This is a genomic window from Geovibrio thiophilus (assembly GCF_004087915.1).
In the GTDB taxonomy this organism is placed as follows: Bacteria; Chrysiogenota; Deferribacteres; order Deferribacterales; family Geovibrionaceae; genus Geovibrio; species Geovibrio thiophilus.
The window spans coordinates 802959-860629 of record NZ_CP035108.1; the positions used below are offsets into that span (position 1 = coordinate 802959).

Genomic DNA, 57671 nt, shown 5'->3' on the forward strand with positions numbered 1-57671 from the left:
GTTTCGTTGGCGTTGTCCAGAGAGGTCACCACTGTATTCTGCACTTTCTCTATGAAGGCGTCAATGTTGTCGGAGACAAGCTCAAACTCATCCCCGCTTTTGTAGTTTACTCTTCTGGTGAGGTCGCCGTCGCCCACGGCTAAGTCTTCCGTTGTGGCTATTACCTCTTTCAGGGGCTTAATAATCGCTATGAAGAGGATCACAATCACCACGGACGCTATGAACAGGAACCAGACTATGGTGTAGAAAAACTGCTGCGATGAAACCTTTTTCGCTCCGGCTATTGCCTGCTGTATGTCCTTAAGGGGAACAGCGGCGACAAAATAGCCCAATGCGCTGTCGCCGTCGTTTTTTATTTCCTTTGTGATTACAAAGTACGTGTCTGTCGTTGTGTATGATTCCCCTACGGAAAATTCTTTTTTCTGAAGCTCAGATGCAAGGGCGGAATCGCCGCTGTAGGCGACAGTGTAGCTGCCCAGCTTTTCCCCTTTAGTGTTTGAGGAGTTCAGCAGGATCAGTGTGGACACGCCCATGTCCGCCTTCATTTCTTCCGCTATTAAGTCGGCGTTTACGGAAAGCTGAAGCGAGCCAACATATTTTCCCGAGTTATCGGTTATGGGGGCTGCGCCCTTGATACAGACTCCTTCCACTGACTCCTCAAAGCCGCTGAAAGGCGACTTCGACTGTTCAGTCCTTTTCAGGACGTAACCGGCTTCGGGCGCGCCTTCGTTAAAGCCCGCATGAGCAAACGGGCTGTTTCCTTCGTCAGTGATCAGGATTTTTATTCCATCGAAGTTTCTGTTATTTTCCAAACGGTAATGTATTTTCCCTATATATTCTCCGGCGTACTCCCTGTCGCTCATGCTGAGAGAGTTCATTATTTCGGAGTTTGTAGAGAGTACAACCGCATTTGTGAGGACTGTTTCCGAGGCGGATTCCGCAGTATGCTCAAGAAAACGCCCGATCTCCACAACCTTGGCATTCATTACGTCTTCTTTTACTTTATTCAGTCCTATTATAGAGTAAACGGAATAGACTATCGCCGCCATTGTTACAATTCCTGCAAGCGGAATGAGGAATTTCATAAAAAGGGACAGCTTTCTGACTTTAGGCATAATAAAACCCCCACACATTCAAACAATATATCAAAAGAAAGCTTCAAACTGTTCAGACAAAAAATTTAACAATTCCAGAATAACTTTATGCGCGATCCGTGTCAAGTGTGTAACTGAGTTGAAATATCATAATAAAAATTATTTAAAGCTAATCGGGACAACTGTATAACACCTTTTTATGAACGTTGATGTTCATAAACGCACATAAGTTTTCATTAAACATTAACTGCCCTGAAGCACCTGCTGTTCCGCCATCCACTCAAAGCTGGCGTATTTTATTTCACTCACCTCATTGACAGTTAATCTGAACTCTGCCAGAAGTTCTCTGTTGACGGCTGCCGAGCGGTCGTCCGACGTTTCTATCAGTCTGAGCAGCCTGCCCAGTCTGCCTTCTCTTTTTTCTATGGCGTCCTTTATTGTTCCTTCAATATTCAGCGAACTCATAAGCTCTGAGGCGGATATGCCGAAAATTGCGTCCAGCATGGATATTAGTCCTGTGAAATAGGCGTCTCCGGCTATTCCTGAGTTTTCTCCGTATACTCTGGCGGCGAGGAGCTCCATGGCTCTTGCCCGAAGAAGAACAGTCTCCAGCAGCGGGCTTCGCCTGTTCTCCTTGTTCTTTGAGGCGTAAAGCATGATTATCAGCCACTTCTGGAGCTGCTGCCTGCCGAGAAGGCTTATGGCGTGGCGTATGGAGCGCACTTCGGAGCGTATGAAGAATGATGAGGAATTGATCATCTTCAGCAGCTTCAGACTGAATTCCGGCTGAAGTTTAAACTCGGTTTCTATTTTATCCAGCGTGCTGTCACTGCCCAACAGGTTGAGCAGCTTCAGTATCGACAGTTTGGACGGTTCAATGGCGGATTTGGAAATGATGTTGGGACGGGCGAAATAATAGCCCTGAAAAAGCTCGAATCCGGCGTCCAGCGCCATAGTGTAGCTTTCCTGAGTTTCGACTTTCTCTGCCAGAAGCTTTGCCGGATATTTTTTGAGTTCCCGGGTTTTGTAGCGTATGTCATTGTCGCTTGAGAGGGTGAAGTCAACCTTGATATAGTCTGTCAGCGGAAAAAGAGGGGTGAACATAAGCATATATTCATCTGAAAAAAACAGATCATCCAGAGCGAAGCGGTAGCCCTTTTCCCTGTATTTCCTGATTCTCTCTATCAGTGCCTTGGAAACCACTGTATTTTCTATTATCTCAAATACGAGATTTTCCGGAGGAAGGACGTCAAGTATATCCTGCATGAGGATATTTTCATTTATGTTAATAAATCCGTCTTTCCCGCCGAGGAGCTTTTCAAGACCGAAGTTCTGCACCATATTCACCAGAACTCTTGCCGTGGCGCTTGTATTATCCGCTATAACGGCTGAAGATTCACCGGGATTGCGGAACAGCAGCTCATAGCCGTGCGTGAAGCCGTCTCTGGTGAGAATAGGCTGACGACCCAGTATAAGTTCTTCATAATTCATCAACAGTATCCTTAGCTTGTGTTTTATGAGTAAAAATATAGTCTCCGTAACAAATACCGAAAGGTGAATTTAATTTTTTGATAAAATATTATGCAGGTTTTTGTTATATCCGCTTTCGGCAGGCTTTTGAGCATTTATCACAATGGATTATAGCAACAAAGTTGACTGTTTATCAATAATATAATTCGGATGATTCCGGTAAGAATTGCGCCCATTTATGAGCTGACGATTATTATATTTTTAAATAATAATCGTTTTAACAAGAAGTTGACAAACTTAAGTATTGCAGTTTGTGCCCGTATGTCCTATTCATTTATAAAAGGAGATTTCTATGAGGGTAAAAGATCCTGTAAGCGGTTTTTCTCATCTGGTCGGGGCATTGATGTCCGTTGCCGCTCTGAGTGTTCTTGTGGCACTCGCCGCCATGAACGCAACAGCTTGGCACATAGTGTCTTTTTCTGTTTACGGCTCTGCGATGATACTCCTCTACGCTGCCAGCGCCGCATATCACCTCATCCCGCTGAATGAGCGGGGAACACGCATCCTTAAAAAAATAGATCACGTGATGATCTTTATGATGATAGCCGGAACCTATACTCCTTTCTGCCTTGTGCCGCTCAGGGGAGGCTGGGGATGGACAATTTTCGGTATAGTGTGGGGCTTCGCGGTAGTGGGAATCTTCTTTAAGCTCTTCTATATCCATGCGCCGAGATTTCTTTCGACAAGCATATATCTCGCCATGGGCTGGATAAGCATAGTGGCTATCTACCCCATTGTGAAGAACATTCCCACCGGCGGAGTCATATGGCTTGCCGCAGGCGGAGTGCTTTACAGCATGGGTGCGGTGATCTACGCACTGAAAAAACCTAACCCGTGGCCCGGTGTTTTCGGCTTCCATGAAATCTGGCATATCTTTGTTCTTGCTGGAAGTTTCAGTCATTTTATGGTAATGCTTTTATACATCCTCAACCTTTAGCTTTAAAATTATTTTCTAAAATCGTAAAAAAAAGATTCTTTTTTTTGCAAATTAGGGTATTATAAAATTAGAGCAAAGAGTACAGTTTAGTTACCAGACGAGTACGAGTCGAGCATAATCACCGATTATCTAAGGCAAGTTGAACTGGAAGTTTCAAAACTGTAGTTCTTTTACTACTTTTAACAGGAGACTATTCATGCAAGAAGGAACTGTAAAATGGTTCAATGAGACTAAGGGCTACGGCTTCATAGCCAAAGATGACGGTGACGACATTTTCGTACACGTAAGCGCAATCGCTAAAGCAGGCTTCAAAACCCTTGAAGAAGGCGAAAGAGTTAAATTCGATGTTGAAAAAACTCCCAAAGGTCTTGCCGCTGTTAACGTTGTTACTGCGTAAGCTTTAGGAAACAATAACAGAATATTAAGCCCGTCCGGTTTTCCGGACGGGCTTTCTTTTTGCATTTTTTTATCTCCATAGACTGATAATAACTCCGAAAATCTTCTCCGGTATGCTTATTTTAATCACTCCTAACCCTTTCCTTTGTGAAAGAAGCAAACTGATTTTGTAGTAGAACACTCTCCTTTTGAAAACCGAAGCGCTTAGCTTTGACATATCCTTCACGAACTTTTTTTCATAAAATGACTTTATTGTCATTCTGCCGATCCCAGAATAATTTTTTTATGCCTTTCCCTGAAAACTGTTTATATAATAATTGATTTTACCCATAAATGCGCTGTATGCGGCTGATTATTGAAGCAAGTGCTCAAAAAATCAGTGTGATGTTAATGAAAATCATGATAAATTATCTCAGTGATTACGTGGTTTCTCTTAATTGGAGAGGTGGTATATGAAAGGGCTGCACTTTATTATTCTTGCGGTATTAATTTTGGCTGTCGGCTGCGGCGGAAACGGCAGCAGTTCCAAAGATGACTCATCGGCATATCAGGGTTATTATACAGGGGTTTACTCAAATGCTTCCGTCTCGGGAGCATGGAGTATGGCTGTTGATAAAAACGGTGACATCAGCGGGTTGGCGGAAGACAATCTTTACTCTTATATTCTTACTGGCACAGTTGATGAAGGCGGAGGCGCGGCTGTAACAGGCACAGCGGGATCGGATGCAAACGCTTTTATCAGAAGGACATTGAATTCGCCCTCGGATATTTATATTGAACTCAGTTTTATTTTTAATTTCAGTTCGGGCAATTTTACTGGAGAGTGGGCAAGAACAGACAGTCAAACTGGTTTTTTCTCTGGAACGCAGCATAATTCAAGCGGTCAGAATATAGGCAATATTCCTCCGCAGATAAGCGGAACCCCGGTAACCGGCATTACGACCGGCACTTATTACAGCTTTATTCCCATCTCTTTTGATGCCGACGGAGATACGCTGACTTTTCATATAATTAATAAGCCGGACTGGGCATTGTTCGATAATGAAACGGGCGCTCTGACTGGAACTCCGGACAATGCCGGAGTTTTGGAGGGTATAGTGATAACCGTGACTGACGGGAGAGGCGGTTTCGATTTTATCAACTCTTTCAGCATAACGGTGAATCAGGCAAACACTCCGCCGATCGTAGGCGGAACAGCGCTGACATCAGTAACCGCTGGGTCGGCTTACAATTTTGTTCCCGCCGCTAACGATGCCGACAGCGATACGCTGACTTTCAGCATAGAAAACAAACCCTCATGGGCAAATTTCAGCACGACGACGGGAGCGCTGACAGGCACACCCTCCAATGCGGATACCGGCACTTACAGCGGCATAGTGATTTCCGTTTCCGACGGCAACGGCGGCACGGACTCATTGGATGCTTTTGACATAAGTGTTTTTCTGCCTCTTAAAAAAACAGGGCAGATAAAAAGCTACGACAGCAGCGGAACAGAGGTTACTGACGGCAGTATAAAGGATGACGGTTATTACCAGAAGGGTGCAGCAATAGCCTACAGCAGAGATAACGGCATAGTGACGGACGGTGTAACAGGACTGACGTGGCAGGATGACGCTCTCAGCGGAACAGTGAATCGGGCAGATGCAGAAACCTACTGCGACGGAATCACCACCGGCGGTCATAATGACTGGAGACTGCCGTACAGAAGTGAGCAGACAACCATAATTGATTACAGCAGATACGGTCAGGCGATAGATGACACTTTCCTGTTCAAGGCGACAGGATATTTTACCTTATATTGGAGTTATAATGATGTAGCGGACGACAGCTCATATGCTTGGGGTGTGCTTTTCTACACAGGCGGGGTTTATTTCAGTGCAAAAACAGCTGATGGGTACGCCCGCTGCGTCCGTGGAGATACTCTTCCGACAGAGAGCTTTAACCGGAACGACACTGATAAGATAGTTACAGATACACTGCACGGACTGATGTGGCAGGATGACGAGGAATCTGCAACAGACGCAAGGAACTGGACAGGAGCCATAAGCTACTGTGAGGCTTCGGAGCTTGGCGGCTATGATGACTGGCGTCTGCCCAATGTGACCGAACTGAACTCAATTGTGGACTATACAGCGTATAATCCGGCAGTCAGTTCTGTTTTTCAGAATACAATAGTAGAAGACAGCGGTTCCAGCGTTCACTACTGGACTTCAACCAGCGATGCCTTCGGTCTTCCCTACGCATGGACTGTATATTTTGACTACGGCATTGTGGGGAGCAAAGCAAAGTCCGGCAGCGGCTATACCCGCTGTGTGCGCAGTATAAATTAATTTTTATCAGGTTCCCCCTGTTTAGGGGGAACGTTTTCTTATCTAATCCTTACTTACGGGAACATAAAGACAAGACATTATAGTTTCGTCACTGCGAGGAGCAAAGCGACGTGGCAGTCTTTAAGTATATATAGAGATTGCTTCACCCTTTGCGGGTTCGCAATGACGTTTTAAGCTTAATGGAGGGAACATCATTGTGGTTATCGTAAGAATTGAGGCGTAAACATTCCCATGGAAGGGAATGCGCCGTGCGAAGCGAAGACGTGCCTGCACGGCGCGAGCGGTTTAAGTAATTTCCACGGATGGAAATTACGATCATTAATTAGAAGTTTTCAACCAGAAGTTCAAAGTGTTCCTGTTTGTGTGCACATGCAGGGCATACGCCGGGAGCTTCAAAGCCTTCGTGAATGTGTCCGCATACAAGACATTTCCATTTAACCGTAACGTCTTTCTTGAATATCATGCCGTTTGCGAGGCTGTCAGCGAGTTTGCGGTATCTGTTTTCGTGGTGAGCCTCAATAGCCGCAATGCGTGTGAAGAGAGCGGAAACCTGAGGGAAGCCCTCTTCTTTAGCGATCTGAGCGAATTTGGGGTATAGGATTTCCCACTCCTCATGTTCGCCGTCTGCGGCGTAGAGCAGGTTGTCTTTTGTGGTTCTAAAACAGACAGGATAATCCGCATTGACGTTTACCATGAGGGGAGAGGCGTCACCCAGCCCTTCAAGAGCGTAGTCAAAGAATCTTTTTGCGTGTACTCTTTCATTGTCCGCTGTTTCAAGGAAAATGTTCTCGATCTGGCGGAAGCCGTCTTTTCTCGCCTGAGATGCGTACATAGTGTATCTGCCTCTTGCCTGAGATTCGCCGGCAAAAGCTTTCATAAGGTTTTCAAGGGTCTCTGTTCCTTTAAGTGTTTTTGACATTTTGTCTGCCTCCTATTATTTTTTGTTCATTACATATTACTTCAATTATAGCTCTGAAAAAAGCATAATCGTAAAATTAGCCGATAAAAAATATTAATTAATAAATTTTATTAAGTCAAGCAGAAAATATGGAAAACTGAGCAAATAATAAAGGATGTTTTATTTGTATGCTGTTTAAAGGAAAAGTCTACTATAGCGCGAAATGATCCCGCCCGGAGGAGACCCCGGGCGGGCAGCGGTATAAAGCAAGAAGGTTGTAATTATTCTCAGTCAAGTCCCGGTGGGGGGAACTTGCTGCACAGCTCCTTGACATCCTGCGCCGTTTTGGCGAGGAATTCGGCGTTATCCCAGTTATCTATGACTGCGCTGATGAACTCAGCAGTTTTTCTCGTTTCTTCTTCCTTAAACCCTCTGGAAGTAACCGCTGCGAGACCGAGTCTGATTCCGCTTGGGTCGAAGGGCTTTCTCTTGTCATAGGGAACAGAGTTGCAGTTGAGGACTATGCCTGCCTCATCAAGGGCTTTAGCCGCCTGTTTCCCCGTGATGTTTTTGTTCGTGAGGTCTATAAGCAGAAGGTGGTTGTCCGTTCCGCCTGTAACAAGCTGAAATCCCTTTGCGAGGAGTGTCTCAGCCATTATTTTTGCGTTTTTGACTATCTGGTGACCATATTCCTTAAATTCGGGGGTCATAGCCTCTTTCAGAGCAACTGCGATGGCGGCTGTTGTGTGGTTGTGGGGTCCGCCCTGTATTCCGGGGAAAACTGCCTTGTCAATAGCCGCTTTGTGCTGCTCTTTACAGAGGATCATGCCGCCTCTGGGTCCTCTGAGCGTTTTATGGGTCGTTGTGGTGACAACATCCGCATAGGGGACAGGGCTGGGGTGTGCGCCCGCCGCCACGAGACCCGCGAAGTGAGCCATATCCACAAAGAGGATAGCGCCGACTTCGTCCGCTATTTCACGGAATTTTTTGAAGTCAAGCTGGCGGGGGTATGCGGAGTGACCGGCTATTATCATTTTGGGCTTGCTTTCAAGAGCGAGTTTTCTGATGGTGTCGTAGTTGAGGAGTCCCGTTTCCTGATCAAGCTCGTAGGAAACTATATTGAAATACTTGCCTGTGATGCTCACGGGGGAGCCGTGTGTGAGGTGTCCGCCGTGGGGAAGAGCCATACCCATTACGGTTTCGCCGGGTTTCACGAAGGCGAGGTATACCGCAAGGTTGGCGGGTGAGCCGGAGTAGGGCTGAACATTTGCGTGGTCGGCGCCGAAGAGCTCTTTCGCTCTTTCGATGGCAATTTCCTCAATGGGGTCGATGAACTGCTGACCCTCATAGTAGCGTTTGCCCGGGTAGCCTTCGGAGTATTTGTTTGTGAGAACAGTTCCCGAAGCCTCAAGCACTGCACGGGTAACGTAGTTTTCGGAAGCTATAAGACGTATTTTGTCTATCTGCCTCTGTTCTTCCTTGATGATGAGATCATAAACGGCGGGGTCAAAGTTTTTGAGATTCTGCATTAAAATCCTCCCATACATACGGGCGAAAAAAAACGCCCGAACAGTTCCAAGAACAGCCCAGACGCACGACTTTAAGCATATAGTTCCGTACTTCCCGGGGGTGATCCCCCTTAATCTGCGTCAGTTGCACGGACGAGTATTAAATAGGATATTTAAGAGCGGATGTCAAACCCAAATTTACTGCTCAGAGATTCTTCACTTATATTCAGAATAAAGTCATACTTTTTTTTGTGAGAATATTTTTTTCTCTGAATTTGATGTTAATATATTACATACGGTGTAGCTTGGCGGACATATTCAAGTTCGGTATATTATCACAATCACAGGTCAGGTTCATGAACAGATTAAGACGAGGAATAAGGAGGCAGTTATGACTCGGTTAACCGTTACCAAAAAAGCAGTTTCCTATGAGGTCGGCGACATTGTGGTGAAGCTGGACAGTTTAGGGGACGACAAGGTCTTGATATTCAACAATGTTGCGGCATTTATCTGGAAAATAATGGAATCATCGCCTGCAATTACATTGGTGGATTTGGTTGAGAAAATTGAACTTAAATACGACGTTTCACAGAAAGATGTGATTCGTGATGTGAGGATTTTTCTTGAATCCCTTGTTTATCTGGAGATGATCGACGCAGTGCCTATTTCGTTTGATGGTCTGAAAACCGCCGCTGCCAGAAGCGAAAGAGAAAGCTACAGACCCCCGAAAATATATATATACGATTTGAAGACAGATGAAGAGGTTCCTTTCGGTCCTCATATAAAGGGGCGTACATACACCCACAGAGCGATCACCAAATCATGGCACGGCGGCTGCTGCTGACAGATATAAAGACGGGCTGTTATGGATAAAAAAACTTATGCCATTGAGTACCCCGACGGGGAGTATGAGAACATACTTTTAACTCATGCCGCAGAAAAAAAAGTACCGATACAGGGAGAGATTGAAATTACATCCAAATGTAATTTCGGGTGTATCCACTGTTACGCAGATCAGGAAAAATCATCAATGAATCCTGTTCTCTTCATGCGCATTGCGGATCAGTTAAGGCAAAACGGCTGTATCTGGCTGCTTGTCACAGGAGGAGAACCGCTTATTCATGAAGCTTTTGATGAGATGTGGATTTATGCGCACAGCATCGGACTCAGGCTCTCCCTGTTTACCAACGGCTCAATGCTGATTGATAAAAAAATCAGTGTGCTTAAGCAGGCTCCGCCGGAGAATATTGAAGTGTCAATTTACTCATTATCCGAGCAGACACAAAGGATAATTACGGGCAGCGCTCAGGATATTAACTCCTTGCTCAGCAGACTGCACAGTCTCAAGGCTGTATCCCGTATTGTGCTGAAAACACCTTTATTAACTGAGAATGTAGAAGAAATAGACAAAATCGAACAGTTGGCAAAAGAAAACGGTTTCAGTTTCAGAATGGATGCGGTGATACATCCTGCTCTCAGCGGTGACTGCTCCTCTGTCAGTCACCGTGTTCCCGCGGATAAGGCGGCTTCTGTGGTCATGAAAGATCCTGCCATGCGTGAGCAGCTCAGAGAAAGTAACTCTCACAACAGACTTCCTTTTGAAACCGAAGGTTACCTGTTTCCATGTTCTGCCGGTAAGTACAGCTTCCACATAGATAATGAAGCAAATCTCAGCATGTGCTCGATTTACAGAAACAGAGCGGGGTGTTTGAAAGAAGAAAGCTTTTCATCCGTCTGGAAACGTTTGACAGATTTACGAGAAACAAAAGCCAGCCCTAATAAGCGGTGCAGTGAATGTAAAATTAAAAATATCTGCCCGACCTGTCCGGCAGTGGGGAAACTGCACAACAGGGAGCATGATTATATTGATGAGTACATCTGTCAGTATACCCATGAGATTGCCGCATTGTCCGGAATTAAGCTGCTGTAAAAGTTCTAAGGGCTGTCATCCTCTCTCTCTCAGCTTTTCCGCAAGCCTTCCGAAATAGCGGGATTTGATCTGCTCGCTTGCCATTGCCTGCTTTACGGGCGGCAGCTTGAGGATTGCGCCGAGAACAGCCGCCATTGCTCTATGGGAAAAGAGGGCACGGTTGTCGAATATAAGGTGCTCCAGCCCGCCGCGTTCGATAGCCATCATCACTGCCTTGTGCACAGAGTTTTCCGGCGTGATTATCCGTTTGCCTCTGTATTCCATGGAGATTGCCTTAGCAGGGCATACACGGACGCATACGCCGCAGCCGAGACAGACATCGCTGTCAAGCTTAACTTTTTTCTTTCTTGGTTTATGCGGATCATTTGCCGAAACCATTCCCAGAGCCTCCACAGGGCAGACCTCGGCACATTTTCCGCAGCCCGTGCAGGCGTGTTCATCTATTTCGGGAATGTAGTTTGATGTGTGCACAGGGTTCATTATGCCGAACCTGCGGGCGGCTATCATCGCTTCGCAGCAGCATCCGCAGCAGTTACAGATGAAGCAGACTTCTTTTTTGACATTTTCGCCGAACTGGACAAGATTGCTTTCGTATGCCTGATGAAGGAGATCCGTCCCCTCTTTCCCGTCCACCCTGCGGGCATATCCGTGGCGGATCAGCGAGTCCGCAACCGTGCCGAAAGTCATACATATGTCCATCGGCGCACCGCATGCAGTGCCCATATGCTCCATCTTGTGGCGGCAGTAGCACATGCTTACGCCCATGTGTTCTGCTGTTTTTATAACTTCGCTTGCCTTCTCATAGTCCAGTATGTGCATGCTGCTTTCTTCACTGAGGGCGCTTTCGTTTACAAAAACCCGTCCGAGCTGGGTTTCACCTCTGACAAAGAGAGATTTTATGAAGTCTTCCTCGACTGTAATGTACTGATAAAACAGCTCGCTGAGATATTGCTGGTCTATGTCGCCTCTGGTGCGCATCATGGAAAACTCGAAGAAGCCCGCCATCGGCGGCGGCAGAACATAGTGGGTCTGCCCGTCTGTTTCCATGTCAAGGATCAGGACTTTATCTGCGAAGGAGTCCAGCTTTTTCCTTGCCTCGGTTTCGGAAATTTTCCAGATTTCAGCCGCCTGCTTTGCAGTGAAGGGTTTTATGGGTATCTGCGCCAGATAACGCGCGTCCTCTTCACTCATGAGGACAGAGAGGATTTTAAAAAGATTTTCGCTTAAGGGTGCTCCCTGCGGAAAGCGGTTCAGCCTGTCTGCCAGCTCTCTGAAGCCGTTTCTTGCTGTTAGATGTGCCATTGCTCTGCCCTCCTTAAGTTTAATTATAACAGAAATTTCATAAATAGAAACGACTTGAACAGAAGCGGCGTAATCAGGAGCGTATTCATAAAGTATTTTGAAAACAGGGATCTTTGCCTCAGTGCGGAGACCGAACGGCGGAACTCTTTAACATTAAATGGATAAATGAAATGCAGGCTAATGTTTGTTTGTAACAAACATTCATAATACAAATGATATAGACTGCCGTTTAAATGCAGGGAACCGTTTAATTAGAACGTTGATTTTATATGGTTATCACATTATGATGTTCGGGGAAATTATGAAGAGAGATATGTTATGAGGGATGAGCAGGAGGTCAAACGTGATTAAGAAATTATTATTGCTTGCGGGAATTGTCTGTATTTCCGTATTTCAGGCAAATGCGGAGACATGCGTCACCGCTCAGTGTCATGCGGACATAAAACAATATGAGGTGCTCCACGCTCCGGTCGAGGCTGATGAATGCACAACATGCCACATAATGGATGACTATGAGCAGCATATAGACGAGCCAACTCAATTTAAGGAGTTTTCATCTCCCGCTGAGGAGGGTCCGGTGTGCCTTGTCTGCCATGATGAAAAAGGGGACAAAAAGTTTGTGCACGCTCCTGTCGAAGGGGGGGACTGCACGGCATGCCACAACCCCCACGGCGGAACGAACAAATTTCTGCTGATTACCGCTACCGAATCTGAAACATGCTTTCAGTGCCATGAAAATGATAAAATGAGCAAGAAATTCCTCCACGGTCCGGTTGGTGCCGGAGAATGTGCCTCATGCCATGATCCGCACTCCTCCGATCATCAGTACCAGCTTAAAGCCGAAAAGAATGAACTATGCTTCATATGCCACTCGGATAAAAAGGCTGATTTGTCAAAGGTTAGTGTGCATGCTCCCGTTGCGGATGACTGCACCCAGTGCCACGATCCCCACAACTCGGACGCCAAGTTCCACCTGAAGGCGACTGATGAGAAGACTCTCTGCCTCACCTGCCACGGCGACATGGATCCTGCCTTTAAGGAGAATATCCTGACGGCGCAGTTTAAACACCAGCCCGTTGAGGACGGAAGCTGCGGCGAATGCCACAACCCCCACGCCTCCGACTTCGGTCAGCTCCTCCGTTCGGACACCAAGCAGATCTGCTTTGAATGCCATCAGGATCTGGGCAGCAGGATAGAACATTCGCAGTATATTCACGCTCCGGTTGAGTTTGACGGCTGCAACGCCTGCCACAATGTGCACGGTTCAGGCAATCCGTTCATTCTGTATGAGCACTTTCCTAAAACATTCTACAACCAGTACACGGAAGGCATGTACAAAATATGCTACGAATGCCACGACACGGGCAACCTCGAATCAGCCACGACGGACGGAACAGGCTTCCGCAACGGCGAACAGAACCTGCATTATCTGCATGTTATGATTCCCGGCAAGGGCAGAAGCTGCAAGGCATGCCATGAGGTGCACGCATCCAACCAGCCGCTCCACATAAGAAACAGTGTGCCTTTCGGCTCCGGCGGATGGGAGCTTCCCATTAAATTTACCCGTAACGAAAACGGCGGAACCTGCGTAGTGGGCTGCCATAAACCGAAAACATACGACAGGGTGAATGAGTTTCAGAATCCCTAAGGAGGCTTTATGAGAAAAACCGCACTTGCGCTTGCCGCAGTTTTTATGAGCTTCGCCGCATTCGCCTTCCCTCTGAAAGAGATTAAAGAGGGAGACAGGGTGGATATGAAGAAATTTGCCTATTCTTCAAAAGCTTATACTGATAAAGAGGATAAGGCGCCATTGAAGGTTCTTCTCCTCTGGAAAGGGGATAAGAGGCTCAGCAAAAACACCTTTGAGGAGTTCAAGCAGTTCTGTGAAAAGAGCGATGTTGTGTGCGTTGCCGTGGAGCTGGGTGTTGATGAAACGCTGAAACCAGTGAAAAATGTTATATATGCTGCTGATACCGTTAAAATGACCGACTCATGGGGGATATTTACGCTTCCGGTGACCCTTGTGCTGGACGGTGACAACAAAATTATCCATGGTCTCGGCTTTGAAGGGCAGTACAGGGCTAAGCTTGAGAAGTTCATTGAGCTGAAGCAGGGAAAGATCTCTGAGGCTGAGTACCAGAAGATTACCAATGTGCAGGGTGTTGACAAAACTGTCAGCAAACTGCCGGAAATAAACTTCGCTAAAAATATGATAAAGAGCGGGCAGACTGAGGATGCCCGCAAACGCCTTGCCGAGATTGACCCCGCAGCTCTGAGCGATACGGAGAAGACAAGACTGGCGGAGGCATATTTCATGCTTAAGGAATACGGCGGAGCTCTGGAGATTCTGAAAGGCATCAAGAGCACGGTTCCGGAGGTCAGGTTTCTTCTCGGCTATGCCTACATGCAGACAAAAAACTATGAAGAGGCTTTAAGCGAGCTTGAATCAGTGAAGGATATTTACCCCCGCAAAGAGCGTGTCTACTACGCTCTGGCAAAAATATACTACGAAAAAGATATGTACAAGGAAGCGGCGGATTACTTTAATCGCTGCTGTGAGATAGTGATCGATTTTTAAGAGACAGCCGCTTCTGCGCTCCCGAGGACGGGAGCGCGCCGTGCGTGCGAAGCCGCCTTGATGGCGGCGCGAGCGTGTGTAAAAATTTTCATGGATGACAAATTTTTACTGTCAAATCAGAGCGGCGGATTACTTTAATCGCTGCTGTGAGATAGTGATCGATTTTTAAGAGACAGCCGCTTCTGCGCTCCCGAGGACGGGAGCGCGCCGTGCGAGCGAAGCCGCCTTGATGGCGGCGCGAGCGTGTATTCAAAATTTCCATGGATGACAAATTTTTACTGTTAAATTTGAAAAAATAAAAAAGAAGGGGCTGTCCTAGATTATTTCGATTATCTAGGACAGCCCCAAAATTTATTCTCATGCAGACTAAACTTTTTGTCCATCGTCATACGTCACTCAGCTGGCTCAGGATGACGTTTATGCTGTAACAGTTCCAAGGAAGGGACTGCGCCGTGCGAAGCGAAGCCGCCTTGATGGCGGCGCGAGCGTGTATTCAAAATTTTCATGGATGACAAATGTTTAATTATTAAGAAAAGATGCTGCGCCGTGCGAGCGAAGGGCGGTTTATCCGCCCGCAAGCGGTTCAGCCGGACGACAGGATGTGCGTCCGGTGATATTATCGATCAGAAAAGGTTAGTCTTATCCCCGTAGCCTGCACCGTGGTAATGGCAGTTTGTGCAATTGGAGTCATAACCGCTAGGGTGAACGACTTCCTGAAGACCGTTGCCTGTTATTGCTCCGTCCGGACTCATATGGCAAAGGGCGCAGAGTTCCGTAAAGTTATTACCGGTCACGCTTACAGACGCATCAAGCGCATCAGCATCAGCATCCTCCGCGCTTTCACCGAAACGGGTGATGAGGTATGAGTTGTCTGATGTGTGCACCTCGTGGCACTGGGTGCAGCCTATCTCCATTGCGCTTGTATATGATGCACCGGGTCTGAACTGACCGAAGGTCTGTCCCAGACCGTCCTTAGCGCCGTGTATGTCCGCCGTGAGGGTCTGTCCTGCTATTCCTCTGAATGTGTCGAATATATTAGTGAAATCGCCGTCAAAAGCCAGTACGGGCGGTGTGATGCCGAAGGCTCCGTTTCCGTCATGGCATGTAAGACAGAAATCTGTGGCGGAAGTGTAAGTTTCCGTGCTCTGTCTGAAATCTCTGGCGAAGTTAACTGCGCCGTTCATGTCTGTGTACTGATGGCATATCACACAATCGGAGTTGCCGATTTTGCCGTCTCCGTCAAGGTCGTGCATTGTCGCATGACCGCCGAAAAGGGAGGCGGAAGCAACTACTGACGGGTCAGCGTGGCAGAGGGTGCACTGGTAGCTTTCGGCGGTTACGCCTTTTATGCCGTTTGTTCCGTGGCAGTAGAGGCATGCGCCTATGTCGTCCGCATCAACTTTTTTGAAGCTGTCAGCAAGGGCAGGGTTGTATGAATGTATTTCATCAAGCTGATTTGACGGATGGCAGAGTGAGCAGTCCTCTCTTTCCCATCCGCTGTGGCTTTTGGAGTCTGTAAGCTGAGGTATGCCTATGGCGTTTTTCTGCGCTGATGAGTTGCTTGAGCTGTTGCTTCCGCAGGCAGCGGCAGATGCCAGAATCATTAATGAAACAATGCAGTAAATAAAAACTCTCACGGATTCACCCCGTTTTGTTGCTATATGTTCTTTCATCGTCAGTTATTCCTGTGGCAGTCTATGCAGAAGGATGCCTTGTGGCAGCTGTCGCACGATGCCGGATCCATCATTGCCTCTACAGAGTGAACAAGCCTGAACGCTCTTGGATGTCTGTATCCGTCTTTGGCGTACTGCTGACTGTGGCAGCTTTCGCAGTACCAGTCTGAGTGGCAGCTTTCGCAGCTCTTTTTATCCAGAGCAGCGGGCACGGCATGGAGCTTTGTCCACTGTGTGAGATGGTCTTCCGGCTTCATGGTCTTTAGGTTATCATGGCACACGTAGCAGTTCTGCGGGGCGGAGACGACCTTAGTTATCTCCTCCTTGTGGCAGGTGTGGCAGGTGTTGTCGATTTTCAGCTCGGCGCCGATTTTGAAGTCACTCCCTTTATTGATGAAGGTCTCAATATCGGGCAGCTTGTGGCAGTAGAAGCAGTCCTTTTTCTGTTCAAACAGAATGTTTACGTGCTGTTCGTGGTTGAACTTGACGTAAGGGGACTGGTAGTAAAACTTCGTACAGCCGAACAGAAGAACCGGCAGAACCAGTAAAAACCATGTTAATCGCTTATTCATCTATTTTCCTCGGTAAATTTTATATTCATTGTCAGAAGCTGTAAGTAGCTTTCACACCATACCTGTTTTCAGGCAGATAGCGGGTTTCCCTGTTGTTTTCGGCATATACGCTCACTGCCAGATCTTTTATCACATCATATTCAAGCTCGCCGTATATGGAGTATATGGATTCTTCTTTATCCATGCCGATTGTTCCGTTTTTGATTTCGGAACGTCCGATATATTCGGCTTCAAAGCTGAATCTCAGTTCTCTGAGTATGCTCCAGTCCAGCGAGAAGCTTACGCCGTTCGCTTCGGAATCGCTGCCGTCGTAGATGTACATTTCGATGTCGGATGTGAGTCCGTGGCTTTTGAAATGGTCTACACTGGCGCCGAATTTATATATGTCACCTGTTACCCATTCGCCGAAGTTATTCAGCAGGACAACATGGGTGGTTCCCTGATAAACCGTGTAGTGATCGTTTATTGCGTATTCGACGGTGTATGAATACCTATCCTCTTTGCCGGATGAAAAGTTGGTTATAATGAGTTCGCCGAGCCTTTCAGAGCCGTCTTCAACTCTGATTCTCGTCGCGTCCGCAATAAGCCCCAGCTTTTTGTATCTGGCGTATACTCTTGCCATGCCTCTGTATACTTCGTCATCTTCCATGTCATAGTCTATTTTGCCGTCCAGAGAGAGGAAAACAGTTTTATCCCTTAGAGATACGAATCTTCTGCCCAGACCTAAGCCCATAAGCTCCTGTATAGTTCTGTCGCCGTCCTCCTCCTTGGAGTAGGAAACATAGCCGGTGTAGTTTTTTACACCGTTGAGGAACAGCCGTCCGCCGTAGAGCCTGTCGCCTGTATCCCTGAATGATTCATTGATGTGTCTGTCGTCCGAATCGAAGTACTCAGGCACGCCGCCGAAGGCGGTTACGCCGAAGTGCCAGTCGGTTCTTACGGTGGCTTCGGCACCGTCAAGGGTGAGAAATCTGTTTCCCATGAAGGAGAATCTGCCGAGCTTGATTTCAAGCGCTCTTTCAAAGCTGCTGAACTCAACATAGGCGGAGTAAATATCAGTGAAGCTCTCTCCGTCCTCCTCTGAGTAGGTTCCGTGGAAGTTGAACCCGAGATAAGGATTGATAAGTTTGACATTATCAAGTATCAGCGTGTTTTCCCATGTTCCTTCCGTGTCCCCCCCTTTTTCCTCGGAGCTTTCATAAGAAGTCGAGAAAGAGCCGTCGATGCTGAAGGAATAAGCGTTCTGCACCGAGCCCGCTAAAAGAACAAAAATTAAAAATCCCCTTAAAAGTTTCACTCTGTTCTCCTGAAATTAAAATGAAGTAAGGTCGTTTATCGAGAGCTCAAGCAGTCTCGCTGCGTAACGGTAGTTATGCAGACCGAAGCTTTTATCCGAAATTATAAAGTTATAGTTGTAGGCAGCGCGGTTCAGGGCGCTTGTCAGGGCGGTGTTGCCCGTCACGCTGTAGGAGGCGGATATTTCACTTTCCGCCGCTCTTCCCGCGAGGGTGTTTATTCTTGCCTTAAGAGTGTCCATAAGAGTTCGTACATCCGCCGTTTTTCCCAGATAGTCGTACCTGCCGTCTGCGTCAGCCGTGACTCCCGTGTGGCATGAATCATTGCAGTAAGCGAGCCTGTCGCTTCTGTTTTCGCTCATTGCCATGCTGTGGGTTGTGCCTGCGTCTCTGTTCATATGGCAGTCGGCGCAGTCAAGCAGAGCCTTGTGAGCAGCGGTGAGGCTAATTGTTTCGCCATAAGTCCAGCCGCCCTTGCCTTCAAACATCTCTGCCTGAGAGTTGTGGGGAACAGCGCCGATTCCCGCTCCGTCTGTGTTGTGGCATGTGTAGCATATTTTGCCGTCTCCTGCGTCTACAGTGACATTACCGCTGTAAAGCGTGAGCGTGTGGCTTCCCGATACTCTGAGCTGAGCGTTATGTCCGCCTTCACCGTGGGGGTCATGGCAGACATTGCAGGTTATGCCGCTGATTCTGTCCGTATCGGCGCGGGTTATTTCCGTTCCGAATATCATTCCGAGGGCTCCCTCTCCGCTGTGGCATTTGAAGCAGGCTTCATTTGTCACTACAATAGAGTTCGAGACTGTATGGGAATTTTCGTGTGTGCTTTCGCCGCCTGAGTCATGGAACTCAGCGAAGTGACCGCCGCTTTTGCCTGTGTCGTGGCAGGTGAGGCACACGCCGGATGAGATTGATATGGTTGAGGGATGCCCCGTGAAGCTTATTGTGCCGCTCAGACCGCCTGTGAAGGTTGCTGTGGGACCGTGGCAGGCTTCGCAGGTAACGCCCTTGAGATGCGCGGATGCGCTGGAGGCGTCCGTATTAACCGTCATTGTATCGTCAAAACCGTAAACAGCCGGATAATCGTCCGTCCCGTTGCTGTTTCTGTCGGCTAAGAAAAGTCCTGTGCCGTGGCAGGTGGCGCATTCAGTGCTGTTTGCGTTTGTTACCGCCGTGTTATAGGCTCCGGCGTGTCCGCTTGCGCTCCAAGCAGTCTGGAGGTTTCTCATTATCTCCCTGCCGTACATATCTTTATGATCGGGAGCGGTGACGGAGCCGCTGTGGCAGAAAAGAAGGCAGTATGTTCTGTTGTTGTTTTTATCGTATGAATAGCCGAACACCTTGATTGTAAGGCTTTCTGAGGCTGTCTTGGTGCTTCCCGTAACAGTGGCGCTGACTGTGTAGTTTCCGAATGTGTCTGGAATGAACACTGCTTGGTTTCCGGAAACTAACGGAGTAAAAGAAGAACCGTCGGCTCTTTTTACTGTCCACTGAACATTCAGCACCGGTTCGCCGAACGCTGCCGTGTCAATATCGAGAGAGGTCTTCTCGCCGGGCTGCACATGCTCTGTTCCTCTTATCACGTCGGGAATCTGGATATTTGACGGATCAGTGAAGTATTCGCTGTCCGCAAAGGCTTCTCTGTAGCTTTTGGACAGTAGCTTTATGAATTTCTTTGTCGCAGGAGTTTCAGCTTCGTTGAGGTACCCCGCGAAGAAGCTGAAAGGTATGTCAGTCGCGGAGCGGATAATCCCCGCTGCCGGTTTTGATGATGACTGAATGACTGCGCTGTTGTTTATTATTGCGAGGAAAACAGTATTGGCGTCCGTTGCCGTGCCTGAAAGGGTGTAGGGTATTGTTATAACCGCGTCATATACAGCGGAAGGAGCCGAAGAGGAGGCTGCATCGGTAAATCTCACCGAAAAAACGGGAGAAAGAGCTGTGTAGCCGTCTTTGACATAGGCGGAGTCGGTTTTTTCTATGTATACAGTGGTTCCGGCGAGGGTCGGAATGCTCGCAGTGAGCGAAAAGCCTTCAAAGCTGCCTGTTCCTGTGTAGCTGAGTGTTCCGTCGGATGCGATCTTTGCGGTTGTAATGGTTCGTGTGTCGTCATCAACGGAAGGCTTGATACTGTCGCTCCCGCCGCATCCTCCGATCCATGCTATGCTTAATATAATCAATAAGACTCTAATAAATTTCATATATTATCCTCTTCAATATTCACTTTGCTTCTGCGTTATGCTTATCTGTAAGAACTTTAAGGAGCTCTGCGGTATTTTGCTCATCATGACATTTCGCGCAAAGCTGATCCTTGGTCACATTATCTGCGCTGAGCAGCAGGGGGTCGCTTGAGTAGTGCGGAGTATGGCAGTCAGAGCAGTCCAGCGTTTTATTGAATTTTTCCATGTATACCTTGTCAACGGGGTGGAACTTGATGTAGCTTTTCTGATGGTAGTTGAAGCCGAGTTCGCTGGAAGCGTGACATCCGTCGCAGAGCTCGTTAACAGGCTTTCTCAGATGAGTTTTATCCGTGGATTTGTGCGGCGAGTGGCATATGGTGCAGAAACCCGCTGCAACCGGACCGTGAACGTACTGGGAGGATTTCATCTGTATGCTGAAATTATTGTGGCACTTGAGGCATGTTTCCGAAAAAGGCTCCTGCGGGATAAGGTTGTTGTCTTTTTCATGGCACTCAAAGCACTTAGCCTGTTTTACCGGAGCATGTACCCACGTGCCCATGAATTTATCCCTGTGGCAGTTCACACAGTCGTTGAGATCCTGAAACCTGTGACAGGCGAGGCATATTTCCCTCCTGTCGCTGCTGTGGAAATTCATATAGCCTTCTGTCCAGTCACTGATGGTGGTGGGAGAATCAACTTTGTTCACCTGTACGGTGTTAACATCCTTGCCCTGAGTGACGATTATAGTATTCTCTCCTGCGTTGAGCTTGAGAATTGTCATGAGCATGTAGAAGTTCTCACCGTTTGCGTCCTTTGACTCAATGAGCTTCTTAACGCTCTTCACCCCGTTGATTTCTATGGTAACAGGGTCTTTTGCAGACGACTTTCCTATTATGTGTATGTCACTGACGGACTTCACTTTATTAGTGATCGGGAAAATTATTTCCAACTTAGCGAAAGCCTGCGGGGTGAGCAGGAAAACGCTACTCAGAACCAATATTATAATTTTCCGGCAACCGAATCTCTTCAGCATGTGCACTGTCCCCTTGTGATTCATATATTTTCTTCAGGTAATAATTGATTTTGTTTTTATCCCCGTAGCTGTCCTTAATACCGTTGAGGATTTGCAGAGCGTTGTCGCTGTCGCCCTTCAGGTACGCGGCAATTCCGCTGTAGAGAACGCATTCCGTGCTGTCCGTACAGGCTGAGAAGGCGGCGTATGCCCTGTCTGCGGCTTTGAGCCTCAGATAGGTCTGCCCGAGGAGAAGTTTTCCCTTATCATCAAGTTCCGCCGCATTAACCTTGTCCATCTCGTGCACTGCCGCCTCAAGCTCGCCTTTTTTGGCAAGCATGAGAACCAGATTCATCCGGGGAACAATTTTTTTATAATTTTCGGACTTTTCGGCGGCGTCAATCATTTCAGCAAGCCGTGCTTCATCGGTTTTGCCCGCAAGATAGGATAGATAAACAGGTGTGAGCGCGGCGAAGCTGCCGTCCTTGCCGATCATTCCGGCTGCTTTGTCCTCTTTTATAAAAAGCATATAGGGCGCATCCTCAGCGGGAGCGGCTTTGTAGATACAGGCTTTGCTGTCTGACTTGCCGAAGAATGAGTAAAGCGTTTTTTTCTCTGCGCCGGAAGCATCCGCACAGAAGCACTTTACTCCTTCAAAGTTATTACAGTCTTTAAGAAATTCAGCGAGAATATTAAGATCGAATCTCTTTGTGTGATCAAAGAACAGCACGGCTTTTCCGCCGTGCGGATTCTTTATTTCCGAAACGGACGAAAAAACCGGTTCAGCGTCGGAAGCCGCCTTGAGCGCACTTCCGGTATCCGCCGCATGGGCGCCCGCGGCGGAAAAAACCGCCGCTGAAAGCGCCGCCGCACAAAGTGTATTTCTCATACTCGAAAATGAAAGCATTTAATTACCCTGAAGTTTTTGCAGGTTCTGCTGTATTATAAACAGGTTCCTGAGCACTTCGGATTCGCCTATCTGTTTGTTTCTGCCTTGTCTGTAAGCCTTGTCATGAAATTTGGAGAAAAGTTCTTCCGTAAGATCACCGTGGCATACCGAGCAGAATTTCTCTTTTACTTCAAGCTTCAGGAAACTGTCTTTATCAGTTCCTTCCACATTGTAGGCTGCCTCCGTGCTTCCCTTTTTCCAAACGTGCGGATCGTGGCATGTCTGGCAGGTTATAGAACCTTCCGCAGATACCTTTCCGCCGTCATCGTACAGGAAAGCTTTATACTGCTCTCTGTACGGGAATATTTTAAATATTCTGTCATGGGCGGTGACTTCCGGAATTTTTTTGTAGCCGTAGCCGTCCTTCTTGTGGCAGTCGCCGCACATTTCAAACGCGAACACCGACTTTCTGCCCTGCTCAAAAGCCCACATAAGCTTGTTGTCTTTGTGGAAGTTGTGAGGCATATGGCAGACGTAGCATGCGTTTGTCTCAGCCGTCTGTCTGACCTTATCGGTCATATAGTCCAGCTTCGCAAGGTTATGCTCCGAGTACACTACGTTTTTCTGATCCGCATGGCAGGCAAGGCACATATTGCTTTCGCCTGTGTCTCTCACCATGCCTTTAACGGCGCCGTGCACATCGTGGCATGTTGAGCATACTATTTTTCCGTCAAGAAGGTAAATATCAATTTCTTTTTTTAGTTTAACATTTGTCGGGTGGCTTGTGGTAATTTTTGTTTTTTCCGCCGCTTTTCCGTCACTGTGGCAGCTTTTGCAGATCGTTTCAAAGTCTGTTCCCAGAGCCTTGTCGAAGAGGAAATATCCGCTGTTGTGCACCATGTGGCACGCGCCGCAGGAGTTTCCTTCATTTTTCGCCTTCTCAAACTCCGTTACTTGCTTCTCAAAGTTCGCGACGTTATGTTTTGACTTGGCGAAGTCTTTTTTATCGCCGTGGCAGCTCTGGCAGAAATTGCCCTCCTTCATCAGCTCCTTATTAAGGAAGCTGTTGCTGAAGGTGCCTTCTTCGCCTTTTTTAGGTCCGTTCTGGTGAACGGTGTGGCAGCCGGAGCAGTACAGGAAGTATTCGCCGTCTTTTTCGGTGAGGAACTTGCCGTATTTTTCATGGGCTTCAATTTTGCCGAGCTTGTGTCCGTCATGTACTGTTTTTTTGGAGGCGGAACCTTTTTCGCTATGGCAGACGAAGCAGTAGTCGTCCTTGGTTTTGTATGCGTACTCGATGGTCATGATGTTCTCATCCGTTTTAGCGTTGTGAACACTGTGGCACTGTCCGCACACGGGAGCTTCCGCCTTATCCTTCTCTCTTATATCGTGGTCTGTTCCGATTATCTCTTTCTTTCCTTCGTGGCATGCTGAGCAGAAATCATCGAAATCCGCAAAGTCGCCCCGCAGGAAGTCTTTGTCTATTTTGCCCTTTTTAGAGGGTTTATGCGGGTCATGGCAGCTTGTGCAGGTGAAGGTTTCGTCGGTAAGCTTGAAACGTTCGTCCACCTTGCCCTTAGTTTTGATATTGACCGGGTGGGAGTGTGCGCCCGTAACCTTCTTCTCCGCGCTTCCGCCGGGTTTATGGCAGTCCGCGCAGCCGTCTTCCTCTTTCTTAATCAGGAGGCGTTTATTGGTGCTGTTGTGAATCTTATGGCAGTCAAAACAGCCGTTTTTAAGCTTCTCTTTGCCGTGCAGGGTGTTCTCCACCATTTTCTTTTCATCATGGCAGACAATGCAGAGAGCGCCGTTAGCAGCCTCAACTCTGAGGAAGTTTTTGTCCTTGGAGTGCACATCGTGGCATGTGGCGCAGGTGACCATTTTCTGTTTGGATTTATCGCCGCCTATTTCAGTGAAGAACTGTTTGACCTCGCCGAAGAGGGGGAGCTTTTCATAGGCTTTCATATCCGTTTTTATGTCCTTGCCCACAGGGTGGTTAAACATTGCGGTGGATATGACCTTTTCCTTGGCGAATCCTTTTTCCTTGTGGCAGCTTAAGCATCCTTTGGTGATCATGTCGTCATTAGTGTTGGGCAGAGCCAGCGACCATCCGTGGGGATCATGGCAGCTTTCGCATGTGCCTTTTTCGTGTGCCGTCTTGCCGTCTTTGGTGACGAAGCCTTTCGTTGTTTTCATGTCATGCTTGGAATCAACTACAGTCTTCTGTTTTTCATGGCAGACGAAGCAGAGCGAGCTGTCGGCGTTGCCGCGCAGCAGAAGAGTTTCGGTTTTTGCCTTATGCACTGAGTGGCATGTGAGGCATATCACCTCGTTGCCTGCTCCGTATGAGCCGCCTTCGACTTTGATTTTGTTTATTTCCGTTGTATTGTCGTGTTTTATGTTAATCGGGTGGTTCAGCATGCCCTTGAGGTAGTTGTGGTCCTTGTCGCTTACCTTGTCAAGGTGGCATGTCGCGCAGAGTTCCGAATGGTTTCTGTAGTTAATAAGGAGCTTTTCCTCTTTTGGTGAGTGGGGTGTGTGGCAGCTCTGGCAGATAACCTCGCCTTTGGCGCCGAGCTTTCCGTCCAGCCTGTGTATCCTTGAGGCTACTTCATCCCTGTTTTCCTTAACCGGACTCATGGGGTGGGTGATGCCCATCTTTGCGGTGCCAACATCCTTGTGACAGGCTCTGCAAAGCTCTGAGTTTGCATTGTCCATCCTCAGGAATACGCTTTTTTCAACCCCTTCATCCCTCGGCGCGCCGGTTGAGTGAGCTGAGTGACATGTGCGGCAGTCAATTTTGCCGTCCGTAAGGGGAAGAGCCGCGGGAATGGACATGTGCGCGGGGATCTTATCAAGCTTGTGTACATCACCCGTCCATATCTTAATGCGGCTGTCGCCTACCGTACCGTTATGGCAGGAGAAGCACATTCTTTCAGTGGCAACGACTTTATCCTTCTGAAATTCAACCAGCGGAGTTCCTTTGAGATCAAAGAGAAATTCAGGCATCCATTCATAGTGACAGATGGAGCATTCCTTTGAGGAATCGGGGTTCAGTTTTTCCGTTTGAGCCTCTGCGCTGAAAAAGCAAAATATCAGGGCTGTGAGTAAAAAAAACAGACTTCTCAATTTTTCTCCTTCAACTGAAAAATGAATACTGTTTTCTCGAAGGCATCCACCACGGCAAGCGTGTTTCCGTTAATCCTTATATGGGTTACGGAGCCGAATCTGAGCTTTTTGCCGCTTGCGTCGGTGAGAACACCCGCAAATTTTCCGTCTTTATCGAAATACTGTATGAGACCCGTATATCCGTCGGCTACGAACAGATTAACGCCCTTGTGGAGCGCTATGCCTGTGGGGCGGTAGAACTGACCCTGATTTATTCCCCATCCGCCGATAAATTCGTAAAATTTCAGTTCCTTTGTAATTTTCTGTATTCTTGTATTCAGGACTTCCGAGACCAGAAGCTGACCGGACTGATTAAATGCCACTGCGTAGGGATACCAGAACTGAAGACGCTCCTTGCCGTATCTGCCTGCGCTTGCCGCTTCCTTTGCCTCCGCAAGGTCTATTTTTACTATTCTGTGGTTGTCATTATCCGCCACATAAGCGTAACCGCTGCTGACAACGACATCCGTCGGGTCGAAAACGGCGAGTTTCGCCGAGGAATAGACCTCAAACTTTGAGGAGATCATGTCCAGAGAGTGTCCCTTGCTGTTGCAGAAAAGATAGTAGTTGCCGTTCCTGACGAAACAGTTGCCGCCTTTGAGAAATTCTTTTTTCACGGAAGATACGGCACTGCCGTTTTTGTAAACAGTGTAGCTCCCGTTAAAAGCATCGTATACTCCGGCTGTGTCTGATGATTCTATGACAACGTCAGCCGGAGTGGTCTGTTTTCCGGATGTGACTTTATACAGAAGGGACGCGCTGAACTCCAGCGCGTGCCCCTGTGTTATTGCCGAAAATATTATTACTGCCGCAAGTAAGATTTTCACTTAGTTTTCCTCACTGGGTTTCAGGAAGTTAGGTATGTAAAATTCCTTGTACCTGTCGATCATTCCCGCAACTTCGTTTCCGACTATCTGCGCCATCCTTCTGTCGGTGTAGCCTATTTCCTTAAGCGGAAGATAAGAGTCGTTGACATTGGGGTTGTGGCATTCGTTGCATTTGACTGAATCCTCAAGCGTGCTCATGGGTCTGTGAATTACTTTGAGCGAAGCGCTTTTCGCAGCGGGAACCATTTCTCCGACTTTGCTTTTGAACTCGCCGACATATTTGATCATAGGCTTGGTGTCGAACACTCTGGGCTCTTCACCGCCTCTGTTGAGGGGCATGAGCTTGTAGGGGGTGTCTTTGAGGAAGAAGCCTGTGTCAATGCTGGATTTTTCGTCTCCGGTGACCTTGTCGTACCAAACGTATTTATGGTCGCCCGGGGTTTCGCTTTTTATATGGCAGGTTTCGCATGCCATAAAGTAAGCGTGCATATTAAGGAAGGCTCGGATCTCCTTTTTCTTGTCATGGGGTACGTCCCCGTGGCAGGAAACACAGAGGTTGCGGCTGTCAGTAACAGCTTTCGCCTCAGTTTTGTGGAAATCATACAGCTTGTGGATCTGGCTTATATCCTTGTACGCGAGCCCTGCGTTCTTGGCGTCCACGCCTTCAAGCATTTCCTGATAGAGCCTGTCCTCTTTGCTGAGGCTGTCCGCGTGGGCTTCGCCGTGCGGGGCGTGGTGCCATATGTGCATAACGAGTATGAACACTATGTAAGTGGAGTATACAAGGAACGCTATGCCTGCAAGGCAGTATAAATATCTTACAAAAGCGGGTCTCTGCTTACTCATGGTGAGAACCTCCCCTGTTGTATTTGCCGCCGGTGGTGCTTTCCTTCATAAACTCGATCTGTTCTCTTATGAGCTCAACTTTTTCCTGATTGGTAAGCATTTCGGCTTCTTTCTCCTTGTCAAGGTCAAGAAGGCGTGAAGGATCTTTCTCAACTATGCGGTTTATCCTCGCCCACTCCATGTAGTACTCATGCTTCATGAGGTGCTCCGGCAGATAGCCTGTCAGGAAGAGGGGAGACATGGGGAATTTGTCGTAGTTTACGTGGGCGTTGTACATGTGCCAGATGAATATAACGCTGACGGCGAGCATAGCCTCGTCAGAGTGGGCAATGTAGCTTATGTTTACAGCCCAGCCGGGTATGAATGTTGTCGCCCACACGGGAAACCACAGGAAAAGACCCGTGAGCCCGAGAACGGGAATACCCCAGAAAACCGCCCAGTAATCGAACTTTTCTCTCCAGTGGAATCTCTCATGCTTGGGCATGTCGTCGCTTATGAAGAGGGCGTATTTTATGAACGCCGCTATATCCTGCGCGTCCTTCTTGCGGGGGCACATGGGTGAGTAATAGACGAAGCGTCCGAACTCGCCCCATGAGAAGGTTCCGGTCTTCTTCGCCGGTATTATGTAGTTGAGAGCCATGTTCTTAAACAGATAGTACCAGTGGTAGAAGAACTGACCCACCATGATTACGCCGCATACCCTGTGGATGAACCTTGTGACATGCAGACCGCCGAACAGCTCTATCATGGGTTTCGCCCAAGGATAGAAATGGAACTTCAGCGGAAAGCCCGTAGCCACGAGGAGAATGAACGTAACCATGATAAACAGGTGCTGAACCCTCTGGTTCTGAGTGAGTTTCAGGTAGTGTCTTTCGCCGTTTTTTATTTTAACTAATGGTAATCCTTTCATTTCTGTCACCCCCGCTCTTAACCGTTTCTCTTACGTCTGAAGCTCAGTTTCGGGAACATTATCCTGATGAGCTCAAGAATCATAAGACCCTGCAGCATGAAAAACACTCCGAGGGTGAGTACGGTGAACGCAAGAGCAACCCAGAACTCGATAGGGTAGAGGTCTTTGTCGATTACAACGTGCATTCTGATCAGCCCGAACTCCCTTGTTGTGTTGGCGTGGCATCCCTCGCCTTCGCAGGATTTGTACCTGTTCTCAACATAAGTGGCGCTGTCGGGGCTCTTGTGGCTGAGGATCTTGTGAACGGACTGTCCGTCTCTCACGTGGCAGTCGATACATGTCGGCGCGTTTTCCATGCCGAACTCGACAGCCTTGCCGTGGAAGGTGTCAAGGTAAGTGCTTGCCGCGTTTTTCAGCTTGTGCTTTTCCGCCATGTCGTCCCTTGAGTGACACTTGCTGCATGTTTTAACAACATCCTCGCTGGCGGAGAGATTCTTGATCCTGTGGGTAACGTGGTTGAAGTAGTGTTTGTAGGAAGGATCCTGATCGTGGCAGACGCTGCATTTCTGGAAGATTTTGTCCTGACTTCTGGCATCGTGCACGCTTCTTACGTCATCGGTGATGAAACGGTAAGTCGGGTTGCTGTGACAGTCTGTACAGGTTGGGAAATCCTCTGCTATGCGGGCGTTCACATGTTCGTTATCGACATTGTGAATACTGCCTTTGAGCTCTTCCACAATTTTGCTGTGGGAGAAGGGCTTTGCCGAATCGCCCATTGTTATGTGGCATTCGGCGGCGCAGTCAACGATTTTGGCTTCCTTATGGGGTATCTCCTTGATGTCTGTGTGACAACCCGAACACTTGACCTTAGTGTGAACGGAATGGGTATACCTGTCGGAATCCACGTAGAACTGCCTTAAATATCCTTCATCGCTGACCCTGCTGAGTCCCGGATACTTGTGACACATCATGCAGTTTTCATCGTCCGGAACTATGGACGCAGCATGTGCGGAAAGCGTACCGAGCAGAATGCCGGCAGCCATGATGGTAAATAAGAAAAATATTCTCATCATCCACTCCAGTTTTTTAAATAAAAGAAATTAAAACAGAAGGTTATATTTCCTAGTTTCCACCTAGACTAAAAGATCTGGTTCATGTTGTCAATAAAGATACTGCGTTTTGGAACCGTTATACCGAAATTATTAAAAATACAAAAATCCGCATATTCATAAGTATTTCAATGGTTAGCAAACATATGTTATCACAGGGTTTGGAGCATTGGTAATTTTGGAGTAAAGGACAGGAACGGCGTTATAAAAAACGCGGTTTTACTTTTACTTTACCGATCGTTTAAGGCATATTTCGATAGATGTCGCTATGTTACTGATAGAAAGAAGGAATAATAATATTTATCTGCTAGGTTTTTTGTTCTGTTGAAAAGGCTTATTGAAAATCAGTCTGATTAGAGGCGGAGCGATTCCCTGAGGATGTTCCAAGGATAAAAGGACGGTATATCCGCAGTGACCGAGATTTCTGTTCCGAGGGTAGGGTGTGCGAAGCTCATTTCCCTGTGATGCAGGGCTATGGAATCGTTTTCGGATTTTATTTTGCTGCCGTACTTCGTGTCTCCGGCAATGGGAGAACCTATGAAGGCAAGCTGGGCGCGGATTTGATGGTATCTTCCTGTTTCAAGGCGTATTCTGAGCAGTGAGAGCCCGTTCATTTTGGCTGTGCGCTCATACTCCAAAACGGCAATCTTGGAATCCTTATGGGGATTCTGCGTTATCTTTGCCTTGAAATTTCCGTGGGAATGGTGGTGTACAAGGGTTCCGCTCTCATAGGGAGGATTGCCCTGAATCACTGCGAAGTATATCTTCTCAGCCTTTTTCTCTCTCATGGAAGCGTTCAGGCGGGAGAGCGCCTTGTCAGTCCGCGCGAAAAGCACAACGCCGCTTACGGGTCTGTCCAGCCTGTGGACAGTGTGGAGAAACACGTTCCCCGGCTTGCCGAACTCACGCTTAACCCACTCACGGGCATATTCCTCAAGACTCTCCTTGTGCTCGTTGGATACCTGAGTGCTTAAGCCCGCAGGCTTGTTTACCGCAAGAACATGATTGTCGCTGTATAGTATGTCTAATTTCATTTTTCTGCCCTGTTTGCTGCTGTTATTTGTAAATTGATCTTAGGGTAGCTTTGTTCCCAAAGGTTTTCCTGAAAAAAGCATCTTTTAAAAAGCTTATCTCCGCTTCCATGCGGCGAAGTAGCCCGCGGGTACGGGCAGCGGGCTTTCGCCTTTATCCAGTGTCAGTTCCATTGTTTCGATCTCGCCGCTTCTGCCCTTCATCGCCTGAAGCAGGATGTTTTTCAGAGTAAGCGGCGTGTAGCCCGGGGTGTGGCATGTGAGTATTATGAACGACGGGTTTTCGTTCATCACGCTGCGGCAGAGTTTTATTATCTCCGGCAGATGCGTGTCTATTTTGAATACTTCACCCTTGCTTCCTCTGCCGAAGCTTGGGGGATCGAGTATTATGCCGTCATAGACTGAGCCGCGCTTTTCCTCACGCTTCAGGTACTTAATTACGTCATCGGTGATCCATTTTGCTTTAGACGGATCAAGCCCGTTGAGCAGAATATTGCGTTTAGCGAGATCATTTATCTTCTGTGAAGCGTCAACGTGGGTTACTTCCGCTCCCGCACTGCACGCCGCTAGGGTTGCCGCGCCCGAATAAGCGAAGAGATTGAGTACCTTAAGCTTTTTACCGGAGCCTTTTATCAGATCGGTCATGAAGCTCCATGAAGACCTGTGCTCGGGGAATACTCCGAGATGTCCGAAGTCTGTGGGGCTTATATAAAATTTGAGCCCGTCTATTTCTATAACCCATTCTTTTGGGAGGGTTTTCCTGTATGACCAGCTGCTGCCGCCCTCTCTGGAGAATATGGCATGAACGTTTTTCCATTCGTTTTCCGGGAGGGACTTGCTCCATACAGCCTGAGCGCAGGGTCTGTCAAGTATGAAGCTGCCGACCTTTTCCAGCTTTCTTCCGTTTCCGCTGTCCAGAACAGAGTAGGAACCTGAGGGATTCATAAAAGCCTCCTTGAAATCCGGTGATCCGCTGAATCTACCAGAAACGGCAGGGAAGGCAACAGATAAAAAAGATGCGGCGGAAAAGACATACTCACGGAGTGTCGGAAGTTTATGAGGTGCGGGTCAGCGCGGCGGTGTTTACTGTTCCGTAACCGGTCAGAATAATCATTTTCCCATTCTTTAAGTATGTCTCCTGCGTACGGGTTTAACGCTGTCAGAAAAATGAACGGGAGAAAATAAATTTAGGTTTTCATGCCTGACTTCGTGAAGTAATATTGTAGCATATATTGCAGAGGCATGTGGTTTGATTAATATTTCTTTACAACTTTACTTCAACTTTACTCCGGTGCTGTTAAATTATGTCAGTATAGGGTATTATGCTCAAAATACGGAGCATGTCGGGTGGTGAACCGATGTAAAAATTGTATAGGCATTATTTTTTATAGTGCAATAATTTTGCCTGTGCCTATATTTCGTATGAGTTTTATCTGAAATAAAAGAGGTCGCAATAATGAGATTGCTGTTGATTGAAGACGATTCGGATCTTGCGGAAAACGTAATCGATTATTTTGAAATGCAGGGCTGGAGTGTTGACTACGCAATAACAGGAGAAGCGGGTTTGCAGTTTGCGCAGGAAAATCACTATGATGCGCTTATACTGGACATTAACCTTCCCGGCATAAACGGTTTTGAGGTATGCAGGCTGCTGAGGCGGAAGCTGCGTCTGAATATGCCTGTTATAATGCTTACTGCCAGAACCATGCTTAATGACAAGCTGGACGGTTTTGAGTCCGGAACGGACGACTATCTGCCGAAGCCTTTTGAGCTGGCAGAGCTTAAAGTGCGTCTGGAAGCGGCAGTGAGAAGAACGAAGCACAGTGTCGCGGGCGTTTTTGAAGTGGGCGGGCTCAGTCTTGACCCCGAGAACGGCTGTGTAACGAGAGGCGGGAAAATAATAGACCTCCCCGGAGTCTGTTTCACCATTCTGCGCAAGCTCATGGAAGCCCACCCGGGCATAGTTTCCAAAGAGGAGCTTGAATACGCTATCTGGAAGGATCAGCCGCCTCAGACAAACGCTCTGAAGGCGCATTTCTACACCTTGCGCCAGCTTGTTGACAAACCTTTTGATAAAGAACTTCTTCACACAGTAAGAGGCAGAGGATACAAAATAGCAGAAGAGGTTCCTGAGGAGCCGGATGCGGTTTAAAACCGGTCTGCGAAGCAGGATAATTCTTGTTTTTATAAGCTTCAGCCTTCTTCTCGGTTCACTTATAGTTCTGGGTGTCATAGTTTCGACACAGATAAGCGAAACCAGATCAAAGCAGAGGACAATCAAGATGGAGGCGGAGTATTATCTCCGCAGCCATATGTCTACGTTCGCCGCCCCTACCTCAAACTCTTTTTTCATGCCGAAGCCTTCTTCGCCGTTTATAAACGTTTATTACGGTGAAGAGCTGCTTCCCGAATGGGCAAAAAACGATCTTACACGGGTTCCGCCCGGTGAGTATTCGAGAACCAGCAACCAGCAGAAGTATCATATCATCATCCGGAACCTGCCGGACGGTGAAAGATTTTATATGCTGTACAATGTAACAAGGCTGGACGCCAGCAGGGAATCCCTGAGCTCTCTGAGGGTTACCATACTCGGTGTGCTCATGCCCATAATGGTTTTCGGGTTTGTGATGGGGCTGATAACGGCTCATAAGGTTATCAATCCGCTGGTTACTCTAGCGGACTATATAAAAGAAAGAGGCACGGGCTCCCCCCTGCCGGATGATTTTGTTAATAATTACGGTGACGACGAGATAGGTTTTCTTGCTGTCACACTGAAAAACTCCCTTGATGAGCTGCACGCGTCCGTTGCCAGAGAAGCCGCCTTCGCCAGAGACGCGTCCCATGAGCTCCGTACGCCCGTTACCACGATCAAGGGTGCGCTTGAGCTTCTGGAAAACTCAAGCGCTGTGGATGACGAAAAGCTGGCGCGTATAGTCGGGCGCATACAGAGGGCGACAGCGAAGATGGAGCATCTGATCAAGTCCTTCCTCTGGCTTTCCAGATACGAAACCATAGGCGAGTTTGACTTTGAGGAAGCGGATACTCTCTCCGTGGTCAACGAAACGGTTCAGGAGCACATGTACCTTATAAGAGATAAGTCTGTTAAGGTTGAGGTGGAGGAGCTGTACCCGCAGAAGCTCCCCGTTGCGCCGCAGGTCATGAGTATACTGGTATCAAATCTTCTGAGAAACGCCTTCACCTATACCCAGACAGGTAAGGTGACGATTATCATAAGAGAGAAATGTCTCACCGTGAAAGACACGGGAATGGGCATAAGCACAGCGCAGCTCAGCCTTTTGCGGAAAAACTCCGGCAAGTACCATGCCGAGGGCTTCGGATTCGGTGTAGCCATTGTAAGACGCCTGTGTTTCAGCTTGGGCTGGAGCTTTCTCATAGAATCTGAAAAGGACAAAGGTACAGCAGTTACCCTTTGCTACAACCAGAAAGAAGACTGCGGATGCGATACTAAAGTCGCCGCCGTTGAAGAAGGGTTGTAGCGGGTGTTATTATTTTGTGAGGTTAGCACTATATGAACGGTTATGACGGAATAAGCAGAAGGGACCTGCTGAAGATGGGTCTTTTTTCTTCCGCCTTTATGCTTGGAGGCGCTTATGACGAGCTTTTCGCTATGACAAGCCCGTCCGGTGCGGTGAAGATCCCCCATGCCACGCACTTCGGAGCCCTTAAGGCTGTGGTTTCCGGCGGCAGGTTTATGGGTTCCGAACCGCACGAAAACGACTACGCGCCGACTTCAATGCTTTACAGTCTGCCGGAATACGTGCATTCCCAAAACAGGATAAAATATCCCTGTGTGAGAAAAAGCTTTCTTGCCGGACAGCGGAATACGGCTCTTCGCGGCTGTGAGGATTTTGTCAGGGTGGACTGGAAAACAGCACTTGACCTTGTCGCCAAAATACTCAGGGATGTTAAGGATAATTACGGTAACGAATCCATATACCGCCCGTCCTTCGCCGGATGGTCTCACCCGGGTGTAATAGGAAGACCTGATATATTGCAGGGGAGATTTTTCGGACTGCACGGCGGTTTTACGGATACGATAGGCGATTACTCCGCAGGGGCGGCGACCCATATCCTTCCCCACGTAATGGGCGGACTTGAGATATACAGCTACCAGACAACCTACGAAATGATAGCCAAGCATACCAAGACAATGGTGCTCTGGGGCTCGGATCCCTTCAAAACATTCAGAATAAGCTACTCCGTGCCGGATCATGCCCGTATCGAGTGGTTTGTGAATATGAAAAACGCCGGAATGAAATTTATCAGCATAGATCCCGTTTACACTGAGACGGCTAAGTTTATGGACGCCGAATGGATTCCCATAAAGCCCAATACCGATGTGGCGATGATAATGGCTATCTGCTTTGAGCTTTTTGTGAGCGGAGAGTACGACAAGTCATTTCTGGAAAAGTATACTGTCGGGTTCGATATTTTCAGAAACTATCTTACCGGAAAGAATGATGGAGTGCGCAAAAATCCAGAATGGGCGGAAAAAATATGCGGCATAAGCTCCGGAACAATAAGGCGGCTTGCCACGGAGTTCCGCAAGACCGGAACCCTGCTGACCAGCCACTACGGCTGCCAGCGCGCCGACAACGGAGAGCAGTTTCACTGGGCGCTTATAACCCTTGCCTGTATGCTGGGACAGGTGGGAACTCCGGGCGGGGGCTATCACTTCGGCAACGGCGGACTAGCTTACTCCGGCAAGGTTATGCCGCGCAGAATGTCGCAGGGGAGAAACCCTGCCAGAACAGTTATACCGGCGTCCCGGATAGGAGAGATGCTTCTTAACCCGGGAAGAACCATTGATTTCAACGGAAACAAGATCACTTATCCTAAAATTTCCATGCTCCACAATATGGGCTCCAATATAATGACTCAGCATCCCAACACAAACGAACTGCTTGAGGGGATGCGCGGGGTGGAGAACATAATCACTCATGAAATCGTTTGGAATGCCACGGCGGTGTATTCCGACATTGTTCTTCCCGTTACCTCAACATTTGAGCGAAACGACATAACATACGGAGATCCGTACTCAAATACACGCATATGGGCGATGAAGCAGGTTATTCCTCCTCTGTTTGAGGCTAAGGACGATTACTGGATACTTTCCGAACTCGCCAAGCGTCTTGGATTTGAGAAGGATTTTACTGAGGGAAGAAGCCAGATGGACTGGATACGCTGGAGCTATTCCAACGTGGAAACCAATATGCCCTTTGAACAGTTCTGGAGACAGGGGTTCCTTGAGTTTAAGGTTCCGTCAAAAAATAAAAGCTTTGCCAGGCTTGCCGACTTCCGCAAGAATCCGCAGGCTTCGCCTCTGTTCACTCCTTCGGGCAAAATAGAGATCTTCTCCGAAAAGGTGGCGAGCTTCGGCTATGACGACTGTCCGGGACATCCCACATGGATAGAGCCGAAGGAATGGCTGGGAGCCGAGCTGGCTAAAAAGCATAAGTATCATCTCCTGTCCATTCATCCTAAGCACAGGCTGCACTCACAGATGGACAACATATCTCTGAAGGAGCAGTACAAGGTCAAGGGGCGTGAGCCGGTGGTGCTCCACCCTGACGACGCCCGGGATCTGGGCATAAGGGAAGGGGAGCTTGTTGAGGTCTACAACGACAGAGGCGCTATAATCTGCGGAGCGCAGATAAGCACCACCATGCGCAGATATGTTGTGAGAGTGGATGAGGGTGCGTGGTATTCGCCGGAGGAACCTTGCGGAATCGGAGCCAGATGCCTTGGCGGAAACGTGAATGTGCTTACTCCGTCCAGACCCACATCAAAACTCGCTCAGGCGTGTGCTGCCCACAGCTGCCTTGTGTCTTTAAGAAAAGTTCAGGGAAAGATAAAAAATAACGAGGCGTACAAAAATCCGGTTGTAATAACGGAAGAATAATATTAAGTAATAAACATGAAACAAACCATCATTATTTGTTATGTATCTGTAATTACTGTTTTCTGCTTCCTGACAGCTTTCGCATCCGAAAACGGCTGGCTGAATAAAAATATAGAACTGACTGATGTTAATGGAAAAAAGACCGCTCTGCTTCAGTTCGGTTCCCCCATTGACGACAGTAAGCTTACTGCGTGGATGAGAAAAGGCGACAAGACACTGTACTCCGAAAACGGAAGGATGACTTACGGCATCCTTTATGATTCCGATGCCGCCGTGGAAACCGGAAACTCCAAGCAGGGGATGCGGGAGGTGATGATCAAGGGCTTCATTAAAAGCAGCTTCATTTCCACCTCCATGGATGAGGCTCTCAGGGAGTATGAGGACAAGTACTACGAAATATGCAGTTCCTGCCATTCCGCAATCAGCCACAGAAGATTCAGCGTTGAACAGTGGGCGGGCATCATGAACTCGATGAAAACACATGCCAAAATATCCGACAATGATTCGGCGGGGCTTTACAGATACATAAAACTTATTATTACCGAATAATTTCCGTTTTCCTCCTATATTTCTCCTTTTTATGAAATAATCCGCAGGGCTCTTTACCCTGTGTTTACCGTTAATTTGTTAAAAATATCACAATTCATTCAGAACATGATCTGTTACGGCGACGGTTGTTCAACCGGCATACGAGGAGGAAGATTATGTCAGTTTTCCAAAAAGAAAAGCTTAAAGATTTAATGAGTGTTTCCAGACGTTCATTCCTTAAGTGGAGTGCGGTTCTGGGCACGGCTGCAACGCTCGGCTGCGGAAGCTCAAGCAGCAGCGATAATGACGGTGATACCCCCAGTGCTCCGTCATTCGACAAAGAAGTATGGAACGGCTGCAACGTTAACTGCGGCAGCCACTGTCCGCTGAAACTTCATATCAAAGACGGTGTCGTTGTACGCGTGAGCACAGACAACGAATCCGCAGATGAATACGGTGATTACGGAACAAATTTCCAGTTCCGCGCATGTGTTCGCGGACGCTCGATCCGTCAGAGACTTTACCACCCCGACAGAGTGAAGTACCCCATGAAAAGGGTTGCGGGCTCAGTAAGAGGTGAAGGCAGATATGAGAGAATCTCCTGGGAGCAGGCGATAAACGAAATATCCGCAAAAATGACTCAGGTTAAAAGCAACTACGGTCCCGGTTCGTTCTATATTCAGTACGCGACAGGCACGATCGACGCTGCTTTCTCCAAATCATGGCAGCCTCACAACAGCCCCATAGCAAGGCTTCACAACCTCTGGGGCGGATGGCTCAATCACTACGGCACTTACTCCACCCCTCAGATAGCACCTTATCTTCCCATGCTGCTCGGCGGTTCCAGCCAGAACACCATTACGGATGCCGTAAACAGCAACATAGTGGTTCTCTGGGGCAACAACCCCGCAAACACACGTATGGGTTCGGGCGCACACTACACTTACCACCTTCAGAAGGCGAAAGAGAAAAACCCCAACCTTAAGTTTATCTCTGTAGACCCTCATCTTACTGATACGGCAATCGCTCTTGAGGCTGAATGGATAAACATCAGACCCGGAACGGATACAGCTCTTGTTGCAGGTATGGCTTATCATCTTCTTGATGAAGGTCTTCTGGACGAAGCATGGATCAATGCACGGTGTATAGGCTGGGACGAAGGATCAATGAGCGGTATAGTCGAAGCTGCTCCCACCGCTCAGGGCGGACCTGACGGCACAGAAGATCCTGTGCCCGCTAACAGCTCATACAAATCGTACATTCTCGGTCTCGGAGTTGACGCAACTGTCAAAACCCCCGAATGGGCATCCGAAATCACAGGTATTCCTGTTGCGGTCATTAAGTCCTTCGCCAAAAAACTTGTTGAGGAAAAACCAGCCATGATTATTCAGGGCTGGGGACCCCAGAGACATTATCTCGGCGGAAACAGTTGCAGAGCTATAAGCCTTATGACGATACTTACCAAGAACATAGGCATACAGGGCGGCGGTTCCGGCGGACGCGAAAGCGGAGCATCCGTGAGCCTCAGCTTCAGAGGATGGTCAACTACCTTTCCCTCAAATCCCATAACTTACACTGTCTCACATTACACATGGTATCAGGCTATCCTTGACCATGCGTCAATGACAGGCAGAACATGGGGCGTAAGAGGGCTGGCTACTCCTGATACCGCTCTGCCGCTTCCCATAAAGTTTATATGGAACTATGCGGGCAACTGTATGGTAAACCAGCACGGCGACATTAACGAAACAATGAAGATGTATAAAGATGAAACCAAGTGCGAGTGTATAGTGACAATAGAAAACCACTTCACTGCCTCCGCTCTGGTATCCGACTACATCCTGCCCGACTGTACAAACTGGGAGCAGAACGACGTAACCACTAACTCAGGCGGCAACACTGCGATCGTGGTATTTGATACCAAAGCTGTCGAACCTCTTTTCGAGTGCAAGACTGTTTATGAAATGATGTCTCTCATAGCTGATAAAATCGGCATTAAAGAGGCGTACACAGAAGGCAGAACTCAGGACGAATGGCTGGAATTCCTTTTCAACGAAACTCTCAGAGTAAGCGGAGATCAGGGCGTGTTCACAGCGGAAAAAGGTCTTGACACTTACGCCAAAGCGAAAGCTGCGGGCATAGTGAAAAAATTCGATGCGTCTGCGACACCGTCTGTTGCTTACAAATCCTTCGTTGAAAACCCCGCAACAAATACTGTTCCCACTCCGTCCGGCAAGTTTGAGATCTTCTCAAAAAGGCTCTACAACCTCAGCCAGCAGTGGATTCTTCCCGGCGACGGACTGGACAGGATATGTGCGATTCCTGAATTCCACACGACTCAGGACGGATATACTCACTCCAAAAGAGATGAGTTCCCTTTCCAAGTCGTGGGACACCACTACAAACAGAGAACTCACTCAACTTACGGCTGTACAACATGGAACAACGAAGCCAGCCCCCAGACAGCGTGGATTAACTCCGGTGATGCTTCAAACCTCGGAATCCGCCACGGCGATACGGTTGAGATTTGGAACGACAGAGGCAAAGTCAGAGTTAAGGCTAAAGTCACTCCGAGAATCATGCCCGGCGTTATAGCTCTGCCTCAGGGCGCATGGTACAACCCCGGCGGGAAATGGTACAGCAGCAAGTTTGTACATGACGGAAACATAACTTCCGCAGAGGTCGGCAACACAGACGTAATCGACTACGGCGGCAGTAACAACGTTCTGACAAGCCTGCGCCCCGAAGCATTCTCGAAAGGTAACTGTCAGCACAGCGTTCTTGCTAATGTCAGGAAAGTCGGCTAAGAGGGAGGCTCAAAATGGCTAAACAATACGGATTTTATGTAGATACAAAGCACTGTACAGGGTGCAAGGCGTGCATGAACGCCTGTAAGGACAGACAGAACCTTCCTGCTGGTACAAAATTCAGAAAGGTTTACGAATTTGCCGGCGGAAGCTGGCAGAATGCGGACACTGCTGCTTATAAGCCGGATGTGTTTGCTTTCTATTCTTCAATGGCTTGCAACCAGTGTGATGCTCCAGCATGCCTTGAAATCTGTCCCGGTAAGGTTTACAGCAAGCGTGAAAGCGACGGCGTGGTTACTTTTAATCCCTCCACATGTATTTCATGCTTCGCATGCAGGGAAGTATGCCCCTACACTGCGCCTTCATACAACTATGAGAAAGGACACATGACAAAATGCGTCATGTGTACCGATGAAGGCTCGGCAGACGGTGTGCCGTCACCCGCATGTGTTAAGGCTTGTCCTTCAAGGGCTCTTGATTTCGGTGAAATCAGCGCGCTTAAGGCAAAATACGGAAACGTGCAGTCCATCAGCCCGTTCCCCGCAACCACGAAACCGAACATAGTATTCAACGCTCATAAGGATGCTGACGGCGGAGTGAATCCGGTCAACCTCGAAGAAGTTTAAATAAACAGCGGAGAGGGGGCAACCCCTCTCCATTTTCAGACACAATATTGTTTTTTCATTAGAAAGGAGAAGTTTATGGATAAACTGCTTAATGCGAACTGCGAAAAGGTTTATCAGGATCTTCTGGGGGTTACGATTGCTCACAGTTTTATGAACAAGCTGTTTGTAGAGGCGCCTTCAAAGGATTTTATAGAAAACCTTAAAGTTACGCACATTCTGGACAGTGACTGGCCAATGTGCGAAAGCCTTGAGTCAGTTACCGGACTTGGGCTGCTGAAAAAATATTTTTCGACCTATACGGAAAGCAGTTTCGGCGAACTCACCGACAATTACAATGTTCTGTTCATCGGTCCCGGACCCCTGCTTGCCGCTCCTTGGGAATCTGTTTACACAGAGACGGATAAAACCCTTTTCGGCAAGTCGACTCTTGATGTGAGAGAGATGTACAGGAAGAACGGCTTGCAGATTAACAAGCTGCACAAAGAACCCGATGATCACATATCATACGAATGCGCGTATATTAACTTCCTCTCCCTTAAGGCTGTGGAAGCTTTTGAAAGTGAAGAAAAAGAAAAATGCTGTGATCTCATTGAGGATATGCGCCTTTTCTACGGACTGCATATGAAGAAATGGGTGGTTGAGTTTGCTGACAGAGTGATCGAAAACTCAGCGACAGACTTTTATAAGGGCGCCGGATGGCTGCTTAAGGGAATGATAAAGGAAACATCCGCTCTGCTCAATAACATGGAGAATTAACCAGACCCCTGTTGGTACCATTAACATATATTTCCAAGAAAAGGGCACGCCTGACCAGCGTGCCCTTTCTATTTGATAGTCTCATTTGTATTCTCACTCAAATCGGGTTCATGCTGTAAAAATGTATGTATTACGCTCCCAAGGATGGGAGCGCGCCGTGCGAAGCAAAACTGCCGCTTAGTTTCGGCGGTTTCTGTACCAAGCTTGCTGAAAAGCCGCATTTACTGCGGCGCGAGCGTGTGTATGAATCCGGCAGGATGCGCGGGTTCATACTGTAAAAATGTATGTATTACGCTCCCAAGGATGGGAGTGCGCCGTGCGAAGCGAAGCCGCATTTACTGCGGCGCGAGCGTGTGTATGAATCCGGCAGGATGCGCGGATTCATACTGTAATACAGAGCGCGCGGATTCATACTATAAAAAAAGAGAGCAGATTTGAAGTCTGCCCTCTTTTTCGGGTACACTCCCCTTACATACTTTAAGGAGTGTCGGTTGCGGGATGATGATGAACGGGAAAGCTAGCAACTTTCCCGAAAGTGTTCTGAAAGTTATTTCATTTCAGTCTGAGTCTGGTTGTCAGCGGGTTTTGTTTCTTCTTTGTCGCCTGCGAAAGCAGCTACGCTTGTTACAACCATCATGCCGAGTACAAGTACAGTGATAAGTTTTTTCATTTTTCTTCCTCCGAATAATTTAGCTGCATTATATGAAGCAGGATATGTGCCAATTACCGTTAATATTGATAAATAACTTATATATATTATAAAAAGAGGATATGGTTAAAAGACGTACAGCAACATTATGTATGGATTTACCTTCATGCAAAACAGCATACCCTTGAACATAGCCGTTTTGCGGCGTATGGTTTACCATACAGAGAAATGTAAAGATAAAGTCGTTTATCTGCAAATAATTATAGCAGCAGAGGAAACAAATTGGATATTGTGCGGACACCTGCCCATGTGTTAGATTAGCCGAATGAAGCTCACAGGAATATTCGGCAGACTTGCCCTGACAAACCTTATCCTTCTGGTTCTTATTTCGTATTTCATAATCTATGTATTTCACAAAACAGAGCAGATCAACACAATCCTCCATGAGGTGACTTCCGTGCATCTGCCTGTTATGGGAGATTCGGAAAAGCTTATTTCCGCAGTGCAGAGAATGAACGAGTTCAGACTCAAGTATCAGGTTACCGGAGATAGGGATTTCTTTGACAGGTTCGCTGGTTTTAAGTCCGAGGCGGATTCCGTCAACGGCAGGCTCGCTGAAGTTGTCATGGGGAAATCAAAATCAGACATATACGACAGAGTGAATGAGCTGTACACCGCCTTCAGCGAAATGTCAGAATCGCAGATAAACGGCAGAGAGCATAATTACGCCGAAACAAACAGGCAGCTTGAGGATGTTTCTTTTAAGCTTGACGAACATATAAATCTGCTTAAAAACACTGCCGATTCCGAATGGCGCAGCCTGCTTGAGCGTTCCAACCGCATGGTCGGGAAAGTAGTGCACAAATCAGTGCTGTTCATGGTTTCCTGCATAGTGGGCGCAGCCGCTGTCGCCTTTTTTAATACACGCACCATAGCACGCCCCCTGCGGAAACTGGGCGAAAAGACCAACGAGGTTGCTGCGGGCATATTTCCAGACAGATTTTCGCTGGAGGCGCCTTATGAGATAGAAAGGCTCGCCTCTGACTTCAATATAATGATAGCAAGGCTGAAGGAAAGCAGAGAACAGAAGGAGGAGTTTGTCAGCAACGTCTCCCATGAGCTTAAGACGCCCCTTTCCTCCATAAAGGAGGCTGCCCAGATGCTTAAGGAGGGCGCGTTCGACAATGACCCTGAAAGCTCCCGCAGGCTGCTTGACATAATAGATGCCGAATCGGAGAGGCTTATAGCATCTGTGAACGGTATAATCGAAATCTCCCGACTGGACATAAACGATGCCCCCTACGAGATGAAGCCCTGCTCAGTGGGGCGGATACTGAGGAATATAGTCACGAAGACTGAGCCGATCGCCTCCGGTAAAAAAATTGCCGTTGTGTGCGACATTCCCGACGATTTGCCGGATGTCTCTGCCGATCGTGAAATGATAAGCCGCGCGGCGGAAAACCTCATAGGCAATGCCCTGAAATACACTCCGGAAAAAGGAGAAATAAATATCAGTGTGAAAAAAACGGGTGAACGCCTGCTTCTGGTATCTGTCAAGGATAACGGAAGGGGGATAGCTGAGGCTGACCTTCCGCACATTTTCGAGCGCTACAGAAGAGGGCGCAATCAGCAGGGCGATGTTAAGGGAACAGGACTGGGGCTTGCCATCGCCAAGAAGATAATTTCCCGCCACGGAGGAGAAATATGGGCAAACAGCAGACCGGGGGAAGGAAGCGAATTTCTTTTCACTCTGCCGCTCTCTTTCTGATTTTTTCACTGCTCGGGTGCTCGCCCGCCGCAAAGGAGAATGTAGGCGAAAGCTGCATGCTTTTTTTGAAGCTGGGTGATTATGAAGGGGTGATGACCATGCTTGACAGAACGGAAGAGATAAATGAAGACAAAAAAATATTCATGAGAGTGCTGGTGACCTCAGATCCGAGAAGCCCTTATTTCAGCGCTTCCGATGTGAGGGTTTACGCAGACACTCTGACAAACCTCTTCCCCGACAGTCCGTACGCTGTGCAGGCATCCGTTGTCGCGGGACTGATGGAAAAGTACGCGCAGTCCGCCGCGGAAGCGGAGCAGCTCAGTGTAAAGCTTTCTGAGCTTAATGATAACCTCACCGGAAAGGATATGGAAAACAACTCCCTTAAAGAGGCGGCGGAGGAGTATCAGCATATTAATTCCGAACTGCGAAAGGAGAACGAGAGGCTCTCCGCTCAGGAAAGAAGACTGAGAAGGGAACTCACCGACATGAGGGCGAGGCTTGAGGCTATCAAAGAGATAGATTTGCAGATTAAACAGAGCAGGGAAGGCGGGCGTGAATAGGATTCTCGCTGTCGACGATGACCCTAATCTGCTTGAGATAATAAGACTGAGACTGAAAAGCTCAGGTTTTGACGTTTTCACGGCGGATTCAGGTGAGACGGCGCTGAAACTTCTGGAAAAAGAGGTGTTTGACGCTGCCGTGCTTGATATGAAGCTGGAGGGGGAAACCGGACTTGAGATCTTTGAGAATATAAAGAAAAACGACCCCGAGCTGCCGGTGATTTTCCTTACCGCATACGGAACCATAGACGAAGCCGTGGAGGCGATGCGCAGGGGAGCCGTAGGTTATCTAACCAAGCCCTTTGACCACAGGGAGCTTGTAATTCAGGTGGAGAAAGCTGTGGAGAAGAACAATCTCTCCCGTGAGAATCTCCGTCTCCGCAATATGCTCCGTGAAACCCTGTTAGCCGGAAACATAATAGGCAGAAGCGATAAGATGCGCAGGCTCAACGAACAGATACTCCTCGCCGCCGGCAGCGACGCCAGCGTGTATATTCAGGGGGAATCGGGCACGGGCAAGGAGCTTGTGGCGAAGATGCTTCATCTCAGCAGTGCCAGAAAGGACAGCCCGTTTGTGGCGATAAACTCCTCCGCCATACCGGAAAGCCTTATGGAAAGTGAGCTTTTCGGCTATGAAAAGGGAGCGTTCACAGGCGCCAACCGCAGGAAGAAGGGCTTCTTTGAGCAGGCTCAGGAGGGCACGCTGTTCATGGATGAGGTGTCCGAGATGCCTCTGTCCATGCAGGCGAAGCTTCTCAGGGTTCTTGAAAACAGAGAGGTTTATCCTCTCGGCAGTGAGAAAAAGATCAGACTGGATATAAGGCTCGTTTCCGCCTCCAACAAAGACCTCACTGAGGAGATAAAGAAGGGAACATTCAGAGAAGACCTGTTTTACCGCATACACGTTATGCAGCTCCGCATACCGCCGCTCCGTGAACGCAGGGAGGATATTCCCTTACTGGCGGAGCACTTCATAAAAATGTACTCAGCCAGATACGGACGCAGGGCGGAGCATCTGTCTCCTCAGGCGTTTGAGAAGATCATGACCTGCGACTGGCACGGAAACGTCCGTGAGCTGGAAAACACCATAGAGAGCGCTGTCGTTCTCACAGCTGGAACAGAGATAGGCGCCGATGCCGTGCGTCTTTCGTCCGGCGCAAACACTCCGCAGACGTTCAAGGAAGCTAAGAAGGAGTTTGAGGAGCGTTACGCCAGAGAGCTGATGGAGATAAATAAAGGCAATGTCAGCAAGGCTTCCCGCATGGCGGATGTCTACAGGGCGGATTTTTATGAACTGCTCAAAAAATATTCAATAGATCCCGAAAGTTTCAGATAAGCGAAAACATCCTGTCCGCTATAAGCAGCATAAAAAATAACGCAATCGATATATTTAATATCATAAAAGCCTTATCCGTATCAGCACGGAACCTGAAAAAGAGAATGTAGGTGCCCGCGGCAACAAAGGCATGGATGAAATAGACAGGCTGATGCAGGTAAATACCCGCGGGAATGGCAAAAAACAGAGATGTAGCATAGCCGGACATCCAGACGTTTATGAATTTCCTTGTTTTTATTTCCCCGAATGTTCCTGTGAGAGTCTTGAACCCCGCCTTTGCGTAGTCATCAGCGTATTTGAAGGATAAAAGGGCAAAATGCGGTGTCTGCCAGATATAGAGAATGCCCGCAACCACAAATATCCGCATATCCGCCGGACTTCCGCCCGCCGCCAAAAAACCTATGACGGGCGGCAGCGCGCCGGAGACGGAGCCTGTCATAAGGGCGAAGGGGGTCTTCTTTTTCATGGGAGTGTAGAGAAAATTATATACCGCGACGGCGGCTATACCCGATGCGAGGAGTGGAATATTCTTCATACGGATAATCAGTGTGAACGCCACGGCGAGGAGAATCACGGCGAACATCAGCGCCTCTTCCGGCTTCATCCTGCCGGAGGGCAGCGGACGGTCTTTCGTGCGCTCCATGAGGGAATCCTCTTGCCGCTCCTGCCACTGGTTCAGCGCGGAACAGCCCGCAGCGAGCAGAACGGCGGCAAGGACGCCGTACAGGTGGTTTTTGCCTGCGGAGGGAGAAAAAAGGCAGGTCCCCGCAAAAGCGGAAAGACCCACCAATATTGTGACTTTTAATCTTATAAGCTTCAGGAAATCAGTGTTCATTCATCCTTCAGTGTGCTGAAAAACTCGATGAGAGCCTTCATATCATCATCGCTGAGGTCATAGGCAGGCATCATGCCGCCGTCGTAACCGTCCACGATATAATCATCCGGATTTTTGATTGAGTCAATGATATATCTTGTATCAGCAATGACTTCCACCTTGCTGCCCTCATGCGCTGCCATGAGCTTCCTGTCGATCATGTTTTTGAAGCTGGGACCGACTATCTCACTGCCGTCTGTGGAGTGGCATCCGAGGCAGCCCTCATTCTCGGCGACTTTGGCGCCCGCCGCTCCCTTCTTCTCCATGACCATGCCGCCTCTGAAGAACTCCATTACTGCGGTAAGCTCTTCATCGCTCATTTCATCAGCAGGAGGCATCATATCGTCATAGCCTTTCACTATCTCTGCGGATGGCTCTTTTATGGCTTTTTTGAGGTATTCATCATCGGTTTTGACTGTTCTTTCATTTCCGTTTTCGGTGACTGTCACGTCACGTCCGTATATGTCCTTAAAGCTCGGACCGACTATTTCGCTTCCGTCCAGCGAGTGGCAGTCCATACAGCCGTATTTCTCAAGAATAAGCAACGCTTCCGGTTTTTCGGAATCAGCTTCGCCGGTCTCAAGCCATTTATTGTATTCTTCCTGCGGAACTACCACGACCTTGGACAGCATGTATGCGTGCCGTGTGCCGCAGTACTCGGCGCAGAGTATGTCATACTGAGCCGCCTCACCGCTGTTGAACCATGCGTATGTCTGCATCCCCGGCACGGTATCCATCTTTATTCTGAACGCCGGAACATAAAAGCTGTGGATAACATCCGCCGAGGTCATGTCAAGCTTGACCGGCGTGTTTTCGGGCACATAAAGCCTGTCGCTGGTGCGTCCGCCGTCATAGGTAAATTTCCATGACCACATGCGCGCATCAACCTTGACAATCATTGAATCCGCCGGAGCTTCCCGCAACGCCTTATATCCCGTCCAGCCGTACCAGAACATGGCGAAAACGATCAGAGTGGGTATAACCGTCCACAGGGTTTCAGCTATAACATTCCCTTCAATATCCGAAGGAACGGGGTTTCTCTTTTTGCTGTAGCGAAAGAGGAACCATAAGGTGACGGCGGTTATCAGAAAAAGTATAGCGAATGATACGCCGAAGATAAACAGGAAAGCCTGATCGACCTTCCCTACTGCGTCTACAAGATTATTTTCCATAAAGCCGCCCCTTACCTGTACGCCACATCAAGGAATGTCATTCCTATGAAGATGGCGAGAATTAAAAAGCACAGGAATACGATGATCTTTATGAATCTGTCCTCGTATTTCAGGTGCATGAAAAACAGAATTACGAACAATGATTTAGTCGTGGCGAGCGCGAGAGCGACCACAACCTTCAGATAGCCGAAATCCACCCTTGTGGCTGCAACCGTGATAAAAGTGAGCAGAAGAAGCACAGCCAGAACCGCCGTGAGCAGCTTTACGCTGAGAATGTGACCGTTATGTTCGGACATGTCAGACCTCCTCCTACAGAACCAGATAAAACAGCGGAAAAAGGAATATCCACACCAGATCCACTATATGCCAGTAGAGTCCGGCGTTTTCCAGCTTAACAAAATCTTCTTGGGTTATGATGTCTCTCCTGAGGAAATTCACCATAAATCCGAGAACCGTCATTCCTATGACAACGTGTATGCCGTGCAGCCCCGTCATAATGTAATACAGCCCGAAGAAGATGTTCTCTCCGTGGGGAAGATCAGCCAGATGGGGCGAAGTGGGGTAGATTCCGTGGCTGAACTTAGCCTTCCATTCAAAGAACTTGTTCACAAGGAACATAAGCGCCATAGCCATTGTGAGCCACGTGAAGAGGACAGCTTTCTTTTTGTCCCCTCTTTGTATGAAGGAGATGGCAAGGGCGACAAAATAGCTGGATACAAGCAGAACAACCGTGTTCAGCGTACCGATTACCACATCAAGCTCTTTTCCGGCTTCATGGAATTCCAGCGGGTATTTGGAGAGAAAAACCGAGTAAAGGACGAAAAGCCCGCCGAAGAGCAGCACTTCCGTGAAAAGGAAGAGCCACATGCCGAGCTTAGCGCCGTGATAGTCTTTGTGTACGTGGGTATTACTCATCTCTTTCTACCCCCTTGTAGCTGTAGGGCTTGCCTGACGTATCGGGCTCCTTGTCAAAGTTAAGCAATGGGGGAGGCGAGGGCACCTGCCATTCAAGAGTGGCTGCGCCCCAAGGGTTGCGCCCGACCTTTTTGCCGTGCCTGATGCCTCTGTAGAGGTTGACGAACATTATAACCAGCCCGACGGCGAGAATCCACGAGCCCACTGTTGAGATGAAATGCCCTGTCTGGTATTGGGGCAGATAGTCGTAGTACCTTCTGGGCATGCCCTGAAGCCCTATTACAAAAAGAGGCAGGTACAGCATGTTAAAGCCTATAAAGAGGATTCCGAACGCCCAGTTGGCTGTTTTTTTGTTGTACATTCTGCCGTAGAACTTCGGCAGCCAGAAGTGAAGCGCAGCAAACAGACCGAAGCCCGTTCCGCCGAATATCACATAGTGGAAGTGGCTCACGACAAAATATGTGTCATGTACGTGGATGTCTGTTCCGGCAGAGCCGAGAACAAGCCCCGTCAGACCGCCCACGGAGAAAAGGAATATGAATCCCAGAGCGTAAACCAGAGGCGGTTCTACTATGATTGAGCCCTTATAAAGTGTGGCTACCCAGTTGAAAACCTTTATGGCGGAGGGTATCGCCACTATGAACGTAAGCAGGGAGAAGATAAGCACCGCAGTGTCGCTCATGCCGGAGGTGAACATATGGTGCGCCCACACGAGGGAGCCGGCGAAGGCGATCATAAGGCTTGAGAAGGCTATTGCCTTGTAGCCGAAGATGCTCTTGCGGGCGAAAGCGGGGATAATGTCGCTTACCACACCCATAGCGGGCAGGATCATTATGTACACCGCAGGGTGTGAGTATATCCAGAAAAGGTGCTGGTAGAGAAGAGGGTCTCCGCCCTTGTTCGGATCGAACAGACCGACTCCCAGAACCCTTTCCACAAAAATCAGAAGAACGGTAATTCCCAGAATCGGTGTAGCAAGAACCTGAATCCATCCTGTGGCGTAAAGGGACCATGTGAAGAGGGGAATCTTTGTCCATGTGAGACCGGGCGCGCGCATGCGGTGAATAGTGGTGATGAAGTTCAGCCCTGTGAGGATGGACGAGAATCCGAGTATAAAAACGGCAAGCACCGCAACGTTTACGTTGGTGGTGGTGAACTCGCTGAAAGGCACGTAGAATGTCCAGCCTGTATCAGGCGCTCCGCCCCCTGTGAAGAGTGAGAAAAGGGCAAGAACAGTTCCTGTGAGGTACAGCCACCATGAAAAAAGGTTAAGCCTTGGGAACGCAACATCCTCAGCGCCGAGCTGGATGGGGAGCACAAGGTTCCCTATTGCGGCGGGGATGCTGGGTATCACCACGATGAATATCATGATCACCCCGTGGAGGGTGAAGACTGCGTTGTATGTCTGGGCTTCCATTATGTCCTTACCCGGCGCTATGAGCTCCAGCCTTATGAGAAGACCGAGGCATACGCCGACAATGAACATTCCAAGAACCATGTAGAGATACATAAGCCCGATGCGCTTATGATCCGTGGTTAATAGCCAGCTCAGAATGCCCTTTCTGTCGCTGCCCGAGTCTTCAAAAAAACTCGGCAGTGCTGTTGCGTCATTACTCATATATTTTCCTCCGAGTTTTTAATGATCGCCAAACCGACATTCTGTGGTTTGGCTGTAATTGCTCGCGCCGCATAGAATGCGGCTTTTCAGCAAGCTTGGTACAGAAACCGCCGGAACTAAGCGGCAGTTCTGCTTCGCACGGCGGCGGTACATCCCTGTACCGCTGAAACTCGGTAAAGTATTTGTGTCATTGTTCATAGGATTTCCTCCCGAGTTTACTTTTTCTTTTTTTTGCCGCCGAAAACGAGGAAGGCGGCGAAGGCGGTGAGGGTGAGCAGTATAACAACGCCGGAAACCTTCATTATATCAAAGACATATTTTTTTCCCTGAGGGTCGTAGCTGAAGCAGAAGGAGACTATCTTTTTGACGGAGAGCCCGGGCTTTTCGTTTTCCGCCTCAACTGCTGCCATTGTGAGCTCAAAGGGGAGTATTTTTGTTCCGTAGAGATAACGTATAATTTTGCCTGTGGGAGAAACCGCGACAACAGCCACAGGGTGTGCGAAGTCGCTGTCAACCCGCTTGAACCGATAACCTGTGGAATCAAGGAAAGCCTTTATGTTTTCACGTGTTCCCGTGAGGAATATCCATCCCTCCGGTGCGATTTTGCCGTCCGCCGCTTTCATGTAGTTGCGCTTTTTATCAGCGGCTATTTCCGGCGTATCGTTTTCGTCAAAGCTGAATGAGATAACCTGATATGATTTTCCAGCCTCCATCTTTATCTGGGGGATGATGGACGAAAGGTTCGACTGGAGGAAGTTGCACACATTCGGGCAGTTGAAGTAAACAGGCGCAATGATAGTCGGTTTGTCTATCAGTTCCCGCATGGTTACGGTTCTGCCTTCGGAATCGGCAAACGGAATATCAAGCGTTATGGTTTCACCGAGTTTCTCGGTTACGCCCACATCGCCCTGTGTTTCGGGAGCAGGTTCCTTATGGACATGCTCTTCTGTTTTATTCCCGTCCTCTCCGTGACCATGCTCCGCCCCCCATGAGGGGAGGCAGAGCGCAAATACAGCTAATGCCAGTATGAGTTTTTTCATCGTCAGTTTGTGTTACAGTCCGGACATATACTGAGCGAGAGCTTTAATATCTTCCGGTGAAAGATTAGCTGCCATTCTCTGCATGGTAGCTTTCTTTTCTCCGCCGAAGGAACCGTCTTTATACCCTGTGAGCTTTTTCTCAAGGTCTGCGGCGCTCTGTCCCTTCACTGCCGTTTTTGCTCCGGCGGGAACCTTGGAGCCGTCCGCCCCGTGACACGCTTTACACTTATTGTAAAGTGCCGCGCCGTCGGACGCTGCGAATGCAAATACGAAGGTTGTTGCGATAAATGCGGATGCTAAAAGTGTTTTTCTCATTTTTCCACCTCTTATGAAAAGAAAGTACTGATTTAATTCTACACTTAAAAGGTGTGAAATCAAATAGGATTTTCAATTTTTACAGGGACTGCGGCGCTCTGATAAACATAATGAGAATCGGTTTATAACGGAATTTGTGAACTTTTCCCCTGTCGGTCGTACTTAAATGAAAACAAGGAGAGCTGTTATGAGGTTAAAGATTATTTTTGCCGTCGTTTTTACACTTACCGCAATCAGCGTATTCGCCGCGGCGCCCGCACTCCCCGGCTGTGAGACCGTATCGGTCAAAACAGGAAAAGACGCAGCAAGGGATATTGCCCGTCTGCACGGCAGGGATATTGAGTTTGAGAGCTCATATGTTGCTGAATACAAGTGCGGCGGTGACCCTGTGATTATCTGGGCTTCTTTCTCAAAAACAAAGAATGAGGCAAAAAGCCTTTTTAAGCTGATGGATGATAAAATGCCCACCAGTCAGGCATTCCGAAACCTGATGAGGATGAAGACCGACGGTTTTGATGTAGCTTATGTCACAGGAATGGGGATGGACAACTATTATTTTCCAGACGGCAAAGGGAACTACTGGCTCGCTGCGACAGGCAGGGACACCTTTTCTATTCTTAAAAAGCTCACAGGAACTCTGAAACAGAGCCGTTAAAAAGCATAACCGCGCAGCCGGTCGCCAGAAGGTCGGCCGCGCCGCCCATTGTGAGCCTTATTGATTTGTAATATTCGTTTCTTTCCTTAAGCCACTGGGTGTGGGAGTCTGTTTTAAGCAGTCCGGCGAGCTGTGCTCCGTCCGCCCTGATTATTTCAAGCCCTTCCTGACCGCATCTGTGCAGGGCAGTGGTGTCCTCCGCTGTCCGCATAAGCTCGGCAAGCCCCGCGAACCTTGCCCGACAGCAGCATCCGTTTATACCGTACTCTCTCTCCATGGCGGGGAGGGCATGCTCAAACACGGACGGCAGTCCGTTCAGACATTCACTGATTATTCCGCCTGTGCCGTATTTCCTGCGAGCGGTTTCACCGTTGGATTCGGGCAGGGCGGATATGAAGAACCCTTCTGATATTTCTTTTATCTCACTGCGGAGGTCATCCCCTCTGAGCGAGGCCAGCAGCACAAGACCGCTGAGGAAAATGTAGCCCTTGTGGGCGTTGCTTCCGCATACCCCGAGCATGCGTCTCTCTGCCTCAATGCCGATCGAACGCAGTACGGATATATCCGCACCGCTCAGTGCGGCTTCCGCAAGCTCTTTATAATACTGGGGAAGGAGAGATACGGAAAGAAGCATGCCCGCATAGGAAAGATCCTCATGGGAACCGCTGTCAAGCCTGTCCACAAGCCCGGGCTTCGGAGTGAGATCAAGCTCTGCCTTGGGGCCCGCCGTGAGGCAGTCAGAAATTTTTGTTATGAAAGCCGCTGAGGAGTTTTTCAGCGGCGCTGACAGCTTCCGCATGGGTGTGTTTCTCCGTTCTGATGCAGTCAGCGGCGCTTGCGCCGCACAGCAGACACTTTCTTCTGCCGAGTCCCGCTTCCTTCCGCCCGAATGCTGTTGTGCCGCTGTAAACATCTATGTCCAGCAGGCGGCAGAATGGGTGAAGCTCTTCCAAGCATACCCCTGCTTTTTTGGCGTCAGCGGGGTTCAGGAGCGTCTTCATGAAAACCGCTCTGCCTGCCGCATCCTGCGCTGTTTGGAGCGTTTCAGCGCTGATGAGCTTTTTAAGCTCTGTCGCCGCCCATGACACCAGCCCATCCGCCTTGGCTTTGTCTTCTCCGGGCATATTGGAGGAGATGACAATCAGGGAACCTTCACCGCTTTCAAGTCCGGTGATAAGGCTCCATCTGGCGTCCCGTGCTTCGAGGAGCTTATTCCTTAACTCTTCTGACCGTGTCAATTATGCTTCCGTCTCTGTATTCCACAAGGGCGATTATATCATCGGTAAATTCCACGGGTCTGGGCACGCCTGTTATCTGCGTTATTTCTTTGCGCAGCTCATGTATGTCCTTAACGGGAATTTTCGCCTTTATCAGCTCTTTTTTAAGGTCTTCATGCTTGCTGTTCACCGCTATGCCCCGCTCAGTGACTATTACGTCTATGTTTTCGCCGGGCGTGGTGACGGTAGTTACCTTATCGAGGATGATCGGCAGGCGTCCCCTTATGGACGGAGCCACAATGATCGCAAGCTTGGCGCCTGCCGCTGTGTCAGTGTGTCCGCCTGTGTTGTGGAGGAGATAGCCGTTTGACTCCGTGTTCACGTTTACGTTGAAATCAACGTCCACTTCCGTCGCGCCGAGGATGACCGCGTCGAGCCTGTTCACCACAGCACCGCAGTTGAAGGGGTTGGCGTAGGTGTCTGCGCTTATTTCCTGATGGCACATGTTTTTGCTGATCGATTCAACAGCTCTGAGGTCGAAGCACTGCACATCAAGAAGAGTTTCAAACAGCCCTTCCTCAAGCATGTCCACGAAATAGCCTGTGATGCCGCCGGAGCCGAAGGAACCCCTTATCTTCTCCTCAAGCATCATGCGGCGCACATTGTCCGCAACGGCGAGGGATGTTCCCCCGGCGCCGGTCTGGAATGAGAATCCGTTCTTAAGCAGTCCGGAAGCTCTGATCACTTCCGCTGCGTATTTTGCTATCATGAGCCCTATGGGGTCTTTGGTGACTCTTGTTGTTGTGGAGACTATTTTTTTCGGATCGCCCAAGCTTTCAACCTGAACCACGAAGTCAACGCAGGTCTGAGGTATGCTCACCGGACATACGGGGTAGGGGACAAGATTGTCTGTGACTGCGACGACGGTTTTTGCGTAGCGTGCGTCAACATGGGAATAACCGAGGCTTCCGCAGGCGGAAGGACCGAAGTATCCGTTCATGTTGCCGTATTCATCGCAGCAGGGAGCGCCTATGAAAGCGACATCCACGACGACTTCCCCTGTCATCATGGATCTTGCCCGTCCGCCGTGGCTGCGGACTATTATGGGGCAGTCCAGCTCACCCTTGGAGGCGGCTTCGCCCACGGGTCCGTTTACGCCGCATTCAAGGCTTGTTATCACACCCTTTTTTATGTAAGGGATGATCTCCGCATGCACGGGATGAACAGAGCTTGAGGCGATTGTTATATTGCGTATGCCCAGCGCGTCTATCTCTTTCACTACCTGATTGAGGATGTTGTCACCGTTTCTCAGGTGGTGGTGGGTTGCTATGGTCATGCCGTCCTTAAGACCGGAGGCTATTATCGCCTCACGAAGGCCGCTGAGAAGCTTTTTCTCCCCGGGGCGCACGATCTTGACCGGGCGGGCATACTCAAGCCCTCCCGGGGTGAGCAGGGCGGCGGAATTGTAGGGCGTGCGCTTTATCCCGTTGAAAACCTCGGGGACAAATCTGCCGAGACTATTTAGCGCCATAGATCACCTCGTCTGAAATTTCATAGTCTATAAGACCCAAAGACGCGGCGGTCTTCAGCACGTTTGATGAACGCTTCACTATGGGCGCGTCGATCATTTTTCCTTTGAGCGAGATAACGCCTGTTCCCATCTCCCTTGCCTTGAGGATCGCCTCTATCACTTCAAGGGCGAAGTCGATCTCCTCCTTCGTGGGAGCAAAAACCTTGTGCACTATGTCTATCTGACGGGGGTTCACCAGTGATTTCCCCGTGAAGCCCAGTTTTTTGCTTAGACGGACTTCATTCTCGAAGCTCTCCTCATCGTTAACATCAGGGAAGATTGTATCAATAGCCTGAATGCCCGCTGCCTTCGCAGCCCAGACAACACGGGTTCTGGCGTGGAAGAGCTCCTCGCCTGTCTTGCTTCTTTCTATTCCCATGCTAGCCGTGTAGTCCTCAGCGCCGAAGGCAAGGGCTATTACCCTTGAGGAGCATTTGGCTATTTTTATGCAGTTAATTACCCCCTGAGCGCTTTCGATAGAGGGGATTATTTTGAAGGTTCCGAGCTCTATTCCGAAGTTTTCCTCGCACTCTGTGAGGAAAGTATCGAGCCTTTCCACTATCTCCGGAGTGTCCGCCTTGGGCAGGCGCACTCCGTCCGGCAGGGCAGGAAGGACGGTTCTGAGATCGTCAAAGCCCCATTCCGTGTCCAGAGGGTTTATGCGGTAAAAAATCTCTTTGTTTCTCTCTTTATAATTCTCAAGAAAACTGCGCACAAGGAGCCTCGCAGCGTCTTTTTCGTTTAGGGGCACAGCGTCTTCAAGGTCTATGAAAACGCAGTCACAGTTGAATATGGGTATGTTCTGGAGCATGGACGGCATGTTGCCCGGAACATAAAGCAGTGTTCTTCTTAAGGCTGCGGCATTACTCATGTTCTTCCTCAATAAATATTGTGGCTGTTCCGCCTGTTTTGGAGTAGTGGCGTTCTATGCCTTCTGTGTGGAGTTCGGAGATCATTATCTCGCAGGAGGCGAAAACCGTTGCTGAGAAAAGGTGGCCGCCTATAACCTCACCGGATGATTTCGACATCTGAATGTGCAGGTGGCAGTCGGGTTTGCCCGAAGCATCAGGGAAGAAGTTTCCGTTCAGTCCCAGAAGCTCAAGGGGACCTTCCACCGTGTGCACTGTCATTCTCGGAACTGTTATGGGGAGCTTGGCTCCGGCTTTTATACCGCGGAACTTAACATCAGTCACCGAACCGACGGCGGAAACTATCACCGCATGGTCTATGCCGATCTCCTTCACTGCGGCGGCGAGGTTTCCAACCAGCTCCTCACCCTGCTGAATCTTGATAATGAATGTGCGCAGCAGTTTAGCCTCTTTGTACCAAACGGATTTCATGAGCTTTGCTCCTTTGCCCGGTTTATAACAGCTTCGACACGCGCGATTATGGCGTAGTCCAGAGCGCCCCTGTCCTTGATGCGGAGAATGCCGGAGGTCACGTTCATACGTTCAACAACTTCTGTGATTTTAGCTCTGATCAGGTGCTCGTACTGCTTCGCCACGGTGGAGTCTATCTCTATCACGAGTTCATCCGCCGGTTCGGCAAAAACCATCAGATCGCTTGACTGCATGGTTCCCGCCTGAGCTCTCTTGGATATTTTCATTTTCGTCCGTCCTTTATTTTGAGCTTTTGGAGAATTTATCAAATCTTTCCTTCAGCATGTCCCTGTTTTTCACAAGGTACTCATATGTCGCCTCAGGAACAAGGTTTTTCATTTCGTCGTATTTGCTGTCAAAAAGCAGCCTGCGCACCGTGGAAGCGCTGATCAGCGTTTCTCCGGAGCTTTTTCTTGTTATCTCTACAAGCTTTATGCCGTATTCGGGCATGATGCGCTTCATCGCTTCGTTGTAAAGTGAGGTGAAGTCGCATACGGGTTCTTCGCCCACGTATCTTTTTATTATATTAAATGCCGGTGCGAAATGCTGTCCGAAAATGCGCAGATCCGTTTCTATCTGCTGTTTTGTTACCTGTTCCTTGTTTTTGAGGAAATATGAGGGGAAGGTTATCCGGCTTACGGCGTAATCGCCGGAGGGGATGACGTAGACATTTTTCAAATCGGCGGTGCCGCGTCGGACAAGGTCGAGTCTGTCCTGATAGGGGACGACTGACTTATCCTCCTGCACCACGAAAACGTAAACAAAGTCCGACTCGGAGGCGGCTGTTTCGATGAGGTGTCTGTGCCCTTTCGTGAAGGGGTTGCAGTTCATTACGAGACCGGAGTTTCTGCCGTAGCGGGCGAGATTGCGCAGATTGTGCAGATAATTTTTTATGCTTTTGCCGAATTCCAGAACAGCGACCTTATCCGTTGTGCATAACAGGGTGAAGTTAAGGCTCTCAAAATGGAAGGTGTACATAGGCTTGGTGAATACGAAGAGGTGATCATAGCCTGCCTGAAATGCGTCTGTTATGAGTGCGTTTATGATTTCGGAGAATGCGCCTGTGCTCTGATATTCCTCGTTTACCGCGACCATTTTCAGAATGTTATGGTCTCTGGCGCCTGCGGCAATGAGGTGCTCGTCTTCGTAAATTCCCATGAAAACTTCATGGACAGGGTCATAATCGAGCCCTGCGTCTCTAAGCAGGGTCACTGCTTCGCGGATCTGTGCTTCGCCTGTGATATAGCTGTGCATGTCCTACCTTATGGTATTTTCCAAAATCTATATAGCATTGTTTTGTTTTCAGGGCAATGGGGCAATAATAGAATTATAGATTTTTCTTATCCAAGGTATCGGGTAAATGGATTAGGATGCTGGAAACCGCCCCGTCAAAGGGGCGGCGCTGAGTGATTATAAACTCAAAAATTAAGTCTTATTCCGCAGGAGACTGCTTCACTTCATCCGCGAAGCCTTGCTTTGCAAGGCGCAAGCGCCCACGTCCAACTGACAGGATTTGCAGTTTGAGATTATTAAGCCGACGCTACCCCTCTTTCTCTGTCACCGCGTCGGGGAAGGATGCCATGTGAGGCTTTACCGCTCTGCCCAGCCAGTCGATGACTTCTGCTATATGGGTCATGTTCGCCAGCCCTTCCTTATCATTTGCCGCGTCACCTTTGTGGAGACCGTAAACCATGTTCCAGTAAGTTGAGCCGGGGATTATCATCCTTGAGATCATGAAAAGGTGGTTTATCGTGTCCACTGTGTGCGTGGCGCCGCCGCGTCTCACTGCGGAGACCCCAGCGCCTATTTTGCCTTTAAGCGCGTTTCCGTTTGCCATGGCAACGAAGCCTGTGCGGTCGATGAGCGCCTTGGTTTCGGCGGTCACATCGGCAAAGTATGTAGGCGAGCCGATTATGACAGCGTCCGCCTTCATCATCTTGGCGAATAT

The 57671-nt window shown here is 48.6% G+C and carries 52 protein-coding genes and 1 riboswitch (2 of these 53 cut by a window edge); of the genes, 18 read left to right on the forward strand and 34 right to left on the reverse strand.

Going from position 1 to position 57671, the window contains the following annotated elements:
• A protein-coding gene (locus EP073_RS03810) for a methyl-accepting chemotaxis protein (RefSeq protein WP_164885263.1) crosses the window boundary here: on the reverse strand, positions 1-1115 show its 5' portion. The gene continues 808 nt to the left of window position 1, outside the view; 1115 of the gene's 1923 nt are visible here — the first part of the coding sequence; it begins with the start codon at positions 1113-1115; its stop codon lies beyond the left edge, outside the window.
• A gap of 222 nt (positions 1116-1337) precedes the next feature.
• Positions 1338-2585 (reverse strand): EAL and HDOD domain-containing protein, encoded by a 1248-nt coding sequence (locus EP073_RS03815; RefSeq protein ID WP_128465848.1) that lies wholly within the window; start codon positions 2583-2585, stop codon positions 1338-1340.
• A 331-nt stretch (positions 2586-2916) separates the two neighbouring features.
• On the opposite strand from EP073_RS03815, the gene trhA reads away from it, so the two are divergent.
• The 3 genes from trhA to EP073_RS03830 all read left to right on the forward strand — a co-directional run bounded on the left by trhA (position 2917) and on the right by EP073_RS03830 (position 6287).
• Positions 2917-3561 carry a PAQR family membrane homeostasis protein TrhA gene (gene trhA / locus EP073_RS03820; RefSeq protein WP_128465849.1) on the forward strand — a complete coding sequence of 215 codons (645 nt, stop codon included), beginning with the start codon at positions 2917-2919 and terminating at the stop codon, positions 3559-3561.
• Between the two features lie 196 nt (positions 3562-3757).
• The gene (locus tag EP073_RS03825; RefSeq protein ID WP_128465850.1) at positions 3758-3958 is read left to right on the forward strand and encodes a cold-shock protein; all 201 of its coding nucleotides are present in this window, start codon (positions 3758-3760) and stop codon (positions 3956-3958) included.
• A gap of 451 nt (positions 3959-4409) precedes the next feature.
• On the forward strand, positions 4410-6287 hold the full coding sequence (locus tag EP073_RS03830; RefSeq protein ID WP_128465851.1) for an Lcl domain-containing protein: 1878 nt from the start codon (positions 4410-4412) through the stop codon (positions 6285-6287).
• 322 nt (positions 6288-6609) lie between these two features.
• Here EP073_RS03830 and rbr read toward each other — a convergent pair whose 3' ends face one another.
• Together rbr and EP073_RS03840 are read right to left on the reverse strand one after the other, a co-directional pair.
• Positions 6610-7206: a rubrerythrin gene (gene rbr / locus EP073_RS03835; RefSeq protein ID WP_128465852.1), complete on the reverse strand. Its 597-nt coding sequence runs from the start codon at positions 7204-7206 to the stop codon at positions 6610-6612.
• 266 nt (positions 7207-7472) lie between these two features.
• A complete protein-coding gene (locus tag EP073_RS03840; RefSeq protein WP_128465853.1) occupies positions 7473-8714 on the reverse strand; it encodes a serine hydroxymethyltransferase in 1242 nt (413 codons plus the stop codon).
• Positions 8715-8762: 48 nt separating this feature from the next.
• Positions 8763-8852, reverse strand: a riboswitch (ZMP/ZTP riboswitch).
• 232 nt (positions 8853-9084) lie between these two features.
• Between EP073_RS03840 and EP073_RS03845 the strand changes: the two genes are divergently transcribed.
• Both EP073_RS03845 and EP073_RS03850 read left to right on the forward strand, forming a co-directional pair.
• Positions 9085-9537 carry a PqqD family protein gene (locus tag EP073_RS03845; RefSeq protein WP_128465854.1) on the forward strand — a complete coding sequence of 151 codons (453 nt, stop codon included), beginning with the start codon at positions 9085-9087 and terminating at the stop codon, positions 9535-9537.
• Positions 9538-9558: 21 nt separating this feature from the next.
• Positions 9559-10623: a radical SAM protein gene (locus EP073_RS03850; RefSeq protein ID WP_128465855.1), complete on the forward strand. Its 1065-nt coding sequence runs from the start codon at positions 9559-9561 to the stop codon at positions 10621-10623.
• Between the two features lie 15 nt (positions 10624-10638).
• Here EP073_RS03850 and EP073_RS03855 read toward each other — a convergent pair whose 3' ends face one another.
• Positions 10639-11925, reverse strand: coding sequence for a 4Fe-4S dicluster domain-containing protein (locus EP073_RS03855; protein ID WP_128465856.1), 1287 nt, complete (start codon positions 11923-11925; stop codon positions 10639-10641).
• Positions 11926-12268: 343 nt separating this feature from the next.
• Between EP073_RS03855 and EP073_RS03860 the strand changes: the two genes are divergently transcribed.
• The gene (locus EP073_RS03860; protein WP_241654046.1) at positions 12269-13573 is read left to right on the forward strand and encodes a cytochrome c3 family protein; all 1305 of its coding nucleotides are present in this window, start codon (positions 12269-12271) and stop codon (positions 13571-13573) included.
• Between the two features lie 9 nt (positions 13574-13582).
• Positions 13583-14503 carry a tetratricopeptide repeat protein gene (locus EP073_RS03865; protein WP_128465858.1) on the forward strand — a complete coding sequence of 307 codons (921 nt, stop codon included), beginning with the start codon at positions 13583-13585 and terminating at the stop codon, positions 14501-14503.
• A gap of 623 nt (positions 14504-15126) precedes the next feature.
• Here EP073_RS03865 and EP073_RS03870 read toward each other — a convergent pair.
• The 13 genes from EP073_RS03870 to EP073_RS03930 all read right to left on the reverse strand — a co-directional run bounded on the left by EP073_RS03870 (position 15127) and on the right by EP073_RS03930 (position 30960).
• Positions 15127-16176, reverse strand: a complete 1050-nt coding sequence (locus EP073_RS03870) for a cytochrome c3 family protein (RefSeq protein WP_128465859.1) — start codon at positions 16174-16176, stop codon at positions 15127-15129.
• Positions 16177-16178: 2 nt separating this feature from the next.
• Positions 16179-16748, reverse strand: coding sequence for a cytochrome c3 family protein (locus EP073_RS03875; protein ID WP_128465860.1), 570 nt, complete (start codon positions 16746-16748; stop codon positions 16179-16181).
• Positions 16749-16779: 31 nt separating this feature from the next.
• Positions 16780-18045, reverse strand: coding sequence for a hypothetical protein (locus EP073_RS03880; RefSeq protein ID WP_128465861.1), 1266 nt, complete (start codon positions 18043-18045; stop codon positions 16780-16782).
• A gap of 15 nt (positions 18046-18060) precedes the next feature.
• The gene (locus EP073_RS03885) at positions 18061-20244 is read right to left on the reverse strand and encodes a cytochrome c3 family protein (RefSeq protein ID WP_128465862.1); all 2184 of its coding nucleotides are present in this window, start codon (positions 20242-20244) and stop codon (positions 18061-18063) included.
• 19 nt (positions 20245-20263) lie between these two features.
• Positions 20264-21172, reverse strand: coding sequence for a cytochrome c3 family protein (locus EP073_RS03890; RefSeq protein ID WP_164885264.1), 909 nt, complete (start codon positions 21170-21172; stop codon positions 20264-20266).
• A 34-nt stretch (positions 21173-21206) separates the two neighbouring features.
• Positions 21207-22142: a tetratricopeptide repeat protein gene (locus EP073_RS03895; RefSeq protein ID WP_128465864.1), complete on the reverse strand. Its 936-nt coding sequence runs from the start codon at positions 22140-22142 to the stop codon at positions 21207-21209.
• Positions 22143-25253 carry a cytochrome c3 family protein gene (locus tag EP073_RS03900; protein ID WP_128465865.1) on the reverse strand — a complete coding sequence of 1037 codons (3111 nt, stop codon included), beginning with the start codon at positions 25251-25253 and terminating at the stop codon, positions 22143-22145.
• On the reverse strand, positions 25250-26119 hold the full coding sequence (locus EP073_RS03905) for an NHL repeat-containing protein (RefSeq protein ID WP_128465866.1): 870 nt from the start codon (positions 26117-26119) through the stop codon (positions 25250-25252). Before EP073_RS03905 ends, EP073_RS03900 begins: the two co-directional genes overlap by 4 nt.
• Entirely contained in the window at positions 26120-26965 is an 846-nt protein-coding gene (locus EP073_RS03910; RefSeq protein WP_128465867.1) for a cytochrome C, read from the reverse strand.
• Positions 26958-27875: a formate dehydrogenase subunit gamma gene (locus EP073_RS03915; protein WP_128465868.1), complete on the reverse strand. Its 918-nt coding sequence runs from the start codon at positions 27873-27875 to the stop codon at positions 26958-26960. The genes EP073_RS03910 and EP073_RS03915 overlap by 8 nt, the downstream gene beginning before the upstream one ends.
• A gap of 17 nt (positions 27876-27892) precedes the next feature.
• Complete coding sequence (locus EP073_RS03920) at positions 27893-28948, reverse strand: cytochrome C (RefSeq protein WP_241654047.1); 1056 nt, start codon at positions 28946-28948, stop codon at positions 27893-27895.
• Between the two features lie 389 nt (positions 28949-29337).
• Positions 29338-30018 carry an RluA family pseudouridine synthase gene (locus tag EP073_RS03925; protein WP_128465869.1) on the reverse strand — a complete coding sequence of 227 codons (681 nt, stop codon included), beginning with the start codon at positions 30016-30018 and terminating at the stop codon, positions 29338-29340.
• A 93-nt stretch (positions 30019-30111) separates the two neighbouring features.
• A complete protein-coding gene (locus EP073_RS03930; RefSeq protein WP_128465870.1) occupies positions 30112-30960 on the reverse strand; it encodes a class I SAM-dependent methyltransferase in 849 nt (282 codons plus the stop codon).
• 511 nt (positions 30961-31471) lie between these two features.
• Here EP073_RS03930 and EP073_RS03935 point away from each other — a divergent pair.
• The 7 genes from EP073_RS03935 to EP073_RS03965 all read left to right on the forward strand — a co-directional run bounded on the left by EP073_RS03935 (position 31472) and on the right by EP073_RS03965 (position 40655).
• On the forward strand, positions 31472-32167 hold the full coding sequence (locus tag EP073_RS03935) for a response regulator transcription factor (RefSeq protein ID WP_128465871.1): 696 nt from the start codon (positions 31472-31474) through the stop codon (positions 32165-32167).
• Positions 32157-33512 (forward strand): sensor histidine kinase, encoded by a 1356-nt coding sequence (locus EP073_RS03940; RefSeq protein WP_128465872.1) that lies wholly within the window; start codon positions 32157-32159, stop codon positions 33510-33512. Before EP073_RS03935 ends, EP073_RS03940 begins: the two co-directional genes overlap by 11 nt.
• 32 nt (positions 33513-33544) lie before the next feature.
• On the forward strand, positions 33545-35938 hold the full coding sequence (locus EP073_RS03945) for a molybdopterin-dependent oxidoreductase (protein ID WP_128465873.1): 2394 nt from the start codon (positions 33545-33547) through the stop codon (positions 35936-35938).
• Positions 35939-35953: 15 nt separating this feature from the next.
• Positions 35954-36487, forward strand: coding sequence for a hypothetical protein (locus EP073_RS03950; RefSeq protein ID WP_128465874.1), 534 nt, complete (start codon positions 35954-35956; stop codon positions 36485-36487).
• Between the two features lie 155 nt (positions 36488-36642).
• A complete protein-coding gene (locus EP073_RS03955) occupies positions 36643-39273 on the forward strand; it encodes a DMSO/selenate family reductase complex A subunit (protein WP_128465875.1) in 2631 nt (876 codons plus the stop codon).
• 14 nt (positions 39274-39287) lie between these two features.
• Positions 39288-39899 (forward strand): 4Fe-4S dicluster domain-containing protein, encoded by a 612-nt coding sequence (locus EP073_RS03960; protein WP_128465876.1) that lies wholly within the window; start codon positions 39288-39290, stop codon positions 39897-39899.
• Between the two features lie 75 nt (positions 39900-39974).
• Entirely contained in the window at positions 39975-40655 is a 681-nt protein-coding gene (locus EP073_RS03965) for a TorD/DmsD family molecular chaperone (protein WP_128465877.1), read from the forward strand.
• A gap of 547 nt (positions 40656-41202) precedes the next feature.
• On the opposite strand, the gene EP073_RS14060 is transcribed toward EP073_RS03965, so the two are convergent.
• A complete protein-coding gene (locus EP073_RS14060; RefSeq protein WP_265822153.1) occupies positions 41203-41325 on the reverse strand; it encodes a hypothetical protein in 123 nt (40 codons plus the stop codon).
• Positions 41326-41629: 304 nt separating this feature from the next.
• Between EP073_RS14060 and EP073_RS03970 the strand changes: the two genes are divergently transcribed.
• Genes EP073_RS03970 through EP073_RS03980 form a run of 3 tightly spaced genes read left to right on the forward strand, consistent with a single transcriptional unit; the run spans position 41630 to position 44968 of the window.
• Positions 41630-43072, forward strand: coding sequence for a HAMP domain-containing sensor histidine kinase (locus tag EP073_RS03970; RefSeq protein ID WP_128465878.1), 1443 nt, complete (start codon positions 41630-41632; stop codon positions 43070-43072).
• A gap of 56 nt (positions 43073-43128) precedes the next feature.
• On the forward strand, positions 43129-43632 hold the full coding sequence (locus tag EP073_RS03975) for a hypothetical protein (RefSeq protein WP_128465879.1): 504 nt from the start codon (positions 43129-43131) through the stop codon (positions 43630-43632).
• Positions 43625-44968: a sigma-54-dependent transcriptional regulator gene (locus tag EP073_RS03980; RefSeq protein WP_128465880.1), complete on the forward strand. Its 1344-nt coding sequence runs from the start codon at positions 43625-43627 to the stop codon at positions 44966-44968. Before EP073_RS03975 ends, EP073_RS03980 begins: the two co-directional genes overlap by 8 nt.
• Here EP073_RS03980 and EP073_RS03985 read toward each other — a convergent pair.
• The 7 genes from EP073_RS03985 to EP073_RS04015 all read right to left on the reverse strand — a co-directional run bounded on the left by EP073_RS03985 (position 44961) and on the right by EP073_RS04015 (position 50902).
• Positions 44961-45803 (reverse strand): protoheme IX farnesyltransferase, encoded by an 843-nt coding sequence (locus tag EP073_RS03985; protein WP_128465881.1) that lies wholly within the window; start codon positions 45801-45803, stop codon positions 44961-44963. The genes EP073_RS03980 and EP073_RS03985 overlap by 8 nt on opposite strands.
• On the reverse strand, positions 45800-47014 hold the full coding sequence (gene coxB / locus EP073_RS03990) for a cytochrome c oxidase subunit II (protein ID WP_128465882.1): 1215 nt from the start codon (positions 47012-47014) through the stop codon (positions 45800-45802). Before coxB ends, EP073_RS03985 begins: the two co-directional genes overlap by 4 nt.
• An 11-nt stretch (positions 47015-47025) precedes the next feature.
• Positions 47026-47310, reverse strand: a complete 285-nt coding sequence (locus EP073_RS03995; protein WP_128465883.1) for a cytochrome C oxidase subunit IV family protein — start codon at positions 47308-47310, stop codon at positions 47026-47028.
• A gap of 13 nt (positions 47311-47323) precedes the next feature.
• Positions 47324-47929: a cytochrome c oxidase subunit 3 family protein gene (locus EP073_RS04000; protein WP_128465884.1), complete on the reverse strand. Its 606-nt coding sequence runs from the start codon at positions 47927-47929 to the stop codon at positions 47324-47326.
• The gene (gene ctaD / locus EP073_RS04005) at positions 47922-49547 is read right to left on the reverse strand and encodes a cytochrome c oxidase subunit I (protein ID WP_128465885.1); all 1626 of its coding nucleotides are present in this window, start codon (positions 49545-49547) and stop codon (positions 47922-47924) included. The genes EP073_RS04000 and ctaD overlap by 8 nt, the downstream gene beginning before the upstream one ends.
• Before the next feature lie 215 nt (positions 49548-49762).
• The gene (locus EP073_RS04010) at positions 49763-50587 is read right to left on the reverse strand and encodes an SCO family protein (protein WP_128465886.1); all 825 of its coding nucleotides are present in this window, start codon (positions 50585-50587) and stop codon (positions 49763-49765) included.
• Positions 50588-50599: 12 nt separating this feature from the next.
• Positions 50600-50902, reverse strand: coding sequence for a c-type cytochrome (locus EP073_RS04015; protein ID WP_128465887.1), 303 nt, complete (start codon positions 50900-50902; stop codon positions 50600-50602).
• 187 nt (positions 50903-51089) lie between these two features.
• Here EP073_RS04015 and EP073_RS04020 point away from each other — a divergent pair, with 187 nt between their 5' ends.
• Positions 51090-51557, forward strand: a complete 468-nt coding sequence (locus tag EP073_RS04020; RefSeq protein WP_128465888.1) for a hypothetical protein — start codon at positions 51090-51092, stop codon at positions 51555-51557.
• Here the strand turns inward: EP073_RS04020 and EP073_RS04025 are convergent.
• From EP073_RS04025 to EP073_RS04060, 8 genes are all read right to left on the reverse strand, one after another.
• The gene (locus tag EP073_RS04025) at positions 51529-52356 is read right to left on the reverse strand and encodes a triphosphoribosyl-dephospho-CoA synthase (RefSeq protein ID WP_128465889.1); all 828 of its coding nucleotides are present in this window, start codon (positions 52354-52356) and stop codon (positions 51529-51531) included. The two genes, EP073_RS04020 and EP073_RS04025, sit on opposite strands and share 29 nt — an antisense overlap.
• Complete coding sequence (locus EP073_RS04030; RefSeq protein WP_128465890.1) at positions 52295-52795, reverse strand: citrate lyase holo-[acyl-carrier protein] synthase; 501 nt, start codon at positions 52793-52795, stop codon at positions 52295-52297. The genes EP073_RS04025 and EP073_RS04030 overlap by 62 nt, the downstream gene beginning before the upstream one ends.
• Entirely contained in the window at positions 52767-54305 is a 1539-nt protein-coding gene (gene citF / locus EP073_RS04035; RefSeq protein ID WP_128465891.1) for a citrate lyase subunit alpha, read from the reverse strand. The genes EP073_RS04030 and citF overlap by 29 nt, the downstream gene beginning before the upstream one ends.
• Positions 54292-55215, reverse strand: coding sequence for an HpcH/HpaI aldolase/citrate lyase family protein (locus EP073_RS04040; protein ID WP_128465892.1), 924 nt, complete (start codon positions 55213-55215; stop codon positions 54292-54294). The genes citF and EP073_RS04040 overlap by 14 nt, the downstream gene beginning before the upstream one ends.
• Complete coding sequence (locus EP073_RS04045) at positions 55208-55684, reverse strand: PPC domain-containing DNA-binding protein (RefSeq protein WP_128465893.1); 477 nt, start codon at positions 55682-55684, stop codon at positions 55208-55210. The genes EP073_RS04040 and EP073_RS04045 overlap by 8 nt, the downstream gene beginning before the upstream one ends.
• Positions 55681-55950 carry a citrate lyase acyl carrier protein gene (gene citD, locus EP073_RS04050; RefSeq protein ID WP_128465894.1) on the reverse strand — a complete coding sequence of 90 codons (270 nt, stop codon included), beginning with the start codon at positions 55948-55950 and terminating at the stop codon, positions 55681-55683. The genes EP073_RS04045 and citD overlap by 4 nt, the downstream gene beginning before the upstream one ends.
• Before the next feature lie 13 nt (positions 55951-55963).
• The gene (gene citC, locus EP073_RS04055; RefSeq protein WP_128465895.1) at positions 55964-56977 is read right to left on the reverse strand and encodes a [citrate (pro-3S)-lyase] ligase; all 1014 of its coding nucleotides are present in this window, start codon (positions 56975-56977) and stop codon (positions 55964-55966) included.
• Positions 56978-57263: 286 nt separating this feature from the next.
• Positions 57264-57671, reverse strand: the 3' portion of a protein-coding gene (locus EP073_RS04060; protein WP_128465896.1) for a flavodoxin family protein. Its footprint extends 207 nt past the window's final position; only the last 408 of its 615 coding nucleotides appear in the window; its start codon lies beyond the right edge, outside the window; it ends in the stop codon at positions 57264-57266.

Excerpts from the sequence above, each read along its gene's own strand:
- EP073_RS03815 (WP_128465848.1), bottom strand. The coding sequence starts at position 2,585 with ATGAATTATGAAGAACTTATACTGGGTCGTCAGCCTATTCTCACCAGA.
- trhA (WP_128465849.1), top strand. The coding sequence starts at position 2,917 with ATGAGGGTAAAAGATCCTGTAAGCGGTTTTTCTCATCTGGTCGGGGCA.
- EP073_RS03825 (WP_128465850.1), top strand. The coding sequence starts at position 3,758 with ATGCAAGAAGGAACTGTAAAATGGTTCAATGAGACTAAGGGCTACGGC.
- EP073_RS03830 (WP_128465851.1), top strand. The coding sequence starts at position 4,410 with ATGAAAGGGCTGCACTTTATTATTCTTGCGGTATTAATTTTGGCTGTC.
- rbr (WP_128465852.1), bottom strand. The coding sequence starts at position 7,206 with ATGTCAAAAACACTTAAAGGAACAGAGACCCTTGAAAACCTTATGAAA.
- EP073_RS03840 (WP_128465853.1), bottom strand. The coding sequence starts at position 8,714 with ATGCAGAATCTCAAAAACTTTGACCCCGCCGTTTATGATCTCATCATC.
- EP073_RS03845 (WP_128465854.1), top strand. The coding sequence starts at position 9,085 with ATGACTCGGTTAACCGTTACCAAAAAAGCAGTTTCCTATGAGGTCGGC.
- EP073_RS03850 (WP_128465855.1), top strand. The coding sequence starts at position 9,559 with ATGGATAAAAAAACTTATGCCATTGAGTACCCCGACGGGGAGTATGAG.
- EP073_RS03855 (WP_128465856.1), bottom strand. The coding sequence starts at position 11,925 with ATGGCACATCTAACAGCAAGAAACGGCTTCAGAGAGCTGGCAGACAGG.
- EP073_RS03865 (WP_128465858.1), top strand. The coding sequence starts at position 13,583 with ATGAGAAAAACCGCACTTGCGCTTGCCGCAGTTTTTATGAGCTTCGCC.
- EP073_RS03870 (WP_128465859.1), bottom strand. The coding sequence starts at position 16,176 with ATGAAAGAACATATAGCAACAAAACGGGGTGAATCCGTGAGAGTTTTT.
- EP073_RS03875 (WP_128465860.1), bottom strand. The coding sequence starts at position 16,748 with ATGAATAAGCGATTAACATGGTTTTTACTGGTTCTGCCGGTTCTTCTG.
- EP073_RS03885 (WP_128465862.1), bottom strand. The coding sequence starts at position 20,244 with ATGAAATTTATTAGAGTCTTATTGATTATATTAAGCATAGCATGGATC.
- EP073_RS03895 (WP_128465864.1), bottom strand. The coding sequence starts at position 22,142 with ATGCTTTCATTTTCGAGTATGAGAAATACACTTTGTGCGGCGGCGCTT.
- EP073_RS03910 (WP_128465867.1), bottom strand. The coding sequence starts at position 26,965 with ATGAGTAAGCAGAGACCCGCTTTTGTAAGATATTTATACTGCCTTGCA.
- EP073_RS03915 (WP_128465868.1), bottom strand. The coding sequence starts at position 27,875 with ATGAAAGGATTACCATTAGTTAAAATAAAAAACGGCGAAAGACACTAC.
- EP073_RS03920 (WP_241654047.1), bottom strand. The coding sequence starts at position 28,948 with ATGATGAGAATATTTTTCTTATTTACCATCATGGCTGCCGGCATTCTG.
- EP073_RS03925 (WP_128465869.1), bottom strand. The coding sequence starts at position 30,018 with ATGAAATTAGACATACTATACAGCGACAATCATGTTCTTGCGGTAAAC.
- EP073_RS03930 (WP_128465870.1), bottom strand. The coding sequence starts at position 30,960 with ATGAATCCCTCAGGTTCCTACTCTGTTCTGGACAGCGGAAACGGAAGA.
- EP073_RS03935 (WP_128465871.1), top strand. The coding sequence starts at position 31,472 with ATGAGATTGCTGTTGATTGAAGACGATTCGGATCTTGCGGAAAACGTA.
- EP073_RS03940 (WP_128465872.1), top strand. The coding sequence starts at position 32,157 with ATGCGGTTTAAAACCGGTCTGCGAAGCAGGATAATTCTTGTTTTTATA.
- EP073_RS03945 (WP_128465873.1), top strand. The coding sequence starts at position 33,545 with ATGAACGGTTATGACGGAATAAGCAGAAGGGACCTGCTGAAGATGGGT.
- EP073_RS03950 (WP_128465874.1), top strand. The coding sequence starts at position 35,954 with ATGAAACAAACCATCATTATTTGTTATGTATCTGTAATTACTGTTTTC.
- EP073_RS03955 (WP_128465875.1), top strand. The coding sequence starts at position 36,643 with ATGTCAGTTTTCCAAAAAGAAAAGCTTAAAGATTTAATGAGTGTTTCC.
- EP073_RS03960 (WP_128465876.1), top strand. The coding sequence starts at position 39,288 with ATGGCTAAACAATACGGATTTTATGTAGATACAAAGCACTGTACAGGG.
- EP073_RS03965 (WP_128465877.1), top strand. The coding sequence starts at position 39,975 with ATGGATAAACTGCTTAATGCGAACTGCGAAAAGGTTTATCAGGATCTT.
- EP073_RS14060 (WP_265822153.1), bottom strand. The coding sequence starts at position 41,325 with ATGAAAAAACTTATCACTGTACTTGTACTCGGCATGATGGTTGTAACA.
- EP073_RS03970 (WP_128465878.1), top strand. The coding sequence starts at position 41,630 with ATGAAGCTCACAGGAATATTCGGCAGACTTGCCCTGACAAACCTTATC.
- EP073_RS03975 (WP_128465879.1), top strand. The coding sequence starts at position 43,129 with ATGCTTTTTTTGAAGCTGGGTGATTATGAAGGGGTGATGACCATGCTT.
- EP073_RS03985 (WP_128465881.1), bottom strand. The coding sequence starts at position 45,803 with ATGAACACTGATTTCCTGAAGCTTATAAGATTAAAAGTCACAATATTG.
- coxB (WP_128465882.1), bottom strand. The coding sequence starts at position 47,014 with ATGGAAAATAATCTTGTAGACGCAGTAGGGAAGGTCGATCAGGCTTTC.
- EP073_RS03995 (WP_128465883.1), bottom strand. The coding sequence starts at position 47,310 with ATGTCCGAACATAACGGTCACATTCTCAGCGTAAAGCTGCTCACGGCG.
- EP073_RS04000 (WP_128465884.1), bottom strand. The coding sequence starts at position 47,929 with ATGAGTAATACCCACGTACACAAAGACTATCACGGCGCTAAGCTCGGC.
- ctaD (WP_128465885.1), bottom strand. The coding sequence starts at position 49,547 with ATGAGTAATGACGCAACAGCACTGCCGAGTTTTTTTGAAGACTCGGGC.
- EP073_RS04010 (WP_128465886.1), bottom strand. The coding sequence starts at position 50,587 with ATGAAAAAACTCATACTGGCATTAGCTGTATTTGCGCTCTGCCTCCCC.
- EP073_RS04015 (WP_128465887.1), bottom strand. The coding sequence starts at position 50,902 with ATGAGAAAAACACTTTTAGCATCCGCATTTATCGCAACAACCTTCGTA.
- EP073_RS04020 (WP_128465888.1), top strand. The coding sequence starts at position 51,090 with ATGAGGTTAAAGATTATTTTTGCCGTCGTTTTTACACTTACCGCAATC.
- EP073_RS04025 (WP_128465889.1), bottom strand. The coding sequence starts at position 52,356 with ATGCGGAAGCTGTCAGCGCCGCTGAAAAACTCCTCAGCGGCTTTCATA.
- citF (WP_128465891.1), bottom strand. The coding sequence starts at position 54,305 with ATGGCGCTAAATAGTCTCGGCAGATTTGTCCCCGAGGTTTTCAACGGG.
- EP073_RS04040 (WP_128465892.1), bottom strand. The coding sequence starts at position 55,215 with ATGAGTAATGCCGCAGCCTTAAGAAGAACACTGCTTTATGTTCCGGGC.
- EP073_RS04045 (WP_128465893.1), bottom strand. The coding sequence starts at position 55,684 with ATGAAATCCGTTTGGTACAAAGAGGCTAAACTGCTGCGCACATTCATT.
- citD (WP_128465894.1), bottom strand. The coding sequence starts at position 55,950 with ATGAAAATATCCAAGAGAGCTCAGGCGGGAACCATGCAGTCAAGCGAT.
- citC (WP_128465895.1), bottom strand. The coding sequence starts at position 56,977 with ATGCACAGCTATATCACAGGCGAAGCACAGATCCGCGAAGCAGTGACC.